We start from the raw sequence: 56579 nt of genomic DNA on the forward strand, positions 1-56579 counted from the left end.
CCGCGGCCGCCAGCCTTCAGGCGGTCTTCCAGGCAATCACGAAACGCGCGCCGCCCAGGGGGCTGTCGCTCGCCTGCACGGTCCCGTTGTGCCAGCGAGCCACCCGGCTCACGATGGCCAGGCCCAGCCCGACTCCGCCCGTCCCGCGGTCGCGGCTTTCGTCCAGGCGGATGAAGGGTTCGAAAATGCGCTCGCGGTCGGCTGGCGGGATGCCGGGGCCGTCGTCGTCCACGATCAGCACGTACTCGCGCGCGCCCGGACTGATCAAGCTGACCTGGACCTGCCGGCCAGCATGCCGGATGGCGTTCTGCAGCAGGTTGAGCAAGGCACGCGTCATGTAGCGTTGGTGCAGGTGCACCTCGGGCACCTGGCACAGCGCCACTTCGCAGCGCACGCCCGACACGCCGGCCTCGAAGCCGGCATGCTGCACCACCGAATCCAGCCAGCCGCGCGCGTCCTGCGGTTGCAACGCCACGCCGTCGCCCTTGTGCTCCAGGCGGGCGTACATCAGCAATTCCGAGGCCATGGCGTCCAGCTCGGCCACGTCGCTCTTCATTTCCTCGACCAATCGCCTGCGCGCGGCGGGGTCGTCCTCGCGGTCCATCATGTCCAGTTCGAACGACAGACGCGCGATCGGCGTGCGCAACTCGTGCGACACGGCATTGGTCAGGTCGCGCTGGTTGCCTACCAAGGCGCTGATGCGGTCGGACATCTGGTTGAAGGTGTCGCCCAGGTTGCGGATGCTGGAATGGCGCGACAGGCGCGCCCGGGCCTGCAGGTCGCCCTGCCCCATGCGCAAGGCGGCGGTCTTCAGCGCTTCCAGGTCGCGCCAGATGGGCAGCGCCCACACCAGCATGAAGGCGCACAGCAACAGGCCCAGGGCGGAATACACCGCGGCCATCAGCCAGGGGGCGATGGATGGTTCCGGCGGCAGCTTGACCTCCAGCCATTGCCTGCCCGGACCGGGAATCGCCGCCACGAAGGTCTGCTGCTTGTCGCGCACGAAGAAGCTGCCGGACTCCACCATGGCGCGTTCGTCCTTGGTGGCGCCATAGCTGTCGGCGTCGACCACCCTGAGGGCCAGGCCGTAGTGCGGCGCCAGCGCGTCGCGCACGTGCGCCTCGCGCTCGGCGGGCAGTACGCGGCTCAGTTCCTGCACCAGGCTGTGGATCTGGCCACGCACCGCTTCGCGCGTGTAGGCATCGCTGACGGGTTCGAAGAAGTAGTTGGCGGACCGGTCCACCACTTCGTTGGAAATGACGAAGCCCACCGCCAGCACCACGAACAGCCGCAGGACAAACTTAAGCATCACCGCCCTCGTGCGCCTTGGGCGAGAACAGATAGCCCTTGCCCCACACGGTCTTGATGCGCGCCGGATCGCGCGGGTCGTCATCCAGCTTGCGCCGCAGCTTGCTTACGCAGACGTCGACGCTGCGGTCCAGGCCGTTGAATTCGATGCCGCGCACCGCGTTGAGCAGGTCGTCGCGGGTCAGCACCTGGCCGGCCTGGCTGGCCAGCGCCCAGAGCATCTCGAACTCCATCGTGGTCAGGTCCACTTCGGAGCCTGCATGGACCACGGCGCGCGTACGACGGTCTATCACCAGAGGGCCGAACTCCAGGCGCTCCGGCGGCTCGTCCAGCTGACTATGCCGGCGCAGCAACGCGCGCACCCGCGCCAGCAGCACACGGGGCTCCACGGGCTTGATGACATAGTCGTCCGCGCCGGACTCCAGGCCCAGGATCTGGTCCAGGTCGTCCTCGCGGGCCGTCAGCATCAGGATGGGCGCGGACGAGAATGCGCGCAGATCGCGGCACACCTGCAGGCCATCGCGGCCAGGCAGCATCAAGTCCAGGATGGTGATGGCCGGGTCATGCCTGCGGAATGCCTCCACCGCGTGATCGCCGCGGTAGGCCTGGGCAACATGGAAACCGTGCTGCTCCAGGAACTGCGCAATCAGGCGCGATAGTTTCGGATCGTCTTCGACTAACAAGGCCTTGGTCATGGTGTCCAGACAGAAAAAGTGAGGTCGATGGCGCCGCATTCTACGCAAATGCGGCGGGCGCGCGTTCGACCGGAACGCGCCGCGCCGGTTCCCGGTTCGTCGGAGGAACAAAAAAACCGGGCCGGAAGACTGTCGCTTCCGGCCCGGTTTCCTGCGGAACCGCTAGTGGCTCCGCCGGCGTCGCGGGCCGGCGGCCCGCGCATGGACTTACTTGTAGACGGTCTTGGAACCGTCCTTGTGCCAGGTGAACACGTCGAACTGGAAGTTCGTCAGGTCGCCCTGCTTGTTCCAGGACACCTTGCCGATCGGCGTATCGAAGGAGTTGGCGTGCAGGTACTTGGCGACCTTGGTCGGGTCGTCGCTGCCCGCGCCCTTGATGCCGTCCGCGATGACCTGGGTGGCCGTGTAGGCGGTCATCTGGAAGGCGCCGCTGGCGTTGCGCTTCTTGGCTTCGAAGGCCTTGACGATGTCGGCGTTGGCGGCGTTCTGGGTGAAGTCGGCCGGCAGCGTCAACAGCATGCCTTCGACGGCGTCGCCGGCGATGGCGTTGATGTCGGGGTTGCCCGTGCCTTCCGGACCCATCCACTTGGCCTTCACGCCCTGTTCGGCCGCCTGGCGCAGCAGCAGGCCCATTTCAGGGTGGTAGCCGCCGTAGTAGACGAAGTCCACGCCCTGGCTCTTCAGCTTGGTGATGACGGCCGAGTAGTCGCTGTCGCCGGCGTTGATGCCTTCGAACACGGCGACGGCCACGCCGCCTTTCTCCAGGTCGTTCTTGACCGCGGTGGCGATGCCCTGGCCGTAGGACTGCTTGTCATGCAGCACGGCGACCTTCTTGGGCTTGATCTTTTCCAGGATGAACTTGGCGGCGGCGGGGCCTTGCTGGTCGTCGCGGCCGATGGTGCGGAAGATGAACTCGTAGTTCTTGCCGTCGGTCAGCGCCGGCGACGTGGCCGACGGCGTGACCATGACCACGCCTTCGTTGTTGTAGATGTCGGCGGCGGCGATGGTGGCGCCCGAGCACACGTGGCCCACGACGAAACCGATCTTGCTGTTGACCACGCGGTTGGCGGCGACCGGGCCTTGCTTGGGTTCGCAGCCGTCGTCGATCACGACCGTTTCCAGCTTCTTGCCGTTGATACCGCCGGCGGCGTTGATGCGCTCGACCGCGGTATCGACCCCTTCACGGACCATATCGCCATACTGCGTGACCGCGCCGGTGGTGGGGCCGACCACGCCGATCTTGATGGTTTGCGCTTGCGCTCCCGAGGCAAACGCCAGACCGGCTGCGACGCCCAGCGCTGCAATGACCGGGGTCAGACGAAATACTGGCTTCATGTGTGGACTCCTCTAATGATTTGTAATCGTTAGTTTTTGCACCGGGTCGGACGCCGGATCATCTCCAGGCCATGCATGCCTGCTGGACTGCCCTTTGCAGGGGTTTCGGCCCTGGTCACGCCCGGTTGCATTGCGATTGCACGGCAAGCATACACTGAAAAATAGCCCTTCTCAGGCCAGTTTCGGACCACTTTGACACCCGTCCGATTATTGCGCTGCGGCATTGTTCGCGGGCTGCCCTTATGCCCGCTGGCGTATATGCAAAAGACGATTTATTCGTTTGCGTTACTAAGGCCGCCCGGCATCATGGCCGCCATGAGACTCCAACCGATCATCGTTCCCGGATGGAAAAACTCCGGACCGCAACACTGGCAATCGCGCTGGATGGCCCTGCTGCCGCATGCGCGCCGCGTCGAGCAGCGCGACTGGGAACATCCGACTCCCGGCGAATGGATCGCGGCGCTGGCCACCGAGGTGAACGAGGCCCGCAGTCCCGTCCTCCTGGTCGCGCACAGCCTGGGTTGCCTGATCAGCGCCGCCCTGCCGGTGCCGCTGCGCGCCAAGGTCGCTGGCGCCCTGCTGGTGGCGCCCGCCGACGTGGAGCGCGACAATGCTCCCGCCTGCCTGAGAAACTTCGGGCCGGTGCCGCGCCATTCCCTGCCCTTCCAAAGCGTGGTGGTGGCGAGCGACAACGATCCCTATTGCCAGCTGGAACGCGCCCGCGCCTTTGCGCGCGATTGGGGCAGCCGGCTGGTGGTCGTGCCGGGCGCTGGCCACATCAACGCCGAGAGCGGCCTGGACGACTGGCCGCAGGGCCTGAAGCTGCTGGGCGCGCTGCGCCGGCGCGCGGTGTGGCGGGTGACGCCGCCGCCCGAGCGGATCGCGCCCATCCCGGCGCGGCCGCTATCGCATCAACCCTGAACTCAGTCCTGCTGCTGAAAAAAAAACGGAGCCGCGAGGCTCCGTTTTTCATGCGGCGGCCGTCGCGATCACTGCAGCAGGCTGCGCAGCATCCAGGCGTTCTTTTCGTGCACGTCCAGGCGCTGCGTCAGCAGGTCGGCCGTGGGCTGGTCGTTGGCGGCATCGGCCTTCTCGAAGGCGGCGCGAGCGGTCTTGGCGACCGATTCGTTGGCGGTCACCAGCAGGCGCACCATTTCCAGGGCCTCGGGCACCGAGTCCGGCTCGGAGATCGAGGACAGCTTGCTGAATTCGCGGTAGGTGCCCGGCGCATAGTGACCCAGCGCGCGGATGCGCTCGGCGATGCTGTCCAGTGCGTTCCACTCTTCCGTGTACTGGGTCATGAACATCAGGTGCAGCGTGTTGAACATGGGCCCCGTGACGTTCCAGTGGAAGTTGTGCGTCATCAGGTACAGCGTGTACGAGTCGGCCAGCAGCTTGGACAGTTCGCCGGCGACGGCGGCGCGGTCCTTGTCCGAGATGCCGATGTTGATGCGCGGAACGCTGGAGGTCTTCTTGGGGGACTTGGCCATTGCTAGCTCCTAGGGATGTATGTGCGAAACAAGGATAACACTGCAAATGCGGCGAAATGCCGCAATATCCGCCGCTTTCATCAATCAGTCCTGCGACCTTTTGACGCGGCGCAAACCGCGCGCGCAGCCGCCGGACAGCGGCCCGGAAATCAATCCTGCACCGCCGCCACCTCGTCGGTCAGCATCTTCACGCCGGGCAGCTCGCAGGCATAGACCGCCTGCGCCAGCGCCTCGATGGCGGCCAGCCGCGGGAAGCTGCGACGCCAGGCCAGCACCACGCGGCGCTCCGGCACGTGGCCGTCAAATGGCAGATAGCGCAGCAGGCTGTTGGATGGGGGCTGTTCCGGCACCGCGGTCACGGGCAACACGGTCACGCCAATGCCGGCCGCGACCATGTGGCGGATGGTCTCCAGCGATGAGCCTTCGAAGGTGCGCTGAATGCCATCGCTGGCCGCCGAAAAGCGCGACAGCTCGGGACAGACTTCCAGCACCTGGTCGCGGAAGCAATGGCCGCTGCCCAGCAGCAGCATGGTCTGCTGCTTCAGGTCCTGGGCGTCGATCGCCTGGCGCCGGGCCAGCTCGTGGTCATTGGGCACGGCCACCACAAAGGGCTCGTCGTACAAGGGTTGCATGACCAGGCCGGCCTCGGGCAGCGGCAAAGCCATGATGGCGCAATCGATCTCGCCCTGGCGCAGCAGTTCAACCAGCCGCACCGTGAAATTCTCTTGCAGCAACAGTGGCATCTGCGGCGTGCGGCGGATCTGCTCCGGCACCAGCCGCGGCAACAGGTACGGACCGATGGTGTGAATGACGCCGACGCGCAAGGGGCCGGCCAACGGGTCGTGTCCCTGGCGCGCGATCTCCTTGATGCTGGCACTTTCTTCCAGCACCTTCTGCGCCTGCGCCACGATGCGCTGGCCGATGGGGGTGACGCCGACCTCGGCGCCGCCGCGCTCGAACAGCGTCACGCCCAATTCGTCTTCCAGCTTGCGTATCGCCACCGAGAGCGTGGGCTGGCTGACGAAACAGGCCTCGGCCGCCCGGCCGAAATGCCGTTCGCGCGCAACGGCGACGATGTACTTGAGTTCGGTGAGAGTCATGGTGGACTACGCCCCCGGGGGTTATGCCCCAGCCTTGTGGCTGGCGCTTGCTAGATTGAGATTGGCGGCTGGCTGCATGGTCAAGTGCGCAGGAAATCCTCGCGTCCGCGCATCCAGCGCGCCAGGTGCGCCTCGACCGCGGCCGGATGCTCGGCGCGCAGCCAGACCGCCGCATCGCGTGCGTCTTCGGCGATGGCCGCGTCCGTTTCCAGGTCGGCGAAGCGCAGCAAGGCCATGCCGGACTGGCGCGTGCCCAGGAACTCTCCGGGGCCGCGTTGTTCCAGGTCGCGGCGGGCGATTTCAAAGCCGTCCGAGGTCTCGAACATGGCCCGCAGGCGTTCGCGCGCCACTTGCGACAGCGGCGTCTGATAGAGCAGCACGCATACCGATTCGGCGGTGCCGCGCCCGACCCGGCCGCGCAGCTGATGCAGCTGCGCCAGGCCGAAACGCTCGGCGTGCTCAATCACCATGAGCGAGGCGTTCGGCACGTCCACGCCCACCTCGATCACGGTGGTGGCGACCAGCAGGTCGACTTCGCCATCTCGGAACGCCTGCATCACGGCGGCCTTTTCGGCTTGCGGCAACCGGCCATGCACCAGTCCGATGCGCAGGTCCGGCAAATCGGCGCGCATGCCTTCGTAAGTGTCCACGGCGGTCTGGAGTTCCAGGGCCTCGCTTTCCTCGACCAGCGGGCAAACCCAGTAGGCCTGCTGCCCGCCGCGCGCGGCCTGGGCAATGTGGGCTATGACTTCCTCGCGCCTTGCGTCCGACACAAGCTTGGTCAGCACGGGGCTGCGCCCAGGCGGCAGCTCGTCGATGACGGACACATCCAGGTCGGCGAAAAAAGTCATGGCCAACGTGCGCGGAATCGGCGTCGCGCTCATGTTGAGCTGGTGCGGCACATTGCGCCCGCGCACGGTTTCACCCTTGCGGGTCAGCGCCAGACGCTGCCCGACGCCAAAGCGGTGCTGCTCGTCGACGATGGACAGGCCCAGGCGATGGAATTCGACGTTGTCCTGGATCAGCGCCTGCGTGCCCACGATCAATTGCACGCTGCCGTCAGCCGCGGCCGCCACGGCTTCGCGGCGCGCCTTGGCGGCGAGGCTGCCGCTCAGCCAGGCCACGTTCACGCCCAGCGGCTGCAGCCAGGACACCAGTTTGCGGAAGTGCTGCTCCGCCAGGATTTCGGTGGGCGCCATCAGCGCGACCTGCGCGCCGCTGGCGATGGCCTGGGCGGCGGCGATGGCCGCCACGACCGTCTTGCCGCTGCCCACGTCGCCTTGCAGCAAGCGGTGCATCGGATACGGCTTGGCCAGGTCTGCGGAAATTTCCTGAACCACGCGCTCTTGCGCGCCGGTCAGTTTGAACGGCAAGGCTTCGTACAATCTGGCGACCAGGCCCCCAGCCTCATTGCGCACGGGCAACGATTCCGCTTCCTTGACGCGGCGCGCAGCGCGCGCGGCCGCCAGCGACAGTTGCTGCGCCAGCAGTTCATCGAACTTGATGCGCCGCCAGGCGGGATGGACGCGATCCAGCAAGGCCTGCTCGGACTCGCCCTGCGCTGGCGTATGCAGCGCGCGGATGGCCGGTTCGAACGGCGGCAGGTCGTAACGCGCCCGCGCCTCGTCGGGCAAGGTGTCGGACAGGTCGGCGCGGTCCAGCGCCTGCGCGATGGCACGGCGCAATGTCAGTTGCGGCAGCCCTTCGGTGCTGGGATAGACGGGCGTCAGCGCCGTGGGCAACGGCGCGTCGGCATTGGTCATGCGCGGATGCACCATCTCGCGCCCGAACAGGCCGCCGCGGACCTCGCCGCGCGCACGCAGGCGCTTGCCCACCGTGACTTGCTTCTGCTGGCTGGGATAGAAATTCAGCCAGCGCAATTGCAGTTCGCCGCTGTCGTCCGCCAGGGTTGCGGTCAGCTGGCGCCGGGGCCGGTAGAGAACCTCGGACTTGGTGATCTCGCCCTCGACCTGCCCGGCAAAACCGGGCCGCAGGGCGCTGATCGGCATGATGCGGGTTTCGTCCTCGTAGCGCAGCGGCAGGTGCAGCACGAAGTCCTCGGGCAGCACCAAACCCAGGTTACGAAGCTTGCGCTCCGTATCCGTCATCGCTTTGCCGGCGCCTTTGTTGTCGGCGCCGGATCGCTTGGAAGCCGCAGCTGCGGCCGGCATGGAGAAACGAACCCCTGGATTGAAAAGTCCGGACGGGCCTTACAGGACCAGAATGGCTTCGACCTCGAACTGCGCGCCCTTGGGCAGGCTGGCCACGCCGATGGTCGAGCGCGCCGGGAACGGCTGGGGAATGATCTCGGCCATGATGGCGTTGGCGGCCGTGAACTTGCCCAGGTCGGTCAGGAACAGCGTCAGCTTGACCACATTGTCCAGCGTGCCGCCGGCAGCCTTGATGACTTCCTGCATGTTGGCGAAAGCCTGACGCACCTGCGCATCGAAGTTCTCGGAGACCAGATCGCCAGTGCCCGGCTCCAGGCCGATCTGGCCCGAGAGATAGACAGTCTTGGTGCCGCTTACGGCAACCGCTTGCGAGTAAGGGCCTACCGCGGCGGGCGCGGTGTCGGTATGGATGATTTGCTTGCTCATGGGCGGAATCCTTCGAAAGTCGGATAGAAACTACAACTATCGAAGTTTATCCAGCAATAGACTTTTGCGAAAGTGGCTGAATGCCGTAGGGTGGCTGCAAGACGGAACATATATGATGCTTCCCGCAAGGCTGGGCCAGCCAAGTCCAATGCGCGCTTCGGCATAATCGTCTGGATACCCACGCAGTTTCTCAAATGAGGCGTTTCCCTTGAAAAACACCAGCCTCCAAGCCAAGCTGGACTATTGGGCAAAGGTGCGCCGCTCCAACTACGCAGCCAGCCTGCGCCTGGAAGGTTACCCAGTCACGCCCGCCCACGCGCAGCGCGAACTGCCTTCCCACGAAGCCGTGTTGCGCGCCTATCGCAAGCCTGCCTGACATTGGACAAGTACGGCACCGGACAGGATCCGTACTGCTACCCCGGCGGTTTCGCGCTGCGCAACCGACTGAACATCCGGGACGATTCGTTGCTCGCGCAGGCTGAGCAAGATCTTTCCGAGATCGCCGCCATGACTAGCCAACTCCATGGAATCCCGGGCTATCGATATCCCCCCGATGCTCCCGCAGCAGGTCATACAAGGCCTGCGCCGCCACCGATAGCGTGCGGCCCTTGCGCCGCACCAGGTAGAGAGGCCGGGTCAAGGCCTTGCCGGCCAGCGGCACGATGCGCAGGTCGGCGCCGCCGAAGTGGAACAGCGTCATCGCCGGCACAACCGAGATGCCCAGCCCCGCGCGCACCAGCCCCGTTGCCGTGGCCAGGTGTTCGACCTCGAACACCGGCGCGGGCGCGTCTGCGCCCAGGGCGGCGTCCAGATGCTTGCGCACGCTGCTGCCGCGCGCGAGCTGGATCATGGGATAGCGCAGGATGTCGCGCAGCCGGGCGCGGCCCGCGTCCGCCAGCGGATGGTCGGCGCGGCATACGAGGAAGTAGCGGTCGGCATGCAGGAACTCGCTGTCCAGATCGTTCATGTCTGGCCGCCGCGAAGCCACGGCGAAGTCGACCTGCCCTGCCTGCACCAGATCCAGGCAGGGATCCAGCAGCGCATCGCGCAGGTCCACCGTGATGCCTGGATAGGCTTCGCGAAAGCGCGCCAACAGCCCCGGCAGCCAACCCGCGGCTAGCGACGGCAAGGCCGCCAGCGCCACCCGCCCACGGCGCCTGGCGGCATGGTCGCGCAGGTCCTCCATGATCAGGTCCATGTCGGCCAGCAGCCTGCGCGCGGTCGCGTCCAGCACCTGCCCTTCGACCGTCAGTTCCACATGGCGCGTGTTGCGGTCGAACAGGCGCAAGCCCGCGCTGTCCTCCAGTTGGCGGATCAGGGCGCTGAAGGCCGGCTGCGTCAGGTGGCAGCGCTGGGCGGCCCGGGTGAAGTGTTTTTCTTCGGCCAGGGCCACGAACGCGCGCAATTGGCGAGCAGACAGATTCATGGGTTTTCTCTATGAATTGATCCGATCTTTCTATTTTACTGATGAGCCGCGCATGCCTATAGTGGGCTCAGACACCTAGACCCCTGCCCTGATTCCGTATGTCCCTAGCCCCCCTCCACATAGGCTGCGCCTCCGGGTTCTCCGGCGACCGCAGCGACGGCGCCGCCGCCGTGGTGCGCACGCTGATCGCCCGCGGCGGCGGCGTGCTGATTTATGAAACGCTGGCCGAGCGCACGCTGGCGCTGGCCCAGTTGGCCCGCAACGAAGATCCGGAGCGCGGCTACGAACCCTTGCTGGACGAACTGGTCGGCCCGGTGCTGGCCGATTGCCTGCGCCACGGCATCCGCATCGTCGGCAACTTCGGCGCGGCGAACCCGCGCGCCGCGGCCCGGCGCATTGCCGCGCTGGCCCGGCAGCAAGGCCTGCCCGCGCCGCGCATCGCGGTGGTGCACGGCGACGCGCTGTCCGGCGATGCGCAACGCGAACTGCTGCGACTACGCCTTGGCGGCGCGCTGGACGGAATGGACGTGGTCAGCGCCACCGCCTACCTCGGCGCCGCCGAGATCGCAGAGGCGCTGCGGGCCGGCGCGCAGATCGTGGTCGCGGGCCGCGTGTCGGACCCATCGCTCACGCTGGGTCCGGCGCTGGCCCATTTCGGCTGGTCCATGGACGATTGGCCGCGGCTGGGCCGCGCCACCATGGCCGGCCACATGCTGGAATGCGGCCTGCAGGTTACCGGCGGCTACTTCTGCGTGCCGGGCCTGAAGGACGTGCCGGACGTGCATGCCGCGGGCTTTCCCATCGCCGAGATCGATGCGGACGGCGAATTCGTGATCGGCAAGGCAGACGGTACGGGCGGCATGGTCGACGCCCGCACGGTCAAGGAACAACTGCTGTACGAGGTGCACGATCCAGCGCGCTACCTGACGCCGGACGTCGTCGCCGACCTGAGCCGCGCCGAGGTGGTCGACCTGGGCGGCGATCGGGTGGCGGTGCGTGGCATCACCGGCCACGCGCGTCCGGCGGAACTCAAGGTCAACGTCTGCTACCGCGGCGGCTGGCTGGCCGAGGCCGAGATCTCCTACGCCGGGGTACAGGCCGAGGCGCGCGCCCGCTTGGCCGCCGATATCGTGCGCAAGCGCCTGGACCCGGCCCTGCGGCTGCGCGCCGACCTCATCGGCGCCATCAGCATCCTGGGCGACGACGCCGGCAGCATGCTGTCGGTCCTGCCCCCCGGCCATGCGCGCGACGTGCGCCTGCGCATCGCGGCCGAACATCTGGACCGCAAGCTGGCGGAAAGCGTGCTGCGCGAAGTGACCGCGCTTTATACCTGCGGCCCGGCCGGCGGCGGCGGCGTGCGCACCGCGCTGCGCCCGCGCCTGAACATGCTGTCCTGCACCCTGCCGCGCGACGCCGTGCCCAGCGGCTGGACCTTCCTGGAAGAAGCCCCGCAATGAATCCGCCGCTGATCTCAGTCCCCCTATATCGCCTGGCGCACAGCCGTTCCGGCGACAAGGGCGACATCTCCAACCTGAGCCTGATCGCCTGGGACCCGGAATGCTACGACGTGCTGGCGGCACAGGCTACCGAAGCCCGCGTCGCCGCCTGGTTCGCCTACCGCCGCCCCAGCCGCGTCACCCGCTACATGCTGCCCACGCTGCACGCCATGAACTTCGTGCTGGAAGGCGTGCTGGACGGCGGCGTCAACGATGCCCTCAACCTGGATACGCACGGCAAGAGCCTGTCATTCAGATTGCTGGACATGACGGTCGAGGTCAGCCCGGCGCTGGCCGCCCGGCTGCCTGACATACCCGGCGACCGCCCCGCGGCCGCCTGATTTCGATTCCTATAAAAATCCACAGGAGACACACATGCGCATTGCTTCCAAAGGCCGGCTGGCCTTGCTGCTGGCCGCCGCCCTGCCCTTGAGCGCCATGGCCCAGTTCCCCGCCAAACCCATCACCTTCATCGTGCCGTTCGCGGCCGGCAGCGCCACCGACCAGATCGGCCGCGCCATCGGCCAGGGCGTCACCGAACAGACCGGCCAGGCCGTGGTGATCGAGAACAAGCCCGGGGCCAGCGCGATGATAGGCGCCGCCGCCGGCGCCCGCGCCGCTCCTGACGGCTACACCGTGCTGATCACCACCAACACCACGCACGCCGCCAATGAACACCTCTACAAGACGCTGACCTACGATCCGGTCAAGGACTACGCGCCGCTGACCCTGCTGGGCAAAGGCGGCCAGATCATGGTGGTCAATCCCAGTTCGCCAGCCAAGACGGTCGGCGACTTCCTGGCCCAGGCCAAGCAAGCGCCCGGCAAGCTGAGCTTCGGCAGCGGCAGCTCCAGCAGCCGCATCGCCGGCGAACTGCTGCAGCAGATGGCGGGCGTGCAGCTGCTGCACGTGCCGTACAAGAGCAACCCGCTGGCGGTCACCGACCTCCTGGGCGGCCAGATCGATATGATGATCACCGACACCGCCACCGGCCTGCCGCAGGTCAAGTCGGGCAAGCTGCGCGCGTTGGGCGTGACCGGCCAGGCGCGCTCGCCGCTGGCGCCGGACGTGCCCACCATCGCCGAAGCCGGTGTCCCGGGCTACGAAATGGGCTACTGGTTCGCCGCGTATGCGCCTGCCGGCACGCCACCGGATGTCGTCAAGCGCCTGAATGAATTGCTGGTCAAGGCCACGGCAAGCGCTCCCGCCAAGCAGTTCTATGCGCAGACGGGCACGGATGCGGCAAGCTCCACGCCGGAAGAACTGGCGCAGTTCCAGCAGGCCGAGTCGAAGAAGTGGGGCGAGATCATCAAGAAGGCAGGTATTCAGCCTGAATAGGCCGGGGCGCCTGCGGGCGGCGGTGCGCGCTCGCGCCGCCGCCCGTCGCCAGCTGGGCACGCCGCTGCCGAGGGGCGGTCATTCACACCGTCTAGCCCGTGAACTGATCTGCTCGATACGTCACCGCCGGCCGCTCAGAACGTGCCGGGATAGGCGCCGCCGTCCGCCAGCACATTCTGGCCGGTGATGTAGCCCGCATGGACGCTGCACAGGAAGGCGCAGATGGCGCCGAACTCCTCCGCGTTGCCAAAGCGGCCAGCCGGAATCGCTGCCTGGCGCTGGGCGCGCACGGCTTGCGCGTCCTGCCCCGTTTTGGCTGCCGATGCCGCCAGAGCCGAGCTCAAGCGATCGGTGGCGAAAGCGCCCGGCAGCAGATTGTTGATCGTGACGCCGCGGGCCGCGATGTCGCTGCGCGCCACGCCCGCCACGAAACCGGTCAAGCCGCTGCGCGCGCCATTGGACAGGCCCAGGATGTCGATTGGCGCCTTGACCGCGCTGGACGTGATGTTGACGATGCGCCCGAAGCCGCGCTCGGCCATGCCGTCCACCGTGGCCTTGATCAACTCGATCGGCGTGAGCATGTTGGCGTCGACCGCGTTCAGCCACTGCTCCCTGCCCCAATCGCGGAAGTCCCCGGGCGGCGGCCCGCCCGCGTTCGTGACCACGATGTCGTAGTCGCGATGCGCGGCGAACACGGCCTCGCGGCCTTGCGCGGTGGTGATATCGGCGGCCACGGCCTTGACGAAGGTCTTGCCGTCCAGCCGCGCCTGCAGCAGTTGCTGCCGCGCGGCCTCAAGGGCGTCGGCGCCGCGCGCAACGATCACCACGTTGACGCCCTCGCGCACCAAGGCCAGCGCGCAGCCGTAGCCCAGGCCTTTGCTTGCGCCGCCCACCAGCGCGGTCCTGCCCGTAATGCCCAGATCCATTTCTCGCTCCTTGTCGTTGTTTGCAATCGATTGGCGCATGGCGGATTCCGCGATCCGCGCCTTGAGCCTTGTATTGTCGCGCCCCATCAGCGCCGCGTGCTTCTCGTTGCGGGGCTGCGCTTGAAAATGACGTCCTACGGCCTCGGAAAACAAAAAACCCATCGCATCGCTGCGATGGGTTTTTGGCTTGGCGCCGGAGCCGGGACTTATTTGTCCACGAATGCGCGCTCGACCACGTAGTCGCCCGGCTGGCCCACGCCCGGCGATACCGTGAAGCCGCGCTTGTCCAGCATGGCGCTGATGTCGGCCAGCATATGGGGGCTGCCGCAGATCATGGCGCGGTCGGTTTCCGGGTTGATCTGGGGAATGCCGATGTCGGCGCACAGCTTGCCGTTTTCCATCAGTTCGGTGATGCGGCCTTGGTTGCGGAACGGTTCGCGCGTGACCGTCGGGTAGTAGACGAGCTTCTCGCGCACCACGTCGCCGAAGAATTCGTTGTTCGGCAATTCCTTTTCGATGAAGTCGGCGTAGGCCAGCTCGCTGACCCAACGCACGCCATGCACCAGGATGACCTTGTCGAAGCGTTCGTAGACGTCCGGATCCTTGATGATGCTCATGAAAGGCGCCAGGCCCGTGCCCGTGCCGAACAGGAACAGGTGCTTGCCCGGTTTCAGGTCGTCCACGACCAGCGTGCCCACGGGCTTGCGGCTGACCAGGATGGTGTCGCCTTCTTTCAGATGCTGCAGGCGCGACGTGAGCGGGCCGTTCTGCACCTTGATGCTGAGGAACTCGAGGTTCTCTTCATAGTTGGCGCTGGCGATGCTGTAGGCCCGCAGCAAGGGCTTGCCTTCAACTTCCAGTCCGATCATCACGAAGTGGCCATTGTGGAACCGCAAGGCCGAGTCACGCGTCGTGGTAAAGGAAAACAGGGTGTCGTTCCAGTGGTGCACGCTTAGTACGCGCTCAGTGTTGAAAGCAGCCATGTCGTATCAAATAAGGGCGACCGCCCCGGGCTACGCGCCCGGCTTGCGCCGCTGGGTCATTCCGCACCGCACAAAAGACGCGGCCGGCATTAGGGTTGACCCTATTCTACAGGGTCTCGATGATAACTGCTCTCATTATTCCGTAATACCCTTATGCCGTATTGATGGGGATCAAGCTTGCAGCCTGCCTGACTTACGACCAGTTGAACGCCGCTTTGCTTCCTGTTATCGTCGCGTTCTCATTTGATAATCATTTTCGTTAGCAGACAGTTTTGCGCAGCGGGAAGGCCTGAAGCCTCGGGAATCCCTCTGCAGCCCTAGCCGGAGCACCTCGTCATGACCAAGCGTCCCCAATTGAACTCGCTGCTGCGCGCCCTGGCGCTGGCCGGCGCCGCCGCCTTCGCTGTGTCGGCCAACGCCGCCGAGGAAGTCAGCCTCTACACCACCCGGGAACCCAAGCTGATCCAGCCGCTGCTGGACGCCTTCACCAAGGAAAGCGGCATCAAGGTCAACACGGTCTTCGTCAAGGACGGCCTGCTGGAGCGCGTCAAGGCGGAAGGCCCCAAGTCGCCCGCCGACGTGCTGATGACCGTGGACATCGGCAACCTGCTGGACCTGGTCGATGGCGGCGTGACCCAGTCGGTCAAGTCGCAAACCCTGGAATCCGTCATCCCCGCCAACCTGCGCGGCGCCGACGGCAAGTGGTACGCCCTGTCGCTGCGCGACCGCGTGCTGTATGTGGAAAAGGACCTGAAGCTGGAAGCCTTCCGCTACGAAGACCTGGCCGATCCCAAGTGGAAGGGCAAGGTCTGCATCCGTTCGGGCCAGCATCCCTACAACACCGCGCTGGTCGCCTCCATGATCGCGCATGACGGCGCCGAAGCCACCGAAAAATGGCTGCGCGGCGTCAAGGCCAACCTGGCCCGCAAGGCTGCCGGCGGCGACCGCGACGTGGCCCGCGACATCCTGGGCGGCATCTGCGACATCGGCCTGGCCAACGCTTATTACGTCGGCCACATGAAGAATGCGGAGCCCGGCACCGACGCCCGCAAGTGGGGCGATGCCATCAAGGTGATCCGCCCGACCTTCGCCAACGCCAAGAGCGGCGGCACGCACGTGAACGTCAGCGGCGCCGCCGTTGCCGCCCACGCGCCCAACAAGGCCAACGCGGTCAAGCTGCTGGACTTCCTGGTGTCGGAACCCGCCCAGGCCCTGTACGCCCAGGCAAACTATGAATACCCCGTCCGCAAGGGCGTGAAGCTGGACCCCGTGATCGCCAGTTTTGGCGAACTGAAGGTGGACCCGCTGCCGCTGACCGAGATCGCCAAGCATCGCAAGCAAGCCAGCGAATTGGTGGACAAGGTCGGTTTTGACAACTGATAGGCCCATGGAACGCCACGCCCACCGGCTTGGCGAAACCATGCGGCAGTGACAAACGCGCGGGCTGCGCATAAGCTCACGCGTAGGGCCTGCTCCCTTCTTTTGGGGGAGCAGGCCTTGCCATTGATGCAATCGACTTTGAAGCATGCACACAGATTCTTTGCCCCGGCCGCTGCGTCTGCGCTGGACTGAACGCGGGGCCGGCTGGCTGGCCGGCGCCGCCCTGATCGCGCTGGCCGTATTGGCGCCCGTCCTGACGCTGGGCTGGTGGGCGCTGGGCGGCGAACTCTCGCATTGGCAGCATCTCGCCAATTACGTATTGCCGCAGGCGTTGGCCAATACCGCCATCCTGCTGGCCGGGGTGGGCGTGCTGGTGACGCTGTTGGGCACGGGCGCGGCCTGGCTGGTGACCGCGTACGACTTCCCTACCCGCCGCGTGCTGACCTGGGCGCTGCTGCTGCCGCTGGCGGTGCCGACCTACATCATCGCCTTCGCCTATCTGGACCTGCTGCATCCCATCGGCCCGATACAGACCGCGATCCGCGCGCTGCTGGGCTATGACAGCCCGCGCCAGTTCCGCCTGCCCGACCTGCGTTCCATCTATGGCGCAATTTTCGTGCTGGGCTTCGTGCTCTACCCTTATGTTTACCTGAGTACCCGCGTCATGTTCATGACGCAGGCCGCCAGCCTTTTGGAAGCGGCCCGCACGCTGGGCGCCGGCCGCCTCGCCGTGTTCTTCCGGGTCGCCCTGCCGCTGGCCCGGCCCGCCATCGTGGTCGGCGTCAGCCTGGCGCTGCTGGAAACGCTGAATGATATCGGGGCTTCGGAATTCCTGGGCGTGCAGACGCTGACCGTGTCGGTCTACACCACCTGGGTCACGCGTTCGGACCTGGCGGGCGCGGCGCAGATCGCGCTGACCATGCTGGCGATCGTGATCGGGCTGATCCTGCTGGAACGCCATGGCCGCAAGCGCCAGCGCTACGCCAACACGCAGCGCATGCGCCCGATGCAGCCGCGCCGCCTGCGCGGTCCGGCGGCGGCCGTTGCCGCGACGTTGGGCTGGATACCGGTGCTGATCGGTTTTGTCGCGCCGGCGCTCTATCTGGTCGTGGAGACCTACAAGCGCCTGCATCTGGTGGGCGGCGTATCCCATCAGTTGTTGAACGGCTTGAGCAATACCCTGATCGTGGCCTTCAGCGCCACCGTCGTCACCCTGCTGTGCGGGCTGATCGTGGCCTGGGCCGGACGCACGCTGCGCGAAAGCTCTGGCTTCAACCCGGGCCGCGCCTGCGCGCGCATCGCCAGCCTGGGCTATGCCGTGCCCGGCACGGTGCTGGCCATCGGCCTGCTCACGCCGTTCGTCTGGATCGATACCGCGGTCGCCAAGGTCTTCGGCGGCACGGGACTGTTCCTGATGGGCTCGATGGGCGCGCTGGTCTGCGCCTACGCGATCCGTTTCCTCGCAATTTCCACCGGCGCGCTGGAAGCCGGCCTGGCCCGTATTCCGCCGTCACTGGAGCAGGCTTCGCGCCTCTTGGGCGAAAGCTCGGCCGGGACCTTGCGCCGCGTGCATCTGCCGCTCTTGCGCCCCGCGCTCGCGGCCAGCGCCCTGCTGGTGTTCGTGGACGCCATGAAGGAACTGCCCGCGACGCTGCTGCTGCGGCCCATGAATTTCGACACGCTCGCAACCTGGCTCTACGCCGAGGCGGCCCGCGGCACCTATGAAGAAGGCGCCGTCGCCGCGCTGGCCATCGTGCTGGCCGGCCTGTTCCCCGTCATCCTGCTGGCGCGCACCAATCTGAAAATGGGACATTGATCATCGTGCCCGATCTGTTAGAACTCGATCACCTTTCCCTCGCCTACGACACGCCGGCGGGGCTCAAGCCCGTGGTGCAGGACCTGACGCTGGGGCTGCCCGTCGGCCATATCGGCTGCCTGCTGGGAGAGTCCGGCTGCGGCAAGACCACGGTGCTGCGCGCCATCGCCGGCTTCGAGCCGGTGCGGGCCGGACGCATCCTGCTGGATGGCACCGTCATTTCCTCGCCCACCGTGCAGGTCGCGCCCGAGCATCGCCGGGTAGGCATGATGTTCCAGGACTACGCGCTCTTCCCTCACCTGACGGTGGCGCTGAACGTGGCCTTCGGCCTGCGCAAGATGGCGCGCCCGGAGCGCGCGCGCCGCGTCGAAGAGATGCTGGAGCTGGTGGGTCTGGCCCATGCCGCCAACAGCTATCCGCACGAGATTTCCGGCGGCCAGCAACAGCGCGTGGCGCTGGCGCGCGCGCTGGCCCCCTCGCCCGACCTGCTGCTGCTGGACGAGCCCTTCTCGAACCTGGACGTGGACACGCGCGAGCGCCTGGCCTTCGAGGTGCGCGACATCCTCAAGACCACCGGCCACACGGCCATCCTGGTCACGCACAACCAGGCCGAAGCCTTCGCCATCGCCGACCGCATCGGCGTCATGTCCAAGGGCAGCATCGCGCAGTGGGACACGCCCTATAACCTGCACCATCATCCCGCCAGCGACTTCGTGCGCGATTTCATCCGCCGCGAAGCGCTGGAAGAGCGGCGCGAGCAGGCCTACGCCCGCGGCCGCTGAGGTCATCCCGGCCGCTCAGTCGGCCGACAGCTTCACCTTTTGCGACAAGGCCTTGAAAGCCTCGTGCTGGCTCTGGGTCAGGCGCTCCACTTCCTGCGGCGTGGAACCATAGGGCATGAAGCCGGCCTGTTCCAGCTTGGTCTTCACTTCCGGCAGGGCCAGCGCCCATTGGAAGGCTTCGCTGAGCGCCTTGGTCACTTCGGGCGACATCTTCGCCGGCCCATAGACCGCGAACCACGGATCGACCACGGCTGCCTCGTAGCCCAGCTCGGCCAGCGTCGGCACGTCCGGCAAGGCGGGCGCACGCTTGCTGCCCGTCACCGCCAGCGCATGCACCTTGCCCGCCTTGATATGCGGCAGCGACGCCGGCAGATTGTCGAACATCACCGGCAGGTGGCCGCCCAGCAGGTCGTTCAGCCCCTGCGCGCTGCCTTTGTACGGAATGTGCTGCATGCCGGCGCCGGTCAGCTGGTCGAACATCACGCCGGCCAGATGCATGGAGGTGCCGGTGCCCGGCGTGCCGAACGAGGTGCCCGGATGCTGCTTGGCGTAGGCGACCAGATCCTTGACGCTGTCGACCTTCAAGGCTGGGCCGACTTCCAGCACCACGGTGGACGCGCCCAGCATGCTGACGCCCGTGAAATCCTTGGTGGGATCGAAAGGCATCGACGGGTAGACGAAGGGATTCAGCGCATTGGTCGAGATGGCCCCGAAGCCGATGGTGTAGCCGTCGGGCGCGGCCTTGGCCACGGCGTCCATGCCGATGTTGCCGCCCGCGCCGGGACGGTTTTCGACGATGACGGGTTGGCCCAATTTTTCCGCCACCTTTTGCCCGGCGGTGCGCGCCACCAGGTCGGTGGTGCCGCCGGCGGTGTAAGGCACGATGAAGGTGATGGGCTTGGCCGGATAGCCGGCGGCGAGCGCCGCCGAAGCGCCCTGGATCAGCGCCACCGCGGCCAGGCCGCGCAGCGCGTTGAATGTGTAGCGATGCATGATGTCTCCATCCCGTGTTTTTGTTGGGTTCGGAGGCGCATCATACCGCCGGCCGCGCGGCGCTTGCGCGCGGCCGGGCTTGAGCGTTGACTCAGGCGCGCGGTTCGGGCAGCGGGATGTACTCAGTCTCGTCGCCCGGCACGACCTGGTCGAAGCGGCTGCGCTGCCAATCCTGCTTGGCCTGTTCGATGCGGTCCTTGCTGCTGGAGACGAAGTTCCACCACACGAAGCGCGGCCCATCGAGAGGTTCGCCGCCGATCACGGCAAAGCGCGCCGCGGTCTTGGCGCGGATCTGCACGGGGCGGCCCGGCGCAAACACGACCAGGCGGCCGCTTTCGAACTCCTGGCCGTCGATCTCGACGGTACCCTGCGCCAGATAGGCGGCGCGCTCTTCATGCTCGGCCGGCAGCACCGTGGTCGCGCCCGCCTGCAGTTGCAGATCGCCATAGAAGAGCGGCGACAGCGTCTTCACCGAAGACGTCTTGCCGAACAGCGAACCCGCCACCACCTGGGCGCGCACGCCCTCGCCTTCGATGACCGGCTGGGCATCCAGACCATAGTGGGTGAAGCCCGGATCGGTTTCCTCATGTTCCTTGGGCAGCCCCACCCAGATCTGCAGGCCACAGAGGCGCTGCGCCGCCTGGCGGCTTTCGGGCGAGGAGCGTTCCGAGTGCACGATGCCGCGGCCGGCCGTCATCCAGTTGACCTCGCCGGGCAGGATGGTCTGGGTGTGGCCCGCACCGTCGCGATGCACCATGGAGCCTTCGTACAGATAGGTCACCGTGGACAGGCCGATATGCGGATGCGGGCGCACGTCTATGCCCGTACCGGCGGCAAATTCGACCGGACCCATGTGGTCCAGGAAGACGAACGGCCCGACGGTGCGGCGCTGCGCGGAGGGGATGGCGCGGCGCACGGAAAAGCCGCCCAGGTCGCTGGTGCGCGGCACCACGACGGATTCAATCTGGCTTTCGCCGGCTTCGGACAAGGTGGACATGATCGGACTCTCCGGGTGGTGGGGACTAAGGCCATCTTAAGGCCTGCCGCCTGCATGAAAAAACTGCGGCGGGCGGACTTGGTTCAGTCCGCCCGCCTTGGCGCATTACGCCAGGTCGAACACCAGGACTTCGGCCTGCTTGCCGCCCGACAGCTCGACGCGGGGTTCGCCGGTGATGGCGAGCGCGTCGCCAGCCGACAGTTCAACCCCGTTGACCGTCAGGCTGCCGCGGGCCACGTGCACCCAGGCGCGGCGGCCGGCGGCCAGATCCAGGGCGGCCGATTCGGCGCCGTCGAACAGCCCGCCATAGAGGCGCGCATCCTGATGGATCTTCATCGAGCCATCGGCGCCATCCGGCGACACCAGCGCTTGCAGCCGGCCGCGCTTCTGCTCGTCGCTGAAACTGCGCTCTTCGTACTCCGGCGCGATGCCGGTGACGTCGGGCTCGATCCAGATCTGCAGCATGTGCGTTTCGCGGTCCGCCAGCGGGTTGAACTCGGAGTGCATGACGCCGCGACCGGCGCTCATGCGCTGCACGTTGCCGGGCTGGATGGTCGAGCCGCTGCCCATGCTGTCCTTGTGGGCGATCGCGCCGTCCAGCACATACGTGATGATTTCCATGTCGCGATGGCCATGCGTGCCGAAGCCGCGGCCGGCCGCGATGCGGTCGTCATTGATCACGCGCAGGGCGCCGAAGCCCATGTGGGCAGGATCGTAGTAATTGGCGAAGGAAAACGTGTGGAACGAGTCCAGCCATCCGTGGTTGGCATGACCCCGTTCAGCGGCGCGGCGAGTGGTAAGCATTGCGGACTCCTGTTTCAATAATGTGAATGGTTGTGCAGCCCTGCCATCAATTCTTGGGAAGCCGCTGCACCACCGGCATGAGTGATATTGTGCGCGTGCGGACCGGCCTGTTTGGCGCTATATTTTGACGGAACCATTCAAATTTTTTGAACACCTGTGCCGGAAGCGACCATGCAAGCCATCACCCCCGAACTGCTGATCCTGGTGGACGCCATCGCGCGCCACGGCAGCTTTGCCAAGGCCGCCCGCGAACTGGGCAAGGTGCCTTCGGCCGTCACCTATTCCATCCGCAAGCTGGAAGATGGCCTGGACGTGCTGCTGTTCGACCGCTCCGGGCACCGCGCGCTGCTGACGCCGGCGGGCGAAACGCTGTTGAAGGAAGGCCGCCACGTGCTGCAATCGCTGGACGACCTGGCCTGCCGCGTCAAGCGCATTGCCACAGGCTGGGAGGTGGAGTTGCGCATCGCCGTCAGCGCGGTGCTGCCGTGGCGGCCACTGTATGACCTGATCGAAGAGTTCCAGGCGCTGGGCAGCGCCACCACGCTGCGCTTTTCCAGCGAGGTGTTGAGCGGCAACTGGGACGCCCTGACCTCAGGACGGGCCGACCTGGTCATCGGCGCGGGCGCGGCGGGCGAGCCCACCGGCCCCTATCGCTCGCAAGCCATGGGCCAATCCCAATTCGGCTTCTGCGTGGCCGCGCACCATCCGCTGGCGTCACTGCCGCAGCCCTTGAGCCGCGCCGACATCACGCGTTATTGCGCGGTGGTGGTGGCGGACACGTCGCGCAACCTGGCGCCGCAGACGCGCGGCATCCTGGCCGAGCAACCCACCCTGGTCATGCCCACCATGCAGGCCAAGATAGACGCCCAGGTGCGCGGCCTGGGCTGCGGCTACCTGCCGCTGACCCTGGCCGCGCCGTATCTGGCGCAGGGCCTGCTGGTGGTGTGCGAGACAGACGAAGGCATGTCCCTGACGGAACACCTGACCTACGCCTGGCGCTCGGAGCCGCCGGGCGAAGCCTTGAAATGGTGGCTGCAGAAACTGAAGTCGCCGCGCCTGTGCGAGAGCCTCTTGGGGATAGGATAAGGCGCGCGGCCGCGCGCCCTATTCGTCTTCGATGCCCAGTTCGCGCAGCTTGCGCGTGATGGTGTTGCGGCCTATGCCCAGGCGGCTGGCGGCTTCCACGCGCCGGCCGCGGCTGGCGTCCAGCGCACTTTGCAGCAGGATCTTCTCGAACTGGCGCGTCAGCGTGGCCATGACCGCGGGCTCGCCGCGTTCCAGCCGGTACTGCGCATCGCGCAGCAGCGAATCCTGCCAGTTGCGCGGCGAACCGGCCTCCACGGGCGCCGCGGTCGGAACCACCGTGCCCACGCCGGCCATGGACACGGCCGGACGCGACAAGGCGGGACTCGGGTGCTGCTGGTGTTCCATGGCGCGGATTTCCGGCGGCAGGTCCGCCGGCTCCACGGTCTGGCCAGGCGCCATCACCGTCAGCCAGTGGCAGAAGTTCTCCAGCTGGCGCACGTTGCCCGGAAAGTCGAACTTGGACAGCACGGCTAGCGCTTCCGGCGTCAGGCGCTTGACCGGCACCCCCAGCGCGCGGGCGCTGGCGGTGAGGAAGTGGCCGGCCAGCGCCGGTATGTCCTCCACCCGTTCGCGCAAGGGCGGCAGGCGCAGCCGTATCACGTTCAGGCGGTGGAACAAATCCTCGCGGAACAGGCCCTGCTCCACGCGCTGTTCCAGCGGCTGGTGGGTGGCGGCGACGATGCGCACATCGACACGCACCGGCTGCGCGCCGCCGACGCGGTAGAAGCTGCCCTCGGCCAGCACGCGCAACAGGCGTGTCTGCAACTCGATCGGCATATCGCCGATTTCGTCCAGGAACAACGTGCCGTCATGCGCTTCCTCGAAGCGGCCGCGGCGCAAATTATTGGCGCCCGTGAACGCGCCGCGTTCGTGGCCGAACAGCTCGGCCTCCAGCAGGTCGCGCGGAATGGCCGCCGCGTTCAGTGCCACGAAGGGACCGCCGGCGCGCACGCCATGGCCGTGCAAGGCGCGCGCCACCAGCTCCTTGCCAGTGCCGGACTCGCCGGTGATCAGCACGGTGACCTTGGACTGCGCCAGCCGGCCGATCGCGCGGAACACTTCCTGCATGGCGGTGGACGAGGACTGCGTCATCATCCAGCGCTCGTTGTTCTGCGCCGACTCGCCTTGCCCTTCGGGGTTTTCAGGCTCGGCGGACTCCTGCATGGCGCGCTGGATCAGCGCCACCGCCTCGTTCACGTCGAACGGCTTGGCCAGGTAGTCGAAAGCGCCGCCCTGGAACGCGGACACGGTGCTGTCCAGGTCGGCGAACGCGGTCATGACGATGACCGGCAGGCCAGGATTGCGTTCCTTCAGCTGGCGCAGCAGCTCCAGGCCGTTGCCGCCGGGCATGCGGATATCGGACACCAGCGCGGCGGGCGCTTCGCGCGACAGCGCTTCCAGCACGTCGGCCGATTGCGAAAAACTGCGGGTGGGCACCCCGGCGCGCGCCAGGGCTTTTTCCAGGACCCAGCGGATAGCCTGGTCATCATCGACGATCCATACGGGTTTCATCAGTGTGCGGGCTCCATCGGTAGGACCAGGCGGAACTCGGTGCGGCCGGGCCGGGATTCAAATTCGATGATGCCGCCGTGCTGCTGCACGAAATCCTGCGCCAGGCTCAAGCCCAGGCCGGTGCCTCCGGCGCGGGCCGTGACCAGCGGATGGAAGATGCGGTCACGGATCTGGTCCGGCACGCCGGGACCGTTGTCGATGATGGACAGCACCAGCGCCAGACGGTGCTGGCGGTGGGCCAGCATCACCTGCCGCGCCACGCGCGTGCGCAGCGTGACGACGCCAGGTTCGGTCTGCGGCCCGGGCGGCCTGGCGACCAGCTCCTGCGCGGCGTTGCGCGCCACGTTCAGCACGGCCTGCATCAAGCGGGCGGCATCGCCCTTCAGGTCCGGCACCGAGGCGTCGTAGTCGCGCAGCAGCGTGACGTCATTGCGGAATTCGGCCTGGATCAGCGCGCAGACGCGTTCGCAGATCTCATGGATGTTCACCGGCCGCGCGTTCAGCGGCACACGTTGCGGGCCGCTCAGGCGGTCCACCAGCGCCTGCAGGCGGTCGGCTTCGGAAATGATGACCTGGGTGTACTCGGCCAGGGCCGCGCTGGGCAGTTCGGCTTCGAGCAATTGCGCGGCGCCGCGCAGGCCGCCCAGGGGATTCTTGACTTCATGCGCCAGATTGCGCAGGAGCTCGCGGTGGGCTTCGATCTCGTCAACCAGCCGGTGGTTGCGGTCGGCCAGCACGCGCTGCTCGATCTCGCGGGTTTCTATCAGCACGGGCCAGCGCTGGCCCGTCAGTCCGACGGTCGTCACGGACACTTCCACGGATTCGGCGGCGCGGCGCAGCGAGGCCAGTTGCCTGACGTCGGCATAGCGCCCGGCGGCGGCGCGATCGATGGAGGATTGGATGTTTTCCGGACTGTCGAACAGCGTGGCGGCGGAATGGCCGCTTAGTTGCTTGCGCGAGCGACCAAACAGATCTTCGGCGGCCGCATTGGCGTATTCGATATGACCGCGTTCGTTGACCAGGAAAACGGACGTGGCTAGCAAATCGAGAGCTTCTACATTCATTTTCTACATACCCGAATGTGAGGGGACGGCGGAACGCGACGGCCGCGCCGGAAGCCGGCGCCCTGCCCGCCAGGCGCAGCGCCTGGCGGACAGCACGTCGAACCGCGATCTGGCGGTGCGCGTGCTGCGGGCCCTGGTTTCTGCCTGCATCATCGCGCCACCTCCAGCTACTGCCTCAGGACATCAGAGGCTGTAGTACATGTCGAACTCGACCGGGTGCGGCGTCATGCGCAGACGGTTCACATCGGCCATCTTCAGGTCGATGTAGGCGCTGAGCATGTCGTTGCTGAACACGCCGCCGCGGGTCAGGAACTCGCGGTCGTTGTCCAGGGCTTCCAGGGCCTGTTCCAGCGAGGCGCAGACGGTCGGGATCTTCGCGTCTTCTTCCGGCGGCAGGTCGTACAGGTTCTTGTCGGCGGGATCGCCGGGGTGAATCTTGTTCTGCACGCCGTCCAGGCCGGCCATCATCAGGGCCGAGAAAGCCAGGTACGGGTTGGCCAGGGGGTCCGGGAAACGCGCTTCGACGCGGCGGCCCTTCGGGTTGCCGACGTACGGAATACGGATCGAGGCCGAACGGTTGCGGGCCGAGTAGGCCAGCTTCACCGGCGCTTCGTAGTGCGGAACCAGGCGCTTGTACGAGTTGGTGCCGGGGTTGGTGATGGCGTTCAGCGCGCGGGCGTGCTTGATGATGCCGCCGATGTAGTACAGCGCGAATTCCGACAGGCCGGCGTAGCCGTTGCCCGCGAACAGGTTCTGGCCGTCCTTCCAGATGGACTGGTGAACGTGCATGCCGGAGCCGTTGTCGCCAACGATGGGCTTGGGCATGAACGTGGCGGTCTTGCCGTAGGCGTGAGCCACGTTGTGAATCACGTACTTGACGATCTGCGTCCAGTCGGCGCGCTGCACCAGCGTGCTGAACTTGGTGCCGATTTCCAGCTGGCCGGCGCCAGCCACTTCATGATGGTGCACTTCGACCGGCACGCCCATCTGTTCCATCAGCAGGCACATTTCCGAACGCATGTCCTGGAAGGAGTCGACCGGGGGCACGGGGAAGTAGCCGCCCTTGACGGTGGGACGGTGGCCGGTGTTGCCGCCTTCGAACTCCAGGCCCGAGGACCAGGGCGCTTCTTCGGACTTGATCTTGACGAAGGTGCCGGACATGTCGCTGTTCCAGGTCACGCCGTCGAAGACGAAGAATTCGGGTTCCGGACCGAAGTAGGCGGTGTCGCCCAGGCCGGAGGACTTCAGATAGGCTTCGGCGCGCTTGGCCAGCGAACGCGGGTCGCGGTCATAGCCCTTCAGGTCGGACGGTTCGACCACGTCGCACGACAGGATCAGGGTCGGCTCCTCGCGGAACGGATCCAGGTTGCCGGTGGACAGATCGGGGATGAGCAGCATGTCGGAGGCTTCGATGCCCTTCCAGCCCGGGATCGACGAACCGTCGAAGGCCTGCCCGCTTTCCAGCTTGTCTTCGTCGATCTGGCTGATCGGCACCGAAATGTGATGCTCACGGCCAATCGTATCGGTAAAGCGGAAATCCACGAATTTGACTTCGTTGTCGGCGATCTGTTTCAGGACATCTTTCGGGCTTGCCATGTCATCTCCATTAGATAAAAAGGTCGAGGGCTTTGCCCGTCGACTGGCATAAAAGAGGGAAGCAATAAGCGTGCCAGGTTTCCTCTCCGGGATTCCCCGGGGAAGTTGGCTCGATCATGGGAAAATGTAGCACCATCATGGTGCAAATAGTGGGGCATGAATGCCCCACTATGGTGCAACAACACTACAGGAACATTTCCTGCAGGTCGTTGAGGAATCTCCAGCCCAGTGGAGTCGCCCGCAGACGGGTCGGATCGGCGTCCAACAGCCCGCGCTTGGAGGCCGCCTCCAATTGGTGCGCAATGGCGGCCAGCGACAGGCCGGTGCGCTCATTGAAGGCAGTGGCGGCGACGCCGTCCTTCAATCGCAGCGCGTTCAGCATGAACTCGAACGGCAATTCGTCCGGGACGACCTGGCGGCTTTCGGCGATGTGGCTGCCATCGCGAGCCATGGCGGCCTGCATCCAGGAGTCGGGGCCGCGCAGCCGCGCTTCGCGCAGGATGCGGTCATGGAACGACAGCTTGCCGTGCGCGCCGGGACCCAAGCCGAGGTAATCGCCGAACTCCCAGTAATTCAGGTTGTGGCGGCAGCGCGCGCCGGGCTTGGCATAGGCCGAGACCTCGTAGCGCGCCAGGCCGGCCGCGGCCAGCTCGGCTTCCACCGCGTCCTGCATGGCGGCGCTGGTGTCGTCGTCGGGCAGATCCTCGGGCGGGAACTTGGCGAAGACGGTGTTGGGTTCCATCGTCAGGTGATAGAGCGACAGGTGCTCGGTGCCGAAGGCCACGGCCTGCCGCAGATCGGCCACACAGGCGTCCAGCGTCTGGCCGGGCAAGGCGAACATCATGTCCAGGTTGACGCGCGAAACCGCCCGCTGCGCCATCTCGATCGCCGCCCTCGCCTGCGCGCTGTCATGGATGCGGCCCAGCTTCTTCAGCTGCGCATCGTCAAAGCTCTGGATCCCCAGCGAGAACCGCGTCACGCCGCTGGCGGCATAGTCGCGGAAACGCCCGGCCTCGGCCGTGCCGGGATTGGCTTCCATGGTGATCTCGGCATCGGGCCACAAGTTCAGACAGGCGCGCAGCATCGCCAGCAGTTCGTCCAGACCTTCAGACGACAGCAGGCTGGGCGTGCCCCCGCCTATGAAGACCGATACCACCTGCCGCCCCCAGATCGAAGGCAGCGCCTGCTCGAGGTCGCTGCGCAGGGCATCCAGATAGGCGCGCTCCGGGATCTCGCCCGGCGCCGCATGGGAATTGAAGTCGCAATAAGGGCATTTGCGCACGCACCAGGGCACGTGCACGTAGACGGACAGCGGCGGCAGGCTGGTCAGCGTGGCGCCGGCCGGCAGTTTCAGGCGCGACGGCTGCGCGCCCATGTCGTTGCGGATGGGAATGATGATGGACATGCGTAATTCCTGAACCGGGCGCCGCGCGGCGCCCTCGTCAAGCCTGGTTCAGCTTGCTCAACAGTTCGCGCAGCGCGCGGGCGCGATGGCTCAGCCGGTTCTTTTCCTCGGGATCCAGCGCCGCGGCGGTCAAGGCCTGGTCGGGCAGGTAGAAATGCGGATCGTAGCCAAAGCCGTTGGCGCCTTCGGGCTGGTCGATGATCTCGCCGTGCCACAGGCCTTCGCCTATCAGGGGCCGCGGATCGTTCTCGGAACGCACCAGCGCCAGCACCGCCACGTACCAGGCGCTGCGGTCGGCCACGCCGGCCAGATTGCGCACCAGCAGTTCGTTATTGGCCTGATCGGATTTTTCGCCGCTGAGCATCTTGGCGTAGCGCGCCGAATACACCCCAGGCGCGCCATCCAGCGCCGCCACGCACAGGCCGGAATCGTCGGCCAGGGCCGGCAGCCCGGTCAGGCGGCTGGCATGGCGCGCCTTGGCCAGCGCGTTCTCGACGAACGTCACGTGCGGTTCTTCGGCTTCGGGTACGCCCAGTTCGCCCTGGGGCACGAGTTCCATGCCCAGGGGCGCGAACAGCGCGGAAAACTCGCGCAACTTGCCGGGGTTGTTGGAGGCCAGCACCACGCGGCGCAGGGAATCGGGAATCTTGGGAGCAGTCATGGAGCAAATTGTATAGGGCGCGGGCCCCCTGCGCCGCCTGCGGGCGTCATGCCCGTGCCAGTGGAATGGATATACCTTGCGCCGGGGTTGACAGTGATACTGACCCTAATTGAATATGGCGCGCCTGCCGTCGGCGAAACAACGCGGACATATTTTGTTGTCAACATGATCAAACTTGTCACTGATAGTATCTGAACGCACCGGCGATGGACCCCATTCACGCTTTGCCCCGGCCGGTAGCGGCCCGCGCGCCCTCAGCCTCCCTGGACGGCGCGTCAGCGCACGTGAGCCTGGCTGGCATCCTGCGGGAACGGCTGCTGCGCCCGCGCTTCCAACCCGTGGTCGATCTTTCGCACAGCCGCATCTACGGCCATGAAAGCCTGATCCGCGGCCCGGTCGACACCGCCCTGCACTTTCCCGACGCCTTATTCGCCGAGGCCCGCCGCCAGGGCCTGCATCCGCAGCTGGAGCTGGCCAGCTTCCGCGCGGGCGCGCAGGGCTTTCACCAGCACGACGCCGCCGGAATGCTGTTCCTGAACCTGTCCGGTTCGGCGCTGCTGCACTACTGGACTCTCTGGGGCGAGGAAATGCCCGAGCGCCTGCTCAAGAATTGCTCGCTCGCGCCTTCCAGCATCATCGTCGAACTCACCGAGCAGGATCCGCTGTCCGAACACATGGGCGAGCTGTCCAGCGCATTTGCCTGCCTGCGGGCGCATGGCATGCGTGTCGCGCTGGACGACTATGGGGTGGGCAACTCCAATCTGCAGCTCTGGGCCGAGATGCAGCCGGACCTGGTCAAGATCGACCGCTATTTCTTCGCCGGCATCGGCCAGGATGAACGCAAGCAGAACATGGTGCGCGCCATCCTGAAGGTGGCGCAGCATCTGGGCACCACCATCGTCGCCGAAGGCATCGAGACAGCCGAGGACCTGGCCGTGGTGCGCGAGCTGGACATCCGCTACGCGCAAGGCTGGCTGCTGGGCCGGCCGGAAGAAATGCTGCTGACCGAGCTGGCGCCGCCGCTGCGCGATTCGCTGCGCCTGCGCGCGCCCGCCACGGCGCCGGCGCGCGGCGTGGGCGGCACGGCGGCCAGCCTGCGCGTCGAAGCGCCGGCGGTGCAGCTGACCGGACACACCAATGACGACGTGCACCGGCTCTTCATCGAACACAAGGAAATGCACGCGGTGGCGGTGATCGACGACGATAACCGCCCCGTCGGCATCATCAACCGGCGCGACTTTTCGGAACATTACGCACAGCGCTATACCCGCGAGCTGTTTGGACGCGACGCCTGCTCCACCTTCATGAACGCCGAACCGGTGCTGGTCGATCTGGACGTGTCCATCGACCAGTTGAGCCACGTGCTGATCTCCGAAGACCAGCGCTACTTGATGGACGGCCTGATCATTACCCGCGAGGGCCGCTACGACGGCCTGGCCACCGGCGAAACGCTGGTGCGGTCAGTCACCGAAATGCGCATCGAGGCGGCACGCTACGCCAATCCGCTGACGTCCCTGCCCGGCAACATCCCTATCAGCCGGCACATCGCCACCCTTCTTGAAGACGCCGACGATTTCACCATCTGCTATGGCGACCTGAACAATTTCAAACCCTTCAACGACGTCTACGGCTATTGGCGCGGCGACGACATGATCATGCTGACCGCCGAAGTCATCAAGCGCCACTGCGATCCGCAGCGCGACTTCGTCGGCCATGTGGGCGGCGACGACTTCGTGGTGCTGCTGCGCAGCCCCGACTGGATGGCGCGCGCCCAGCGCATCATCGCGGAGTTCAACGACCGCGCCATGGACCTGTACGACGAAGCAGGCCGCCGCAACGGCGGGATCGAAGCCGAGGACCGCTACGGCGTGCCACGCTTCTTTCCCTTCGTGACGCTGGGCGTGGGCGCCCTCACCGTCACGCCATCGTTATGCGAGCGCATCCGCCCCGAGGACATCGCGTCGGCCGCCGCTCACGTCAAGCACAAGGTCAAGCACGGGAACCTGTCGCTGGTGGCCGAGCGCTACACCGGCGGCATCCTGCCGCAGCTGGACAGCTGAATCCTGTCCGGCCGCGCCGTCGGCCGGCGGGGCGATCTGGAACACCGCCACCGCCCGGCGCAAACCTTGCGCCTGGGCTTCCAGCGCCGCGGCCGCGGCCGCGGTCTGCTCCACCATGGCGGCGTTCTCCTGCGTCGACCGTTCGATATCCGCCACCGCATGGTTCACCGAGGCAATGCCCGCCGCCTGCTCGGCCGTCGCGCTGGAGATCTCGGCCACGATCTGCGTGACCCGGTCCACCGATTGCACCATGTCGCGCATGGTGTCGCCGGCCAGGCTGACCTGACGCACGCCGGCTTGCACGCGCGCCGCGGAATCCTCGATCAGCCCCTTGATTTCCTTGGCGGCCTGCGCGCTGCGCTGGGCGAGCGAACGCACCTCGCCCGCCACCACTGCAAAGCCCTTGCCCTGCTCTCCCGCGCGCGCCGCTTCCACCGCGGCATTGAGCGCCAGGATGTTGGTCTGGAAAGCGATGCTGTCGACCACGCCCACGATCTCGCCGATGCGGCGGGCGCTCTCGGCGATGCCTTGCATGCTCTGCACCACCTCTTCCACCGCCGCGCCGCCACGTTGCGCCAGTTGGGTCGCGCCCAGCGCCTGGCGGCTGGCCAGGTCGGCGTTGCCGGCGGTCAGTTGCACCGTATGCGCCAGCTGCATCATGTTGGCCGAGGCTTCCTGCAGCGAGCCGGCCTGGCGCGCGGTGCGGTCCGACATGTCCGCCCCGCCCGCGGCGATCTCGCCCGAACCGGTATGGATTTCCTCGACGCCGTGGCGCACCGAAGCCACGGCCGCCGACAGGCCCTTCTGCATGCGCCGCATGGCGCTGTACAGGACGCCGATCTCGTTGTCGCCGCGCATGGCGATCGCGCCCGTGAGATCGCCGTCGGCGATGCGGTCGAAATGCGCGCCGGCTTCGTTCAGCGGCCGCAGGATGCCGCGGCGGAACGCCAGCCGGATCAGCACTGCCAGCAACAGCACCAGCGCCAGCACCCCGGCCGCCACGCCGATTACCCGCTGCAGCGTGAGGCTGGCGCTGGCCACCGCCGCCTGACCCTGATCGCGGGCGTAGGTCTGGTAGGCGTCAGCCTGCTTGACGTAGGCGGCGCCGCTGGCGGGCAGCACCTTGTCCACCAGGCGGTTCACCTCGATGCCGTTCCAGCCCTTGATCGCCGCATGCATGGGCGCCAGCGTCTTGTCCGCGAAGGCGGCGTAGGCCGCCAGTACCGCATCGAACAACGGCGCGCCCTCGGCGCTGATGTCGGGATTGGCGCGCAAGCGTCCCAGGCTGTCCGCGGCCTGCTTGAAGAGCGCCTCGGCGTGCGCCAGCGACTCGTTGCGCGCCTCTTCCAGCCCGCCTTCCATCGCCGTCTTGGCATCCGTTAGCGCGGCCCGCGCCTGGAACAGCCGGCTGGTCATGTCGGCCAGATCGCCGGCCCGTTCGATGCTGCCCCGGCCCAGCGCTTCGATATCCGTCCGGTTTTCCCGCAGCACCGAGATTCCCGCCGCTGCCGCCAGCGCGAACAGCACTACGAACAACGCAAGAATGGCCGACAACGCCGTCGTGACCCTGATGTTTTTCCGCATATCCGTCCATACAAAACCTGCCGCGAGCGGCGGCGTTCGCATGGATTATGGACACCCAGTTTGGCAATTTCTTGACACAACCCGGGCACGGGGATGACAAACTCCCGTCATGAAACCGAACCCCGTATTAAGCAATTGTGAATTGGCAGGGGCGGCCGCTTACGGCACATTCAACGCTGTACCGATCCATCACCCATATAGAAAACAGCATCATGCCCAACGCCTCCCACGCCTATCAGGACATCCGCGAAGCCGTGCGCGACCTCTGCGCCCAGTTCCCCTCCGAATATTTCCGCAAGGTCGATGAAGAACGCGGCTATCCCGAAGCCTTCGTCCGCGCGCTGACCGAAGCGGGCTGGCTGGCCGCGCTGATTCCGCAGGAATACGGCGGCTCCGGCCTGGGCCTGACCGAAGCGTCGGTCATCATGGAAGAAATCAACCGCAGCGGTGGCAACTCCGGCGCCTGCCACGGCCAGATGTACAACATGGGCACGCTGCTGCGCCACGGCTCCGAGGCCCAGAAGCGCGAGTACCTGCCGCGCATCGCCGCCGGCGAACTGCGCCTGCAGTCCATGGGCGTGACCGAACCCACCACCGGCACCGACACCACCAAGATCAAGACCACCGCGGTCAAGCGCGGCGACCGCTACGTCATCAACGGCCAGAAGGTCTGGATCTCGCGCGTGCAGCACTCGGACCTGATGATCCTGCTGGCGCGCACCACGCCGCTGGACCAGGTCACGCGCAAGTCCGAAGGCATGTCCATCTTCCTGGTGGACCTGCATCACGCGGTGAAGCATGGCATGTCGATCCGCCCGATCCCCAACATGGTCAACCACGAGACCAACGAGCTGTTCTTCGACAATCTGGAAATCCCCGAAGAGAACCTGATCGGCGAGGAAGGCAAGGGCTTCAAGTACATCCTGGACGGCCTGAACGCCGAACGCACCCTGATCGCCGCCGAATGCATCGGCGACGGCTACTGGTTCGTGGACAAGGTCACCGCCTACGCCAAGGAGCGCATGGTGTTCGGCCGCCCCATCGGCCAGAACCAGGGCGTGCAGTTCCCCATAGCCCGCGCCCACATCAACGTCGAAGCCGCCAGCCTGATGCGCTACGAGGCCTGCCGCCTGTTCGACGCCCACGAGCCCTGCGGCGCCCAGGCCAACATGGCCAAGCTGCTGGCCGCCGACGCATCCTGGGAAGCCGCCAATGCCTGCCTGCAATTCCATGGCGGCTTCGGCTTCGCCACGGAATACGATGTAGAGCGCAAGTTCCGCGAAACCCGCCTGTATCAGGTCGCGCCGATCTCGACCAACCTGATCCTGTCCTACGTGGCCGAACACATCCTGGGCCTGCCCCGCTCCTTCTGACCGGATCCCGACATCCATGACCGCTGCCAAAGACACCCCGCACCTGAGCGCCGAACTCGCGGCCTTTGCCGCCAATCTGCGCTATGAAGACATTCCAGCCCCGGTGCTGCGCCGCGCCGAGGATCTGCTGCTGGACTGCCTGGCCTCCATTCTGGCGGGCGCTTCGGCCCGCGCGGTGCAGGCCATCGACCGCTATGCCGCCGCCATGGGTCCGGCCGACGGCCCCAGCGAAGTCCTGATCACGCGCCGCCGCACCACGCCGCTGTTCGCCGCCATGGTCAACGCGGCGGCCGCCCACGTGGTCGAGCAGGACGACGTGCATAACGGTTCCGTGTTCCACCCCGCCGCCGTGGTTTTCCCGCCGGCGCTGGCGGTGGCCCAGGCGCTGGGCCGCTCGGGCCGCGACCTGCTGGTCGCCTCCGTTGCGGGCTACGAAGTGGGCATACGCGTCGGTGAATTCCTGGGCCGTTCGCACTACAAGATCTTCCACACCACTGGCACCGCCGGCACGCTGGCCGCCGCCGTCACCACCGGCCGCCTGCTGAACCTGTCGCCCGAGGAAATGCTGCACGCGCTGGGCTCGGCCGGCACGCAGGCCGCGGGCCTCTGGGAGTTCCTGCGCGACGCCGCCGACTCCAAGCAATTGCACACCGCCAAGGCCGCGGCCGACGGCATCACCGCCGCCTATCTGGCGCGCGAAGGTTTCACCGGCGCGCGCCACATCCTGGAAGGCCCTCAGGGCATGGCGGCCGGCATGTCCACCGACGCCGATCCCAGCCGCTTGTGCGACCGCCTGGGCGAGCGCTGGGCGCTGGCCGAGACCTCGTTCAAGTTCCACGCGTCCTGCCGCCACACCCACCCGGCGGCCGACGCGCTGCAGCAAGCGCTGCACGACAACAATCTGACCGAGGCCGACATCGAGCGCGTCGTGGCCCACGTGCACCAGGGCGCCATCGACGTGCTGGGCCCGGTAGTCAATCCGCAGACGGTGCACCAGTCCAAGTTCTCGATGGGCACCGTGCTGGCCCTGATCGCCCGCCAAGGCCGCGCCGGCCTGGCCGAGTTCGACGCCGGCCTGGACGATCCGGGCGTGGCCACGTTCCGCGGCAAGGTCGAAATGGAGCTGGATCCCGAGGTCGATGGCGCCTACCCGCAGCGCTGGATCGGCAAGGTCACGGTCTACACGCGCGACGGCCGCAAGCTGCATGGCCGCGTGGACGAACCCAAGGGCGATCCGGGCAACACCCTGAGCCGGGCGGAAATCGAGGACAAGACGCTAAGCCTGGGCCGCTACGCGGACGCCGCCACGGAGCAAGAGCTGCGCGGGCTGATCGCGGCGATCTGGAACCTGGAAAAGGCGGAAAAAATGGAAACGCTGCTGGCGCCGAAATAGTGCCAGCAGGCGGGGCCGCGGGTTGGCCGCGGAGTGCGCGTCCAACCCGTTTTGTTTGGCGCCGATCAGGCCAGCGCCGCGCGCTGCGCCCGCACCAGGCCGGCGATGCCGCTTTCGGCCAACACCAGCATCGTGTCCAGTTCCGCGCGGGTGAAGGTGGCGCCCTCGCCCGTACCCTGCACTTCCACGAATGCGCCGCTGCCGGTCATGATCACGTTCACGTCGGCGTCGCAGGCCGAGTCTTCCTCGTAATCCAGGTCCAGCACCGCGCGGCCCTGCACCAGGCCGACGGACACCGCCGCGACCGCATCGCGGATCGGGTTCGCGGCCAGGTCGCCGCGCTGCATCAGCAACGCGACGGCGTCGGCCGCCGCCACCCAGGCGCCGGTAATGCTGGCGCAGCGCGTGCCGCCGTCGGCCTGCAGCACGTCGCAATCCAGGTGCAGCGTGCGCTCGCCCAGCGCTTTCATGTCGAACACGGCCCGCAGGCTGCGGCCGATCAGGCGCTGGATTTCCTGCGTGCGGCCGCTCTGCTTGCCGCGCGCGGCCTCGCGGTCGCCGCGCGTGTGGGTGGCGCGCGGCAACATGCCGTATTCAGCCGTTACCCAGCCTTCCCCCTTGCCCTTCAGAAAAGGCGGTACTTTCTCAAGTACGCTGGCCGTGCACAGCACATGGGTGTTGCCGGCCTTCACCAGCACCGAACCTTCGGCGTAGCGCGTGAACCCGCGCTCCAGGCTGAACGGCCGCAATTCGTCGACGGCGCGGCCCGAGGGACGGGCGATGGCGGGGGTAGTGGTCACAGGCAGACTCCAGACGTGGCTTAGATCCGCCGCATTGTACGGGGTGGCGCCGCAGGAAAACGCCGCTTGGAGTATCCTGCCGCGATATAACCGGTACAAATGGAATGGCCCGCGCCGAAAACCGGCTGGCGCGCAGGCCCGCCGGTTCCCAATAAAAAGCATTACCAGGACACGCACATCATGATTCGCAGCATGACCGCTTTCGGCAACGCCCGCGCAGATCTCGAGCAAGGCACGCTTGCGCTCGAATTCCGCAGCGTCAACAGCCGCTTCCTCGACCTCTACTTCCGCCTGCCCGACGAACTGCGCCACGTGGAAACGCCGCTGCGCGAACTGCTGACCGCCAACCTGGCGCGCGGCAAGGTCGAAATCCGCGTCTCCTACACGCGCAACGCCAACACCGACCTGTCCAAGCTGGAACCGGCCTGGCTCGAAAGCCTGGCCGAACAGCTGCAAGCCGCGCGCCGCATCCTCCCCGACATCGCCGCCCCGCGCCTGGTGGAACTGTTCAACTGGCCCGGCCAGCGCGCCAACGACGCGCTCGACCCGCAAGTCTGGGGCGCCGCCTGCATGCAGGCCGCCCAGCAGGCCCTGACCCAACTGCAGGAAGGCCGCGAACGCGAAGGCGAACGCCTGGCCGGCATGATGCGCGAATGCGCCGACGGCGTGGCGCGCATCGTCGAACTGGTGCAGGCGCACCTGCCCCAGCTGCTGGCCGACCACCGCGACAAGCTCGCTTCCAAGCTGCGCGAAAGCGTGGAATCCGCCTTCCCCGGCGGCTTCACCCACATTTCCGGCGCGGAACTGTCGGAACGCCTGTCCCAGGAAGCCAACCTGTTCGCGCTGCGCATCGACGTGGCCGAAGAACTGTCGCGCCTGCGCTCGCACCTGGAAGAACTGCGCCACCTGCTGGGCGACGGCGGCGGCAAACCCGCCTCTGGCAAGAAGAATGCAGGCAGCGCGGGCAAGCGCCTGGACTTTCTGTTCCAGGAAATGAACCGCGAAGCCAACACCCTGGGCTCCAAGGCCGGCAGCATGGAAGTCACCCGCGCCGCCATGGACCTGAAGCTGCTGATCGAGCAGATGCGGGAACAGGCGCAGAACATCGAATAGCGGAATACGCGGCGGCGCCTCTGAGTGGGCGCCGGATCCTGGCGTAAAAAAGGCAGCCCTTACCTGCTGGATGGATGATCCAGTGCGTAAGGGCTGCTTTTCGTCTGGTTTTCGAATTGAGAGAGGCCGGACAACCGTCCACATCTGTTGATATGGCCGGCTACCGCGCTTGCCGTCAGAGGCGCGCCTTTAGGCCAACATCTATGTGGACGGAAAGTACCTTGAGCACCGCATTCGACGATATCCGGCAAGCTCTACAAGAAGCCCTCGCCCACGCCAAGGGCGGGGCAAATGGGGTGCGTATGCATATCATCCCCGAAATCGAACCCGCAAAGCGGGATGCGCAAATAGAGCCTGGAAACGGCAAAACTGTGAGTCATGATTGACACATAGTGTATGTCATGGCTCACAATAACCGCGATCGAAGTCGCCCAGAGTCGCGAGTTCAAAGTCTGGCATGACAATCTGCGCGACAAGGATCGCACGCGCACGCATCGCTGCCGGAATCCGCCTTGCTGAGTGAGCACGGCAATCTGGGCGATTGGAAGCCCTTGCGCGATGGCGTTTCAGAAATGCGCATCGACGTCGGTCCCGGCTACCGCCTGTACTTCACCCGTCGCGGCAAGACAGTAATTGTGCTGCTCTGCGGTGGCGACAAGGCGATGCAGGACATCGACATCAAGCGCGCCGTTGATCTCGCCAAAATGCTGAAGGAGTGAACCATGAGCGAACCTCTCAAAGTCGACATCCCCGCAGGATTCAGCCGATGGAATGCTGCTGACACCCTCAAGACCGATGAAGATGCCGTGCTGTACTTTGAAGCTTGCCTCGCGGAAGACCCAGGTGACGGCAGTCTGATCCGTGCGGCTCTGGGCGACATCGCCCGGGCACGCGGCATGAGCCAGCTTGCCCGCGAGACGGGTCTGTCCCGTGAAGGGCTGTATCAGGCCCTATCGGCCAAAGGAAACCCGGAGTTCAGCACCATCATGAAAGTGATCCGCGCCTTGGGACTCAAACTGCATGCGGAGATTGAACACGTTTGAGAGACTTGCGCAGGCCGCGTCTTTGAGCGCGGCCTGCAACGGGGCAGCGCCACGACGGCCTGCCCATCACCCGCGCGCCTATCCCCTCGCCTCACCCGCCGCGGGCTCCCCCCGCAACGCTGAATCCAGATAAGCGCTACGCGCCCGCGCATCCGGGAAATGCATGTCGCGGTAGTTCACGAAACGCGAGCCGCGCGCCAGCCGGTAGCCGGCCCAGATCAGCAGGAACAGCGGAATCCCGATGTAGGTGGCGACCACGCCGCCCCAATCGATCTTGTCCTGCAGGAACGCCTGGTAGTTCTGCCCCAGGGTGATGATCAGGCACAGCACGAAAGCAAAGATTGGCCCGAACGGAAAGAACGGCGACACATAGGGCAGATCGGCCAGGTTGTGGCCCTGCTTCACGTAGCCGCGGCGAAAGCGGTAGTGGCTGATGGCGATGCCCAGCCAGGCGATGAAGCCGGTCATTCCGGAAGTGTTCAGCAGCCAGATGTAGACGGCATTGGGGCTGAAAATAAAGGTAAAGAAGCACAGCGCCGCCACCACCGTGGTCGCCAGCAGCGCCCACAGCGGCACGCCGCTGCGCGAAATGCGGCCGAAGATGCGCGGCGCCTTGCCTTCGCGGGCCAGGCTGTAAAGCATGCGCGTGGCCGCGTACATGCCGGAGTTGCCCGCGGACAATACCGACGTCAGCACCACCGCGTTCATGACCGAAGCCGCCCCCAGAAGACCGGCACGCTCGAATATCAGGGCGAAGGGACTGACGCTGATGTCCTCGACCTCGTTGCGCAGCAGGTGCGGATCGGTATAGGGAATCAAAAGGCCGATGACCAGGATGGCCGCCACGTAGAACAGCAGGATGCGCCAGAACACCTGGCGCACCGCGCGCGGCAGGTTGCGCGCCGGGTCCTTGGATTCGCCAGCGGCGATGCCGATCAGCTCGGTACCCTGGAACGAAAAGCCCACCACCATGGCCACGCCGATCAGCGCGGCGAAGCCGCCCGAGAACGGCGCATCGCCCACCGTCCAGTTGGCCAGGCCGCCGGTTTCTCCGCCGCGGATGATGCCCAGCAGCATCATCACGCCCATGGCCACGAAAGCCAGCACCGCGATCACCTTGATCAGCGCGAACCAGAACTCCGCCTCGCCGAAGCCGCGCGCCGACATGGCGTTCAGGCCGAAGGTGATCGCCAGGAACAAGGCGCTCCAATAGAAGCCTGGCACGTCGGGAAACCAATAGGCCATGACCAGCTGCGCCGCCACCAGGTCCACCGCCACGGTCACGGCCCAGTTGTACCAATAGTTCCAGCCCAGGGCGAAGCCGAAGCCGTCCTCGACGTAACGCGCGCCGTAGGTCGAAAAGGAGCCGGAAACCGGCATGGCGGCGGCCAGTTCGCCCAGGCTGGTCATCAGGAAATAGACCATGATGCCGATGAGCACGTAGCCCAGCAGCGCCCCGCCGGGGCCGGCCTTTGCAATGGTCGCGCCGGAAGCCACGAACAGGCCGGTGCCGATGGACCCGCCCACCGCAATCATGGTCAGGTGGCGCGCGGACAGCGTGCGACGCAGTTCCGAAGGCGGGTTCGCCTTCACCTCGCGCGTGCCGCCCGAGCGACGTTCATCGTGTTCCGATGGTGCCAAAATGCATTTCCTTCAGGTCATGAAGGCACCCGCGCGCAGCGCCAGGTGCCTGGGAATTTCCAAGCAACCGGCGAGAATAGCGCAAGAGGCCCCATCCGGTGAAATCGGGCGGCCTCGGGGACGGATCGACGAACCTATTGAAACGCTGTTTCCATGAAGGTGCGCAGCTTGCGCGAATGCAGGCGTTCCGGCGGCATGTCGCGCAACCGCTCCAGAGCGCGGATGCCGATTTCCAAATGCTGATTTACCTGGCGGCGGTAGAAGGCGCTGGCCATGCCGGGCAGCTTCAGCTCACCGTGCAGCGGCTTGTCCGACACGCATAGCAAGGTGCCGTATGGCACGCGGAAACGGAAGCCGTTGGCCGCGATGGTGGCGGACTCCATGTCCAGCGCGATCGCGCGGGACTGCGCAAAGCGCTCCACCAATTCCAGATGATCGCGCAGTTCCCAGTTGCGGTTGTCGATGGTGGCCACCGTGCCCGTGCGCATGATGCGCTTGAGGTCCCAACCCGACAGCCCCGCCACCTCTTCGACCGCCTGCTCCAGCGCCACCTGCACCTCGGCCAGCGCCGGAACCGGCACCCAGGTCGGCAGGTCGGCGTCCAGCACGTGGTCCTCGCGCACATAGCCGTGCGCCAGCACGTAGTCGCCCAGGCGCTGCGAATCGCGCAGGCCGGCGCAGTGGCCCAGCATCAGCCAGGCGTGCGGGCGCAGCACGGCGATGTGGTCGGTAATGGTCTTGGCGTTGGACGGTCCCACGCCGATGTTCACCAGCGTGATGCCGGAATGGTCGCCGCGCACCAGGTGATAGGCCGGCATCTGCGGCAGGCGGACCGCCTGGTCCTCGTCGCCCGGGCCGCTTTCGCCGCGGCGCGTAATGCGGTTGCCTGGCTCCACCAGCATTTCGTAGTCTTCGTTGCCGCTGGCCATGAGCGCGCGGGCGCGGGCGCAGAACTCGTCGACGTAGAACTGGTAGTTGGTGAACAGCACGAAATTCTGGAAATGCGCCGGCGCGGTCGAGGTGTAGTGCTGCAGCCGGTGCAGCGAATAGTCCACGCGCTGGGCCGTGAACGGCGCCAGCGGCTTGGGTTCGCCCTCCTTGCCGCGCCAGGAACCGTTGACGATGGCGTCGTCCGTCACCGCCAGGTCGGGCACGTCGAACAGGTCGCGCAAGGGGCGCTTGAGCGCCTCCAGGTGCTCGCCCTCGACGTAGGCGCCTTCCGGGAAGGCGAAATGCAGCGGAATGGGCGAATCGGACTCGCCGACTTCGACCGCCACGCGGTGGTTCTGCAGCAGTTGGCTGACCTGCTCTATCAGGTAGTCGCGAAACAGCGCGGGCTGGGTGATGGTGGTCTGGTAAATGCCCGGCTCGGCGACGTGGCCGTAGGACAGCCGGGTATCGATCGGGTCATAGGTTTCCACCACGATGCGGATGGCCGGGTAGTAGGCGCGGGCGCGCTCGCGGCCGTTGGTCGAGCCTTTCAGCACTTCACGGAAGGCGGCGCGCAGGAATGCGGTATTGCGCGCATAGATTTCGATCAGGCGCTCCACTGCCGCCACCGCATCCTGGGACGGCTCGAAAGGCAAGGCTTCCGGCCGGCTCATGGAAGACAAAGGGTGCACTGCGTTCATCATCGAGCTTTACTCCGCTTCTCATCTTATCTGTAACCGCGGCCGCTGCCGGCTTGCCGGGCCGCAGGGCCGATTGCGACGATTATGCCCGAGCCCGCGCAAGATGAAGTGTCATATTCGACGGCCCGGGAAGCTGCGCGCGCCGTAACTTCCGCCGACAAGAATGCTGCATTGCACTACAAATGTAATGAAACATTATTCCATTACAATCACATGGCAGTCCGGGGTTTTACGTCCCGGTGTTGCCCCTTTCCGCCGGCTTGCCTGTCCAGGCAAAGCCATGCCGCCCACTCCGATTCTTGAAGTGACGTAATGACGCCGCCCACGCGAAAAGCCCGAATTGCCCAACTCCGCATTCCCGTATTCCTGTCAGCGCCCATCATCGCCCTGACTCTTTCCTGGATTCCCGACGCCGCCCAGGCGTCCATCCGCTCCGAGCAGGCCCGCCCCTCGCTCACTGGCCTGCGCCTGGCGCAGGAACCCACCGTTCCCACCCTGCGCGACCGCGTCGTGCAAGCCGGCCTGGATGCCATCGGCACCCCCTATAGCTGGGGCGGCGACGATGCCGACGGATTCGATTGCAGCGGACTTGTGCTGCACGTCTTCCGCGAAATCGCCGGCCTGGAGCTGCCCCGCACGGCGCGCGCGCAACGCACCGCCGGCGAATCCGTCGCCAACAAGCAGGAATTGCGCCCCGGCGACCTGGTGTTCTTCGCCACGCGCGGCCGCGGCGTGACCTCGCACGTCGGCATCTACATCGGCCAGAACAAGTTTGTCCACGCTCCGCGCCGCGGCACCAAGGTGCGTGTGGATGAAATGAAGAATTCGTACTGGAACAAGCGCTACGTCGGCGCCCGGCGCTATCTGGATATGCAACCGGGCCAGATGCTGGCCCAGGCTTCCGCCCGCTGACGGAAATGATCGGGGCGGCGCTGCCGGCGCGCCCCGGGGGGGGCACCACAGCCTGCCGCGGCCAGTCCATCCAGGACGCGCCGCCGCAGGCTTGCCGCGTTTCAGCCCCGGCCCACGAAGGGCATATTGGTCGCCATGATGGTCATGAACTGCACGTTGGCCTCCAGCGGCAGGCGCGCCATGGCAGCCACCGCCTGCGCCACGTGCGCCACGTCCATGCGCGGCTCCACCTTGGTGCTGCCGTCGGCCTGCAGGATGCCTGCGGCCATGCGCTCGGTCATGTCGGTGGCGGCATTGCCGATATCGATCTGGCCGCAAGCAATGTTGTAGGGCCGGCAGTCCAGCGAAATCGACTTGGTCAGCCCGGTCACCGCGTGCTTGGTGGCAGTGTAGGCAATGGAGAACGGACGCGGCGCATGCGCCGAGATCGAACCGTTGTTGATGATGCGTCCGCCGCGCGGATTCTGCGCCTTCATCACGCGGATGGCGGCCTGCGCGCACAGGAACATGCCGGTCAGATTGGTGTCGACCACGTCACGCCAGACCGACACGGGCAATTCTTCGATCGGCATCGCCGGCGCGCCGCGGCCGGCATTGTTGAACAGCACATCCAGCCGGCCATACTCACGCTGCGCGCTGTCGAAGAGTTCACGCACGGCCTGCTCGTCGGATACATCCGTGGGCACCACCAGCGCCCTCACGCCGTCCTCGCCGGCCGCGGTGCGGGTGGCTTCCAGCGGTTCGCGGCGGCGGCCGGCCAGCACGACCCGATAACCTTGCGCCAGGAATTCCAGCGCCACCGCGCGGCCTATGCCGGTACCGGCGCCGGTGACCAGCGCCACGCGCGGGTGTTCGATCTCGTTCGCTTGCATCGGATTCTCCTTGTTATCGATCGGCGGAATGCTACCCCAATCATTCTGGCCATGCTGCAAGCGAAGGTTCCAGCCGTGACACATTCGAACGCGTCACACGCAAGCAAAAATTACCCGGCATGGACGAACTGCCGAACGCGCCGGAAGACGCGTTTTTCCTGAAGCGGTCGCGACCGGCGGATCCGCGCCCGCGCCGCTTTTTCTCGCAGAAAAAAACCGCGCAACGCATGCCATAGGGTCGACAATTCCGTGTTGATCCGTCACAAGTCTTTATATAATTCCTGGCAATTAGCTTATTACCAGAAATCCAATAACACCCACGGAGCAGGTTATATGACCCCACGGTCCCTATCCGCCGCACTGATCCTGAGCGCGCTGCACGCCGCCTCGGCCGGTGCGCAAAGCGCGCCCGACGGCAAGCAGATCAGCACCCAGGGCGCCAACGGCGCGCCCGCCTGTATCACCTGCCACGGCGCCCGTGGCGAAGGCAACCCGGCCGCCGGCTTCCCGCAACTCGCCGGCATGGGCAGCGCCTACCTCGAAGAACAGCTCGAAGCCATGGCCAACGGCTCGCGCGTCAGCCCGGTCATGGCCGCCACAGCCAAGGCGCTGGACCCGGCACAGCGCAAGGCCGTCGCGCAGTACTACGCCTCCCTGCCCTCCGCGCAGGACATCGACAAACTGGCCGCGACCGCCATGCATCCGGCCAATCCGGCCGATACCGGCGCCTGGCTGGCTACGCGCGGCGCCTGGGACAAGAACGTGCCGGCCTGCAACCAGTGCCACGGACCGGGCGGCATCGGCGTAGGCGCGAATTTCCCCGCCTTGGCGGGCCAACCCGCCGCCTACATCGCCGGCCAACTGCGCGCCTGGCAGCAAGGCCAGCGCCCGCCGGGTCCGCTGGGCCTGATGCCGGCCGTGGCCACGCGTCTGTCCAGCGCCGAGATCGACGCCGTGTCCGCCTATTACGCAGGCCTGCCCAAGGCCGCCGACCAGCTTGCCGCGCAAGCCAACTCCGCCGCGGGAGCCCAGCAATGACCCCCATCAGCCTGCGCCTGCTGTCCGCCGCCTGTCTGTTCGCATCCGCCGCCGCGTTTGCGGCCGAACCCCGCCCGTCCTTCACGCCGCCGTCGGCCGCGTCCATTCCCGACAACGATTTCGGCAAAGCCGTACGCGAAGGCGAGCAGATCTTCCTGCGCACACCCCAAAAGGCCGCCAAGTTCGTCGGCAACAACCTGAACTGCGTCAGTTGCCACCTGGACGCCGGCCGCCGGCCGGACTCCGCGCCGATGTGGGCGGCCTACGTGCTCTACCCCGCCTATCGCGCCAAGAACGGCCACGTCAACACCCTGGCCGAACGCCTGCAAGGGTGCTTCCGCTTCAGCATGAACGGCAAGGCGCCCGCCGCGGACGATCCCACCCTGACCGCGCTGCAGACCTACATGTTCTGGCTGGCCAGCAAGGCGCCGACCGGCGTGGTGCTGGAAGGCCAGGGCTATCGCAAGCTGCCCGCGCCCGCCAAGAAGGCGGACTACCTGCGCGGCAGCGAGGTCTACGCGCAGTATTGCGCGGTCTGTCACGGGGCCGAAGGCCAGGGCCAGAAGAACGGCAAGCATTGGGTGTTCCCCGCCCTGTGGGGCGCGGACTCCTTCAACTGGGGCGCGGGCATGCACCAGATCGGCAATGCCGCCGGCTTCATCAAGGCCAACATGCCGCTCGGACAGGCCGGCATGCTGAGCGACCAGGAAGCCTGGGACGTGGCCTACTTCATGAACGCGCACGAACGTCCGCAGGATCCGCGCTACACAGAGTCTGTGGCCGCGACCCGGGCCAAGTACCACGACTCCGACGATTCGCTATACGGTATCGAGGTCAACGGCCATCTGCTGGGCAGCGACTCGCCGCCAGCCGGCGGCAAGCTGACCCAGGCCGCCGCCAAGGCTGGCGGCTAAGTCCGGCAGGCGCAAATCACGTGGCCGGCTTGCGGGTTCCCCCCTGCCCGGCCGCGTGATTTGTTATTCTTCGTGTCTTAGCATCACACGCCCGCCACATTCATGTCCGCCAATCCCGGAAACGTCTTCATGGTCGTCGCGCCCAGCGGCGCCGGCAAGTCCAGCCTGGTCAAGGCCTTGCTTCAGCAAGACCCCTCCATCCTGCTCTCCATCTCCTGCACCACCCGCGCGCCCCGCCCCGGCGAGGAAGACGGCCGCGAGTACCGCTTCGTGTCCACGGACGAGTTCAAGCTCCTGCGCGAAGGCAACAACCTGCTGGAATGGGCGGAAGTGCACGGCAATTTCTACGGCACGCCGCGAGACCGCATCGACGAAGCCACCCGCGCCGGCCGCGACGTGCTGCTGGAGATCGACTGGCAAGGCGCGCGCCAGGTGAAGCAGCGCTTCCCCGGCGCGATCGGCGTGTTCGTGCTGCCGCCGTCCATTGACGAACTCGAAAGCCGGCTCAAGGCGCGCGGCCAGGACGCGCCCCAGGTGATCGCGCGTCGCCTGATGGCCGCGGGCGGCGAAATCGCCCACGCGCCTGAATGCGAATATGTTATTATTAATCAAGAATTTAGCGTGGCCTTGTCGGAATTGACTCAAATAGTCAGCGCCGCACGGCTGCGCTTTTCGTCTCAGGCCGCCCGCCACAGCCAGTTGTTCTCGCAGCTGGGCATCCCGGCCGAGCACTGAGCCGAACGCATTCTCCCCATCCTCCATCAGCACCAGGTGTCCTAATGGCTCGCATTACCGTCGAAGACTGTCTGAACCAAATCCCCAATCGTTTCAAGCTCACGCTGGCCGCAACGTACCGCGCCCGCGAGTTGGCGCAAGGCCATGCCCCGCGCCTGGACAGCAAAGACAAGCCCACGGTCACTGCCCTGCGCGAAATCGCGGGCGGCCTCACCGGCGTGGAAATGCTGCGTAAAGTACCCACCTGATCGTTTCCGGGGGCGGCAAGCATGGCTTTTCCCGGGCTGAAGTACGCTTCATCAGGTCTGCTTGCCGCACTGCGTGCCGGCTCCCGTCTCGGGCGCCGCACGGGCAAGAAAGACAAGACTCCCCCCACGCCACCGTCCGTCGCCGCGCAAGAAGCGGCGGACGCGACCGCCTCGCCGGTCGCTTCGCTGGCGCCGCTGACCGAAATCATCGGCAGCTATCTCGACAAGAAAGACGTAGAGCGCGTGCGCGAGGCCTATCGCTTCGCGGACCAGGCGCATCTGGGCCAGTTCCGCGCCAGCGGTTCGCCCTACATCTCTCACCCCATCGCCGTCACGGAAATCTGCGCAGGCTGGAAGCTCGACGTCAACGCGTTGTCAGCCGCCCTGCTGCACGACGTGATGGAAGACCAGGGCATCGCCAAGCACGAATTGGCCGAGAAATTCGGCCCTGAAGTCGCCGAACTGGTCGACGGCCTGTCCAAGCTCGACCGCCTGGACTTCGCCACCAAGGCCGAACAGCAGGCCGAGAGCTTCCGCAAGATGCTGCTGGCGATGGCGCGCGACGTGCGCGTCATCCTCATCAAGCTGGCCGACCGCCTGCACAACATGCGCACGCTGGACGCGGTCAATCCGGAAAAGCGCCGCCGCATCGCGCGCGAAACCCTGGACATCTACGCGCCGATCGCCCATCGCCTGGGCCTGAACCTGCTGTTCCGCGAATTGCAGGACCTGTGCTTCGCGGCCATGTACCCGAACCGCTACCAGGTGCTGTACAAGGCGGTGCTGGCCGCGCGCGGCAACCGCCGCGAGGTCATCACCAAGATCGCCGATTCGGTGCGGGCCTCGCTGCCCGCCGCAGGCATCGAGGCCGAGGTCACCGGCCGCGAGAAGACGCTCTACGGCATCTACCGCAAGATGGTCGACCAGAAGAAGTCGTTCTCCGACGTCCTGGACATCTACGGCTTTCGCGTCATCGTGCACACCCTGCCCGAGTGCTACCTGGCGCTGGGCACGCTGCACCAGCTCTACCGGCCCGTACCCGGCAAGTTCAAGGACTACATCGCCATCCCCAAGGTGAACGGCTACCAGTCCCTGCACACGACCCTGGTCGGTCCCTACGGCACGCCGGTGGAGTTCCAGTTCCGTACCCGCGACATGCATCATGTGGCGGAAGAAGGCGTGGCCTCGCACTGGCTCTACAAGGGCGCGGACCTCACCCTCAACGACCTGCAGAAGCGCACCCACCAGTGGCTGCAGTCGCTGCTGGACATCCAGAGCCAGACCGGCGATTCCGGCGAATTCCTGGAGCACGTCAAGGTCGATCTGTTCCCCGACGCCGTCTATGTATTCACGCCGCGCGGCAAGATCATCTCGCTGCCCCGCGGCGCCACGCCGGTGGACTTCGCCTACGCGATCCACACCGACATCGGCAACCAGGCGGTGGCCGCCAAGGTCAACGGCGAATTCGTGCCGTTGCGCACCGAACTCAACAGCGGCGACACGGTGGAAATCGTCACCTCCCCCGCTTCCCGTCCGAACGCGCAGTGGCTGAACTACGTACGCACCGGCCGCGCCCGCTCTGAAATCCGCCACTACCTGCGCACCGTCAAGTACGAAGAGTCAGTGGCCTTTGGCGAACGCCTGCTGGGACAGGCGCTGCAGGAGCTGCACATGCCCCTGCCCGCCACCGACGACCCGGCCTGGCAGAAGCTGGCGCGCAGCACCGGCGCCAGCTCGCGCGAGGAAATCCTGGCCGACATCGGCCTGGGCAAGCGCCTGGCCGCCGTGGTGGCGCGCCGCTTCGCGCCCGAACACCAACTGGTCGCGACCACGGCCGCGGCGGTGGACGAGCTGACCTCGGCGCGCAGCGCCCCCATCCTGATCCAGGGCAATGAGGGCCAGGCGGTGCAATTGGCGCCTTGCTGCGGTCCGCTGCCAGGCGACCCCATCATCGCCGGCATGCGCATGGGACACGGGCTGGTGGTGCATACCGCCGATTGCCCGGTGGCCATGCGCCAGCGCCTGCGCGAGCCGGAACGCTGGATCAACGTCGCCTGGGATCCCAACAACACCGCCAAGCACCTGGCCACGCGCCTGGACATCGTCACGCGCAACGAGCGCGGGGTATTGGGGCGGCTGGCGGCGGAAGTCACGGCGGCCGACGCCAACATCGTGCACGTCACCATGCACGACGACGCGGTCGCCACGGTGTCGCTGCATCTGACGATCCAGGTCGACAGCCGCAAGCACCTGGCGCAAGTCATCCGCGCCATCCGCCACGTGCCGCAAGTGCAGAAGATCGTGCGCGTGAAGGGTTGAGCCGTTCTTCAGTGCAGGGCTGAAACGCCAGCCCTGCACTGCGCACCTCAGGTCACGTGCTGCAGAAAATCCTTGAGCCGCTGGCTGGGCGGATTGCTGAGCAATTCGCCCGGCGGACCGTCATGGGCGATCTTGCCGGCGTCGATGAAAATCAGGCGGCTGCCCACCTTGCGCGCAAACTCCATTTCATGCGTGACCACCACCATGGTCATGCCCTCTTCGGCCAGGTCGCGCATGACCTTGAGCACTTCGTGACGCAGCTCCGGATCCAGCGCCGAGGTCGGCTCGTCGAACAGCATCAGCTTGGGTTTGATGGCCAGCGCCCGCGCGATCGCCACACGCTGCTGCTGGCCGCCTGAAAGCTCGGACGGATAGTGGTTCATGCGCTCGGCCAAGCCGACCTTGGCCAGCAGGCTTTCGGCCAGTTCGCGCGCCTCGGCGCGGCTCTGGCCGCGCGTGTGGATCGGGCCGAACATGACGTTTTCCAGCGCGGTCATCTGCGGGAACAGATTGAACTGCTGGAACACCATGCCCGCCTCGCGCCGGATCTCGCGCACTTGCGCGGCCCCGCCGTTCACGCTCAGTCCGTCCACCAGCAAGTCGCCGCCATTGATGGTTTCCAGCACGTTGATGCAGCGCAGGAAGGTGGATTTGCCGGAGCCCGACGGGCCGACCACCACCACGACCTCACCCGCGTCGATGTTCAACGAAATGCCGTTGAGCACCATGGACTCGCCGAAGTTCTTGGTGACGTTGTGGAATTCAACCATGCTCATAGTATGCGCATCCTTCTTTCAATCAGATGCAGGCCCAGCGCCATCAGGCCGGTCAGGATCAGGTAGACGATCGCCACCGCCGACCAGATCTCGACGGCGCGGAAGTTGCTGGCCATGATTTCCTGGCCCTGCCGCGTCAGCTCGGCCACGCCGATCACGATGAAGAGCGAGGAATCCTTGAGGCTGATGATGCACTGGTTGCCCAGCGGCGGAATCATGCGGCGGAACGCCACCGGCCCGATGATGTGGAAGAGGATCTTGTGGAACGGCAGCCCCATGGCCTGTCCGGCTTCCTTCAGGCCCTTGTGCACGGACAACAGCGCGCCGCGCACGATCTCGGAAATGTAGGCGCCGGAATTGATGATGAGCGTGACGATCGCCGCCCACTCCGCGTCCACCCGGATGTTCGCCAGCAGCGGCAAGGCGAAATAGATGAACATCACCTGCACAACGATGGGCGTGCCGCGGATGACCGCAACGTAGACCTGTGCGATGGCCGACAGGATGGGATGCCCGTAAGCCCGTGTCACGCCGGACAGCGCGCCCAGCAGAAAGCCGCCGAACAAGCCCCAGAACGTGATCTTGATGGTCATCAGCGTACCCTCGAGCAGATTGGGTAGCGCGTCCCTGATTACAGTCCAGTCAAACTCCACGATATTCCCCCTATGGCGCGGCGCCGCGCCGTAGCGCGGCGGGAGCGGCGCGGGACCCTGCGCCCGACTGCGGCGTAGCGTCCGGCATCAGCCGGTGCGGGCCGATGCCGGGCGGTCCCGGAATGCAATGCGGACCCGGATGCTCAGGGCTTCTTGCCGAACCACTTGGTATAGATGGCGTCGTACTGGCCGTTGGCCTTCAGCGTGGCCAGCGCCTTGTTAACCTGCGGCACCAGATCGCTGCCCTTGGGGAAGGCGATGCCGTAGAAGTCGCCGCTCTTGACCGAGCCGACCACCTTCACGCGTCCCTTGCCTGCGGTATTGGCGTAGTACTGGACATTGGGCGTATCGTGCACCGCGGCGTCCACGCGGCCGGTGGCCAGTTCCAGATAGGCGTTGTCGATGTTGGGGAACAGCTTGAGCTTCGCGTCCGGCACCTGCGCCTTCAGGAAGTCCACGGTGGCGGTGCCGGTCTTGACCGCGACGGTCTTGCCGGCCAGGGACTTGGCGTCCTTGATGTCCGTATTCTTTTCACCGACCAGGATGGCCAGGCCGCTTTCGTAATAGGGATCGGAGAAGTCGATGACCTTCTTGCGGTCATCGCGGATCGTGATGCCGGCCAACGCCGCATCGATGTTCTTGGTCTGCAGGCCCGGGATGATGCCCGCGAAGTCCATCGGCTGCAGCTTGTACTTGAGGTTGAGTTCCTTGGCGATGGCCGCCCACAGATCCACGTCGAAGCCCACATAGGTATTACCCTGCTTGAACTCGAACGGCACGAAAGCGGTATCGGTGGCCACCACCAATTCCTTGCCTTGGGCATGCGCGCCTGAGACAGCGCCGAACATGGCCACGGACAGGCCGACCAGTGCGGCGGCGACTTTGCGTTTGATCATGAAACTCTCCTCTTGGGGACCAGTCGGCACCCCGGGGTTGTTGTAGGGGCATGATTCCTGGGCTGCGCCGGGGTCTCCGGCACGGCTTACCGCCGATCTTAACGCATACGTCCCCACCCGGCAGCGGCCGGAAAATTTACAATCCGCATGACACCCGGAGGATTCCCATGGCCTACAAACATGTACGCATTGCCGGAAACCGGCGTCAGACCGGCCTCGCGCTGGGCAAGCTGGCGCGGCCCCTGATGGCGACCTACCTGGACCAAAGCCGCACCTGGGACGCGCTGCGGCCATGGCGCGGCCACGCCTTCCTGGACGAGCTGGCGCAGCAGGCGCAAACCGCGCTGCCGGCGATCTGGGAAGAATTGGAAGGCATGGCCGAGGGCTTGCACATGCCGATCGAGGACGTGCTGCTGTGGAACTGCCGCGGCGACCTGCTGCACAGCACCACCGACGGCTGCACCTCCGTCGCGCTGAAAGCGGCCGACGGCACACGCTGGATCGCGCACAACGAGGACGGCGATCCCTACCTGCGCGGGCGCTGCCATCTGGTCGACGTGGCGCTGGACGACGCGCCCGGCTATCTCAGCTTCTACTATCCCGGCTCCCTGCCCGGCCATACCTTCGGCGCCAATCGCGCCGGACTGGTGCAGACCATCAACAACCTGCGCATCCGGCAGCGCCATCCGGGCGTGCCGCGCATGCTGATGGCGCGCGCCGTGCTCGACTGCACGACGCTGGACCAGGCGCTCGCCCTGATGCGCGACCTGCCGCATTCCGGGGGCTTTCACCACACGCTGGGCGCGGCCGGCGACGCCCGCCTGCTCAGCGCGGAAGTGGCGCCAGGCGAGGTTTCCATCCTGGAGATCGGCACGCGCTACGGCCATGCCAATCACATGGTGCATGCCGACATGGGGGGCATCGCGCAGATCGTCACCGACTCGTCGCGGGCACGGCAAAACCGCATCGAAGGCATCGTGGACGGCTGGTCCAGCGCCACCGCCAGCGTGGATCTGCTCGCCGCCTTGCATAACACCGAAGGCGAGCTGCCGATACTGCGAACCTCGCCGGACGATCCGGACGACGAAAACACGCTGGCGACGGCCGTCTTTGAAATTGGGGAAAGCGAAGTGACCTTGCGGGTATACGACCGGAAGGCCAAGGCGGAGATCGCGCTGGACGTCATGTCGGATGCGGAGTGAGATAGCAGCGTGACCCATCAACAAAACGGCCGCGTCATCACTGACGCGGCCGTTTTGTTTCCGTGCGGACGGATTACGCCGCCCCGTAGCCCCCGCCTCCCGGCGTTTCGACGACGAAGATATCGCCCGGACGCAGCTGGGCGCTGTCCTGCGGACCCAGCTCCTGGACCGACCCGTCGGCGCGTTCGACCGAGTTGCGGCCCATGGCGCCGGGCTGCCCGCCCGCCAGGCCGAACGGCGCATAAAGGCGGTTGTTCGACAGGATGGCGGCCGTCATGTCCTCCAGGAAACGGATGCGGCGCACGCCGCCGTCACCGCCCGGATAGCGGCCGGCGCCGCCCGAGCCCTTGCGGATTTCGTAGGACTCCAACCGCACCGGGAACCGGAACTCCAGCACTTCGGGGTCCGTCAGGCGCGAATTGGTCATGTGCGCCTGCACCAGCGAGGTGCCGGCGAAACCTTCGTCGCGGGGACCCGCGGCGTCGATGCGCACCGGACCCGCGCCCGTGCCGCCCGAGATGGTCTCGTAGTACTGATGACGCGCGTTGCCGAACGTGAAGTTGTTCATCGTGCCCTGGCTTGCGGCCAGCACGCCCAGCGCGCCGTACAGCGCGTTGACGATGCACATGGACGTTTCCACGTTGCCCGCTACCACCGAGGCCGGCGGATTCGGGCGCAGCATCGAGCCTTCCGGCAGGATGATGGACAGCGGCACGAGGCAGCCGTCGTTCAGCGGAATATCGTCATTGACCAGCGTGCGGAACACGTACAGCACCGCCGCCACGGCGATGGCGCCCGGGGCGTTGAAGTTGTTGTCCAACTGGTTGGACGTGCCGGTGAAATCCACCACGGCGCTGCGCGCCTCAGTATCCACCTTCACGGCGACGCGGATCACCGCGCCGTTGTCCAGCGGGTACTCGTAGCTGCCGTCCTTCAACACCGAAATCACGCGGCGCACCGCTTCCTCGGCGTTGTCCTGCACGTGTCCCATGTAGGCGCGGACCACGTCCAGGCCGAAGTGGTCGCACATGCGCAGCAACTCCTGCACGCCCTTTTCATTGGCGGCAATCTGCGCGTGCATATCGGCGATGTTCTGGTCCGGATTGCGCGCCGGCCAGCGGCCCGAGCCCAGGATGCCGCGCGCCGCGGCCTCGCGGAATTCGCCGTTCTTCACCAGCTGGAAGTTGGTAAAGAGCACGCCCTCGTCTTCCACCGTCTTGGAATCCGGCGGCATGGAACCCGGCGTGGTGCCGCCAATGTCGGCATGGTGGCCGCGCGAACCGACGTAGAACAGGATCTCGCGCCCCTCGCGGTCGAACACCGGCGTGATGACCGTGACGTCGGGCAAGTGCGTGCCGCCGTGATATGGATCGTTGACCACATAGGCATCGCCAGGCTGCATGCTGCCGGCGTTGGCGCGCATGACCGTGCGCACCGATTCGCCCATGGAACCCAGGTGCACCGGCATGTGCGGGGCATTGGCGATCAGCCGGGCCTGCGCATCGAAGATCGCGCAGGAGAAGTCCAGGCGTTCCTTGATGTTGACCGAATAAGCCGTGTTCTGCAGGCGGTAGCCCATCTGCTCGGCGATCGACATGAAGAGGTTGTTGAAGACCTCCAGCATGACCGGATCGGCCTGCGTGCCGATGGCGCGGCGTTCCGGACGCGCTTCCACGCGACGGATCACGAAGTGGTCCTGCGCCGTCAGTTCGGCCTGCCAGCCGGCCTCGACCACCGTGGTCTGGTTGGGTTCGGAAATGATGGCGGGTCCCGCCACCACGTCGCCGCCTGCCATGTCCTCGCGCACGTACAGAGGCGTATCGCGCCAGGCGCCGCCGCTGTACATGCTGACGACGCGGCTGGGAGCCAGCGCACCGTCGCGCACGCGCGCGCTGGCGGCTTCGCCGACGCGTTCGCCGCCGCCCGTGGCTTCGACCGATATGGTTTCCACCACCAGTTCGCGGTTGGGCATGAGGAAGGAATAGCGCAGGCGGTAGGCCGCTTCGAATTCCTTGCGCGCCTGTTCCAGGTCGGTGTACGCCACTTCCAGCGAGGTATCCGTGCCGCGGTACTTCAGGTGCAGGCGGCGTTGCACGCTGATGTCGCTTTCGGCGACATGCTGGCGGCGCAGTTCGCCCACCGCCTGGCCAGCCAGCTCGTCGAGCTCGCCCTTCAACGCCTGCATCAGTTCGGCATCGAGCACCTTCTCGACCGTCTTCTGGCGCATGTCGGTCTGGTCGGCCAGGCCCATGCCGTAGGCCGACAGCACGCCACCCAGCGGGTGCGCGAACACCGTGGTCATGCCCAGCGCATCGGCCACCAGGCAGGCGTGCTGCCCACCCGCGCCGCCGAACACGGTCAGCGCGTACTCGGTCACGTCATGGCCGCGCTGCACCGAGATGCGCTTGATGGCTTCGGCCATGTTGCCCACGGCGATTTCCAGGAAGCCTTCGGCCAGCTGTTCGGGACTCATTTCGCGGCCGGTGGCGGCACGCACTTCGTCGGACATGGCCGTAAAGCGCGCCACGACCGCCTCGCGGTCCAGCGGCTCATTGGCTTCGGGACCGAAGACCTTGGGGAAAAAGTCGGGCTGGATCTTGCCCAGAAGGACGTTGCAGTCCGTCACCGCCAGCGGGCCGCCGCGGCGGTAGCAGGCGGGACCCGGGTTGGCCCCGGCCGAATCGGGGCCCACGCGCAGACGCGCGCCGTCGAAATGCAGGATCGAGCCGCCGCCCGCCGCCACGGTGTGGATGCTCATCATGGGCGCGCGCATGCGCACGCCGGCCACCTGGGTCTCGAACTCGCGTTCGAATTCCCCGGCGTAATGCGACACGTCGGTGGAGGTCCCGCCCATGTCGAAGCCGATGACCTTGGGAAAGCCCGCGATCTCGCTGGTGCGCACCATGCCGACGATGCCGCCGGCAGGACCCGACAGGATGGCGTCCTTGCCGCGGAAACGGTGCGCGTCGGTCAAGCCGCCGCTGGATTGCATGAACATGAGGCGGATGCCCGGCAGTTCGCCGGCCACCTGGTCGACATAGCGCTTCAGGATGGGCGACAGATAGGCGTCCACCACCGTGGTGTCGCCACGCGACACGAACTTGATCAGCGGGCTGACCTCGTGCGAGGCCGACACCTGCGGGAAGCCCACTTCACGCGCGATGCGGGCCGCGATGCGCTCGTGCTCGGGCGCATGCCAGGCGTGCATGAAGACGATGGCCACGGCGCGAATGCCGCTGTCGTAAGCGGCCTGCATGGCCGCGCGCAGCGCGTCCTGATCCAGCTCGCGGATCACTTCGCCGTCGGCGGCCACGCGCTCGTCCGCTTCCACCACGGACTCGTAGAGCATCTCGGGCAGGACGACGTTGCGGTCGAACAGGCGCGGACGGTTCTGGTAGGCAATGCGCAGGCCGTCGCGGAAACCCCGGGTCGTCACCAGCAAGGTGCGCTCGCCCTTGCGTTCCAGCAAGGCGTTGGTGGCAACGGTAGTACCCATCTTCACGCACTCGACCTGATCGGCGGGCACGGGCTGGCCGGGCGCGATGCCCAGCAGCTTGCGGATGCCGGCCACGGCCGCGTCGCGATACTGCTCGGGGTTCTCCGAGAGCATCTTGGCCGTGGTGGTCGTGCCATCGGGGCGCCGCGCCACGATGTCGGTAAAGGTGCCCCCACGGTCAATCCAGAATTGCCACTTCATAGCTGTCCTTGCAAACAAAGGGTCGCCGCGGCGCCTGCGGCCGCGCACGGGTAAACGGAATCAGAGAGAGGTCGCCGCGCGGGCCGCCTGGTCGTACAGGCCGGACAACGCGCGCAGCGTATGCGCCAGTTGGCGGCTGTAGTCCAGCCCGCCCCCGCCCGGCGCGTCCAGGCCGGCGGTCAGGCATTGTTCGCGGACCTCGGCATAGCGCTTGAGTATGGCCGCGCCTTCCGGGGTCACGCTGTAAAAGACTTCCTTGCTGCTGCGCTCGCCCTTGACCACGCCCAGGCGGTCCAGCTTCTTAAGCGCGTAGCTGACGATGTGCGTGTCCTCGACATTCAGCGTGAAGCAGATGTCGGCCAGCTTTTTGGGGCGCTCACGGTGATAGACATGATGAAAGACCATCACGTCGGTGGGCGTCAGGTCGGGCAGCCCGGCCGCCGCCATGCAGCGCACGGTCCAGCGGTCGAAGGCATGGCTGGCGATCATCAGACCGAATTCCACTTCGGAAAGGTCGGGCGCGCTGCCGCCGGCCAAATGGGCCGACGATGCAATCAAAGTGGGGGTCATGGAAGACGCAAGCCGAGTTTATATGAGCGAAATACTAATAATTTATCTATATTTCATCAATAAAAAATGCGGACGGGACGCCAAAAATTCCCTCTTTCGAGGGAATACCCCTAGGAGACTGCAAGCGAAACGACGGTTTTAAGGCGCCGACCAGCCCATGGGCAGGTTCGCCCGGATCAACCATCCCGCGATGGAAATCCGCGGCGCGATCTCGGGCATGGGATCGCCCGGACCGAACCAGCGCGCATCGGCGATCTCGTCTTCCTGCACGCGTATGTCGCCGGACACGTAGTCCGCCGTGAACGCGACCATGAGCGAA

The 56579-nt window shown here is 66.2% G+C and carries 50 protein-coding genes and 2 pseudogenes (1 of these 52 only partly in view); 23 read left to right on the top strand and 29 right to left on the bottom strand.

Features of this window, described 5'->3' with window-relative positions; genetic code table 11:
* Positions 1-16: 16 nt before the first annotated feature.
* The 3 genes from ACM1PE_RS12345 to ACM1PE_RS12355 form a co-directional block, all read right to left on the bottom strand.
* Positions 17-1309, bottom strand: a complete 1293-nt coding sequence (locus ACM1PE_RS12345) for an ATP-binding protein (protein WP_419343440.1) — start codon at positions 1307-1309, stop codon at positions 17-19.
* On the bottom strand, positions 1302-2003 hold the full coding sequence (locus tag ACM1PE_RS12350; protein ID WP_082400978.1) for a response regulator: 702 nt from the start codon (positions 2001-2003) through the stop codon (positions 1302-1304). The genes ACM1PE_RS12345 and ACM1PE_RS12350 overlap by 8 nt, the downstream gene beginning before the upstream one ends.
* A gap of 207 nt (positions 2004-2210) precedes the next feature.
* Complete coding sequence (locus ACM1PE_RS12355; RefSeq protein ID WP_059375861.1) at positions 2211-3338, bottom strand: branched-chain amino acid ABC transporter substrate-binding protein; 1128 nt, start codon at positions 3336-3338, stop codon at positions 2211-2213.
* 315 nt (positions 3339-3653) lie between these two features.
* Between ACM1PE_RS12355 and ACM1PE_RS12360 the strand changes: the two genes are divergently transcribed.
* Positions 3654-4259, top strand: a complete 606-nt coding sequence (locus ACM1PE_RS12360) for an RBBP9/YdeN family alpha/beta hydrolase (protein WP_059376180.1) — start codon at positions 3654-3656, stop codon at positions 4257-4259.
* A gap of 68 nt (positions 4260-4327) precedes the next feature.
* Here the strand turns inward: ACM1PE_RS12360 and ACM1PE_RS12365 are convergent, their stop codons facing one another.
* The 4 genes from ACM1PE_RS12365 to ACM1PE_RS12380 form a co-directional block, all read right to left on the bottom strand.
* Positions 4328-4828 (bottom strand): Dps family protein, encoded by a 501-nt coding sequence (locus tag ACM1PE_RS12365; protein ID WP_059375859.1) that lies wholly within the window; start codon positions 4826-4828, stop codon positions 4328-4330.
* A 149-nt stretch (positions 4829-4977) separates the two neighbouring features.
* Positions 4978-5928 (bottom strand): LysR substrate-binding domain-containing protein, encoded by a 951-nt coding sequence (locus tag ACM1PE_RS12370; protein WP_054454135.1) that lies wholly within the window; start codon positions 5926-5928, stop codon positions 4978-4980.
* An 80-nt stretch (positions 5929-6008) separates the two neighbouring features.
* Positions 6009-8099 carry an ATP-dependent DNA helicase RecG gene (gene recG, locus ACM1PE_RS12375; RefSeq protein ID WP_059375855.1) on the bottom strand — a complete coding sequence of 697 codons (2091 nt, stop codon included), beginning with the start codon at positions 8097-8099 and terminating at the stop codon, positions 6009-6011.
* A gap of 39 nt (positions 8100-8138) precedes the next feature.
* Positions 8139-8525, bottom strand: coding sequence for a Rid family detoxifying hydrolase (locus tag ACM1PE_RS12380; protein ID WP_013393965.1), 387 nt, complete (start codon positions 8523-8525; stop codon positions 8139-8141).
* A 208-nt stretch (positions 8526-8733) separates the two neighbouring features.
* Between ACM1PE_RS12380 and ACM1PE_RS12385 the strand changes: the two genes are divergently transcribed.
* Positions 8734-8901 carry a YhfG family protein gene (locus ACM1PE_RS12385; RefSeq protein WP_419343441.1) on the top strand — a complete coding sequence of 56 codons (168 nt, stop codon included), beginning with the start codon at positions 8734-8736 and terminating at the stop codon, positions 8899-8901.
* A 135-nt stretch (positions 8902-9036) separates the two neighbouring features.
* On the opposite strand, the gene ACM1PE_RS12390 is transcribed toward ACM1PE_RS12385, so the two are convergent.
* Positions 9037-9951 carry a LysR family transcriptional regulator gene (locus tag ACM1PE_RS12390; RefSeq protein WP_419343442.1) on the bottom strand — a complete coding sequence of 305 codons (915 nt, stop codon included), beginning with the start codon at positions 9949-9951 and terminating at the stop codon, positions 9037-9039.
* A gap of 98 nt (positions 9952-10049) precedes the next feature.
* On the opposite strand from ACM1PE_RS12390, the gene ACM1PE_RS12395 reads away from it, so the two are divergent.
* From ACM1PE_RS12395 to ACM1PE_RS12405, 3 genes are read left to right on the top strand one after another with little or no spacing between them, the layout of a single operon-like run.
* Positions 10050-11408, top strand: coding sequence for an acyclic terpene utilization AtuA family protein (locus ACM1PE_RS12395; RefSeq protein WP_419343443.1), 1359 nt, complete (start codon positions 10050-10052; stop codon positions 11406-11408).
* Positions 11405-11788 (top strand): hypothetical protein, encoded by a 384-nt coding sequence (locus tag ACM1PE_RS12400; RefSeq protein ID WP_118932475.1) that lies wholly within the window; start codon positions 11405-11407, stop codon positions 11786-11788. Before ACM1PE_RS12395 ends, ACM1PE_RS12400 begins: the two co-directional genes overlap by 4 nt.
* Positions 11789-11822: 34 nt before the next feature.
* Complete coding sequence (locus ACM1PE_RS12405; RefSeq protein WP_059375846.1) at positions 11823-12785, top strand: Bug family tripartite tricarboxylate transporter substrate binding protein; 963 nt, start codon at positions 11823-11825, stop codon at positions 12783-12785.
* 134 nt (positions 12786-12919) lie between these two features.
* Here ACM1PE_RS12405 and ACM1PE_RS12410 read toward each other — a convergent pair whose 3' ends face one another.
* Together ACM1PE_RS12410 and ACM1PE_RS12415 are read right to left on the bottom strand one after the other, a co-directional pair.
* Entirely contained in the window at positions 12920-13711 is a 792-nt protein-coding gene (locus ACM1PE_RS12410) for an SDR family oxidoreductase (protein ID WP_059376176.1), read from the bottom strand.
* Positions 13712-13917: 206 nt separating this feature from the next.
* A complete protein-coding gene (locus tag ACM1PE_RS12415) occupies positions 13918-14694 on the bottom strand; it encodes a ferredoxin--NADP reductase (protein WP_059375840.1) in 777 nt (258 codons plus the stop codon).
* A 336-nt stretch (positions 14695-15030) separates the two neighbouring features.
* Between ACM1PE_RS12415 and ACM1PE_RS12420 the strand changes: the two genes are divergently transcribed.
* The 3 genes from ACM1PE_RS12420 to ACM1PE_RS12430 all read left to right on the top strand — a co-directional run bounded on the left by ACM1PE_RS12420 (position 15031) and on the right by ACM1PE_RS12430 (position 18672).
* Positions 15031-16074 carry a Fe(3+) ABC transporter substrate-binding protein gene (locus tag ACM1PE_RS12420; RefSeq protein ID WP_419343444.1) on the top strand — a complete coding sequence of 348 codons (1044 nt, stop codon included), beginning with the start codon at positions 15031-15033 and terminating at the stop codon, positions 16072-16074.
* Between the two features lie 145 nt (positions 16075-16219).
* Positions 16220-17890 carry an ABC transporter permease gene (locus ACM1PE_RS12425; RefSeq protein ID WP_419343445.1) on the top strand — a complete coding sequence of 557 codons (1671 nt, stop codon included), beginning with the start codon at positions 16220-16222 and terminating at the stop codon, positions 17888-17890.
* A gap of 5 nt (positions 17891-17895) precedes the next feature.
* Positions 17896-18672 (top strand): ABC transporter ATP-binding protein, encoded by a 777-nt coding sequence (locus ACM1PE_RS12430; protein ID WP_042797075.1) that lies wholly within the window; start codon positions 17896-17898, stop codon positions 18670-18672.
* A 15-nt stretch (positions 18673-18687) separates the two neighbouring features.
* Here the strand turns inward: ACM1PE_RS12430 and ACM1PE_RS12435 are convergent, their stop codons facing one another.
* The 3 genes from ACM1PE_RS12435 to ACM1PE_RS12445 form a co-directional block, all read right to left on the bottom strand.
* Complete coding sequence (locus ACM1PE_RS12435) at positions 18688-19665, bottom strand: Bug family tripartite tricarboxylate transporter substrate binding protein (protein WP_059375831.1); 978 nt, start codon at positions 19663-19665, stop codon at positions 18688-18690.
* 91 nt (positions 19666-19756) lie between these two features.
* Positions 19757-20662, bottom strand: coding sequence for a pirin family protein (locus ACM1PE_RS12440; protein WP_059375827.1), 906 nt, complete (start codon positions 20660-20662; stop codon positions 19757-19759).
* A gap of 105 nt (positions 20663-20767) precedes the next feature.
* Positions 20768-21466 (bottom strand): pirin family protein, encoded by a 699-nt coding sequence (locus tag ACM1PE_RS12445; RefSeq protein WP_088140681.1) that lies wholly within the window; start codon positions 21464-21466, stop codon positions 20768-20770.
* 171 nt (positions 21467-21637) lie between these two features.
* Here ACM1PE_RS12445 and ACM1PE_RS12450 point away from each other — a divergent pair, with 171 nt between their 5' ends.
* On the top strand, positions 21638-22552 hold the full coding sequence (locus ACM1PE_RS12450) for a LysR family transcriptional regulator (RefSeq protein WP_419343447.1): 915 nt from the start codon (positions 21638-21640) through the stop codon (positions 22550-22552).
* A gap of 18 nt (positions 22553-22570) precedes the next feature.
* On the opposite strand, the gene ntrC is transcribed toward ACM1PE_RS12450, so the two are convergent.
* From ntrC to rdgB, 5 genes are all read right to left on the bottom strand, one after another.
* Positions 22571-24064, bottom strand: coding sequence for a nitrogen regulation protein NR(I) (ntrC, locus tag ACM1PE_RS12455; protein ID WP_419343448.1), 1494 nt, complete (start codon positions 24062-24064; stop codon positions 22571-22573).
* Complete coding sequence (gene glnL, locus ACM1PE_RS12460) at positions 24064-25128, bottom strand: nitrogen regulation protein NR(II) (protein WP_059375818.1); 1065 nt, start codon at positions 25126-25128, stop codon at positions 24064-24066. The genes ntrC and glnL overlap by 1 nt, the downstream gene beginning before the upstream one ends.
* Before the next feature lie 183 nt (positions 25129-25311).
* A complete protein-coding gene (glnA, locus tag ACM1PE_RS12465; RefSeq protein WP_059375815.1) occupies positions 25312-26724 on the bottom strand; it encodes a type I glutamate--ammonia ligase in 1413 nt (470 codons plus the stop codon).
* Between the two features lie 184 nt (positions 26725-26908).
* Entirely contained in the window at positions 26909-28129 is a 1221-nt protein-coding gene (hemW, locus tag ACM1PE_RS12470) for a radical SAM family heme chaperone HemW (protein WP_419343450.1), read from the bottom strand.
* Between the two features lie 37 nt (positions 28130-28166).
* The gene (gene rdgB / locus ACM1PE_RS12475; protein ID WP_419343452.1) at positions 28167-28790 is read right to left on the bottom strand and encodes an RdgB/HAM1 family non-canonical purine NTP pyrophosphatase; all 624 of its coding nucleotides are present in this window, start codon (positions 28788-28790) and stop codon (positions 28167-28169) included.
* Between the two features lie 206 nt (positions 28791-28996).
* Between rdgB and ACM1PE_RS12480 the strand changes: the two genes are divergently transcribed.
* On the top strand, positions 28997-30850 hold the full coding sequence (locus tag ACM1PE_RS12480) for an EAL domain-containing protein (protein ID WP_419343453.1): 1854 nt from the start codon (positions 28997-28999) through the stop codon (positions 30848-30850).
* 150 nt (positions 30851-31000) lie between these two features.
* Here the strand turns inward: ACM1PE_RS12480 and ACM1PE_RS12485 are convergent.
* A pseudogene (locus tag ACM1PE_RS12485) lies at positions 31001-32476 on the bottom strand (methyl-accepting chemotaxis protein); the annotation flags it as partial.
* Between the two features lie 170 nt (positions 32477-32646).
* Here ACM1PE_RS12485 and ACM1PE_RS12490 point away from each other — a divergent pair.
* Both ACM1PE_RS12490 and ACM1PE_RS12495 read left to right on the top strand, forming a co-directional pair.
* Positions 32647-33807 carry an acyl-CoA dehydrogenase family protein gene (locus ACM1PE_RS12490; RefSeq protein ID WP_059375802.1) on the top strand — a complete coding sequence of 387 codons (1161 nt, stop codon included), beginning with the start codon at positions 32647-32649 and terminating at the stop codon, positions 33805-33807.
* 16 nt (positions 33808-33823) lie between these two features.
* The gene (locus tag ACM1PE_RS12495) at positions 33824-35200 is read left to right on the top strand and encodes an MmgE/PrpD family protein (RefSeq protein WP_118932033.1); all 1377 of its coding nucleotides are present in this window, start codon (positions 33824-33826) and stop codon (positions 35198-35200) included.
* Between the two features lie 65 nt (positions 35201-35265).
* Here ACM1PE_RS12495 and rph read toward each other — a convergent pair whose 3' ends face one another.
* Positions 35266-36000, bottom strand: coding sequence for a ribonuclease PH (gene rph, locus ACM1PE_RS12500; RefSeq protein WP_054454085.1), 735 nt, complete (start codon positions 35998-36000; stop codon positions 35266-35268).
* Positions 36001-36180: 180 nt separating this feature from the next.
* Between rph and ACM1PE_RS12505 the strand changes: the two genes are divergently transcribed.
* From ACM1PE_RS12505 to ACM1PE_RS12520, 4 genes and pseudogenes are all read left to right on the top strand, one after another.
* Positions 36181-37113, top strand: coding sequence for a YicC/YloC family endoribonuclease (locus ACM1PE_RS12505; RefSeq protein ID WP_059376168.1), 933 nt, complete (start codon positions 36181-36183; stop codon positions 37111-37113).
* Positions 37114-37334: 221 nt separating this feature from the next.
* Positions 37335-37499 carry a hypothetical protein gene (locus ACM1PE_RS12510; RefSeq protein WP_419343454.1) on the top strand — a complete coding sequence of 55 codons (165 nt, stop codon included), beginning with the start codon at positions 37335-37337 and terminating at the stop codon, positions 37497-37499.
* A gap of 10 nt (positions 37500-37509) precedes the next feature.
* Positions 37510-37832 (top strand): annotated as a pseudogene (locus ACM1PE_RS12515) (type II toxin-antitoxin system RelE/ParE family toxin).
* Positions 37833-37835: 3 nt separating this feature from the next.
* Complete coding sequence (locus ACM1PE_RS12520) at positions 37836-38156, top strand: addiction module antidote protein (RefSeq protein ID WP_419343455.1); 321 nt, start codon at positions 37836-37838, stop codon at positions 38154-38156.
* Between the two features lie 78 nt (positions 38157-38234).
* Here the strand turns inward: ACM1PE_RS12520 and ACM1PE_RS12525 are convergent, their stop codons facing one another.
* Positions 38235-39749 carry an amino acid permease gene (locus ACM1PE_RS12525; protein WP_133304578.1) on the bottom strand — a complete coding sequence of 505 codons (1515 nt, stop codon included), beginning with the start codon at positions 39747-39749 and terminating at the stop codon, positions 38235-38237.
* Positions 39750-39931: 182 nt separating this feature from the next.
* The gene (locus ACM1PE_RS12530; RefSeq protein WP_419343456.1) at positions 39932-41431 is read right to left on the bottom strand and encodes an AMP nucleosidase; all 1500 of its coding nucleotides are present in this window, start codon (positions 41429-41431) and stop codon (positions 39932-39934) included.
* A 309-nt stretch (positions 41432-41740) separates the two neighbouring features.
* On the opposite strand from ACM1PE_RS12530, the gene ACM1PE_RS12535 reads away from it, so the two are divergent.
* A complete protein-coding gene (locus ACM1PE_RS12535; protein ID WP_059375793.1) occupies positions 41741-42340 on the top strand; it encodes a C40 family peptidase in 600 nt (199 codons plus the stop codon).
* A 101-nt stretch (positions 42341-42441) separates the two neighbouring features.
* Here ACM1PE_RS12535 and ACM1PE_RS12540 read toward each other — a convergent pair whose 3' ends face one another.
* The gene (locus ACM1PE_RS12540) at positions 42442-43212 is read right to left on the bottom strand and encodes an SDR family oxidoreductase (RefSeq protein WP_059375790.1); all 771 of its coding nucleotides are present in this window, start codon (positions 43210-43212) and stop codon (positions 42442-42444) included.
* A gap of 333 nt (positions 43213-43545) precedes the next feature.
* Between ACM1PE_RS12540 and ACM1PE_RS12545 the strand changes: the two genes are divergently transcribed.
* The 5 genes from ACM1PE_RS12545 (at position 43546) to ACM1PE_RS12565 (ending at position 48466) form a co-directional block, all read left to right on the top strand.
* On the top strand, positions 43546-44250 hold the full coding sequence (locus tag ACM1PE_RS12545) for a c-type cytochrome (protein ID WP_419343457.1): 705 nt from the start codon (positions 43546-43548) through the stop codon (positions 44248-44250).
* Positions 44247-45164: a c-type cytochrome gene (locus ACM1PE_RS12550; protein ID WP_419343459.1), complete on the top strand. Its 918-nt coding sequence runs from the start codon at positions 44247-44249 to the stop codon at positions 45162-45164. Before ACM1PE_RS12545 ends, ACM1PE_RS12550 begins: the two co-directional genes overlap by 4 nt.
* A gap of 102 nt (positions 45165-45266) precedes the next feature.
* Complete coding sequence (gene gmk, locus ACM1PE_RS12555; RefSeq protein ID WP_082400970.1) at positions 45267-45899, top strand: guanylate kinase; 633 nt, start codon at positions 45267-45269, stop codon at positions 45897-45899.
* 44 nt (positions 45900-45943) lie between these two features.
* Positions 45944-46147, top strand: coding sequence for a DNA-directed RNA polymerase subunit omega (gene rpoZ, locus ACM1PE_RS12560; RefSeq protein ID WP_006219679.1), 204 nt, complete (start codon positions 45944-45946; stop codon positions 46145-46147).
* A gap of 21 nt (positions 46148-46168) precedes the next feature.
* Positions 46169-48466, top strand: coding sequence for a RelA/SpoT family protein (locus ACM1PE_RS12565; RefSeq protein ID WP_054454071.1), 2298 nt, complete (start codon positions 46169-46171; stop codon positions 48464-48466).
* 47 nt (positions 48467-48513) lie between these two features.
* Here the strand turns inward: ACM1PE_RS12565 and glnQ are convergent, their stop codons facing one another.
* From glnQ to glnH, 3 genes are all read right to left on the bottom strand, one after another.
* Positions 48514-49242, bottom strand: coding sequence for a glutamine ABC transporter ATP-binding protein GlnQ (gene glnQ / locus ACM1PE_RS12570; RefSeq protein WP_059375777.1), 729 nt, complete (start codon positions 49240-49242; stop codon positions 48514-48516).
* The gene (gene glnP, locus ACM1PE_RS12575) at positions 49239-49895 is read right to left on the bottom strand and encodes a glutamine ABC transporter permease GlnP (RefSeq protein ID WP_054454065.1); all 657 of its coding nucleotides are present in this window, start codon (positions 49893-49895) and stop codon (positions 49239-49241) included. The genes glnQ and glnP overlap by 4 nt, the downstream gene beginning before the upstream one ends.
* A gap of 143 nt (positions 49896-50038) precedes the next feature.
* Positions 50039-50791 carry a glutamine ABC transporter substrate-binding protein GlnH gene (gene glnH, locus ACM1PE_RS12580; RefSeq protein ID WP_054454063.1) on the bottom strand — a complete coding sequence of 251 codons (753 nt, stop codon included), beginning with the start codon at positions 50789-50791 and terminating at the stop codon, positions 50039-50041.
* A 167-nt stretch (positions 50792-50958) separates the two neighbouring features.
* Here glnH and ACM1PE_RS12585 point away from each other — a divergent pair, with 167 nt between their 5' ends.
* Positions 50959-51993, top strand: coding sequence for a C45 family autoproteolytic acyltransferase/hydolase (locus tag ACM1PE_RS12585; RefSeq protein WP_419343463.1), 1035 nt, complete (start codon positions 50959-50961; stop codon positions 51991-51993).
* Positions 51994-52066: 73 nt separating this feature from the next.
* Here ACM1PE_RS12585 and ACM1PE_RS12590 read toward each other — a convergent pair whose 3' ends face one another.
* The 3 genes from ACM1PE_RS12590 to nudC form a co-directional block, all read right to left on the bottom strand.
* The gene (locus tag ACM1PE_RS12590; protein WP_059375773.1) at positions 52067-55690 is read right to left on the bottom strand and encodes a hydantoinase B/oxoprolinase family protein; all 3624 of its coding nucleotides are present in this window, start codon (positions 55688-55690) and stop codon (positions 52067-52069) included.
* 60 nt (positions 55691-55750) lie between these two features.
* Positions 55751-56260 (bottom strand): winged helix DNA-binding protein, encoded by a 510-nt coding sequence (locus ACM1PE_RS12595; protein ID WP_059375770.1) that lies wholly within the window; start codon positions 56258-56260, stop codon positions 55751-55753.
* A 138-nt stretch (positions 56261-56398) separates the two neighbouring features.
* A protein-coding gene (nudC, locus tag ACM1PE_RS12600; RefSeq protein ID WP_059376162.1) for an NAD(+) diphosphatase crosses the window boundary here: on the bottom strand, positions 56399-56579 show its final stretch. Its footprint extends 590 nt past the window's final position; only the last 181 of its 771 coding nucleotides appear in the window; its start codon lies off the right edge, out of view; the stop codon is at positions 56399-56401.

The sequence above is a fragment of the Achromobacter sp. PD1 genome (genome assembly GCF_048541815.1).
Classification (GTDB): domain Bacteria; phylum Pseudomonadota; class Gammaproteobacteria; order Burkholderiales; family Burkholderiaceae_B; genus Achromobacter; species Achromobacter bronchisepticus_A.

Bases quoted from the DNA above. Each gene is read 5' to 3' on its own strand.
- rdgB (WP_419343452.1), bottom strand. From the start codon at position 28,790: ATGACTGCTCCCAAGATTCCCGATTCCCTGCGCCGCGTGGTGCTGGCC.
- ACM1PE_RS12410 (WP_059376176.1), bottom strand. From the start codon at position 13,711: ATGGATCTGGGCATTACGGGCAGGACCGCGCTGGTGGGCGGCGCAAGC.
- ACM1PE_RS12415 (WP_059375840.1), bottom strand. From the start codon at position 14,694: ATGGCTGCTTTCAACACTGAGCGCGTACTAAGCGTGCACCACTGGAAC.
- ACM1PE_RS12440 (WP_059375827.1), bottom strand. From the start codon at position 20,662: ATGTCCACCTTGTCCGAAGCCGGCGAAAGCCAGATTGAATCCGTCGTG.
- ACM1PE_RS12590 (WP_059375773.1), bottom strand. From the start codon at position 55,690: ATGAAGTGGCAATTCTGGATTGACCGTGGGGGCACCTTTACCGACATC.
- ACM1PE_RS12490 (WP_059375802.1), top strand. From the start codon at position 32,647: ATGCCCAACGCCTCCCACGCCTATCAGGACATCCGCGAAGCCGTGCGC.
- glnA (WP_059375815.1), bottom strand. From the start codon at position 26,724: ATGGCAAGCCCGAAAGATGTCCTGAAACAGATCGCCGACAACGAAGTC.
- ACM1PE_RS12400 (WP_118932475.1), top strand. From the start codon at position 11,405: ATGAATCCGCCGCTGATCTCAGTCCCCCTATATCGCCTGGCGCACAGC.
- ACM1PE_RS12545 (WP_419343457.1), top strand. From the start codon at position 43,546: ATGACCCCACGGTCCCTATCCGCCGCACTGATCCTGAGCGCGCTGCAC.
- ACM1PE_RS12480 (WP_419343453.1), top strand. From the start codon at position 28,997: ATGGACCCCATTCACGCTTTGCCCCGGCCGGTAGCGGCCCGCGCGCCC.
- ACM1PE_RS12425 (WP_419343445.1), top strand. From the start codon at position 16,220: ATGCACACAGATTCTTTGCCCCGGCCGCTGCGTCTGCGCTGGACTGAA.
- ACM1PE_RS12450 (WP_419343447.1), top strand. From the start codon at position 21,638: ATGCAAGCCATCACCCCCGAACTGCTGATCCTGGTGGACGCCATCGCG.
- ACM1PE_RS12495 (WP_118932033.1), top strand. From the start codon at position 33,824: ATGACCGCTGCCAAAGACACCCCGCACCTGAGCGCCGAACTCGCGGCC.
- ACM1PE_RS12370 (WP_054454135.1), bottom strand. From the start codon at position 5,928: ATGACTCTCACCGAACTCAAGTACATCGTCGCCGTTGCGCGCGAACGG.
- ntrC (WP_419343448.1), bottom strand. From the start codon at position 24,064: ATGAAACCCGTATGGATCGTCGATGATGACCAGGCTATCCGCTGGGTC.
- ACM1PE_RS12345 (WP_419343440.1), bottom strand. From the start codon at position 1,309: ATGCTTAAGTTTGTCCTGCGGCTGTTCGTGGTGCTGGCGGTGGGCTTC.
- ACM1PE_RS12540 (WP_059375790.1), bottom strand. From the start codon at position 43,212: ATGCAAGCGAACGAGATCGAACACCCGCGCGTGGCGCTGGTCACCGGC.
- ACM1PE_RS12550 (WP_419343459.1), top strand. From the start codon at position 44,247: ATGACCCCCATCAGCCTGCGCCTGCTGTCCGCCGCCTGTCTGTTCGCA.
- ACM1PE_RS12445 (WP_088140681.1), bottom strand. From the start codon at position 21,466: ATGCTTACCACTCGCCGCGCCGCTGAACGGGGTCATGCCAACCACGGA.
- glnQ (WP_059375777.1), bottom strand. From the start codon at position 49,242: ATGAGCATGGTTGAATTCCACAACGTCACCAAGAACTTCGGCGAGTCC.
- rpoZ (WP_006219679.1), top strand. From the start codon at position 45,944: ATGGCTCGCATTACCGTCGAAGACTGTCTGAACCAAATCCCCAATCGT.
- ACM1PE_RS12535 (WP_059375793.1), top strand. From the start codon at position 41,741: ATGACGCCGCCCACGCGAAAAGCCCGAATTGCCCAACTCCGCATTCCC.
- gmk (WP_082400970.1), top strand. From the start codon at position 45,267: ATGTCCGCCAATCCCGGAAACGTCTTCATGGTCGTCGCGCCCAGCGGC.
- ACM1PE_RS12530 (WP_419343456.1), bottom strand. From the start codon at position 41,431: ATGATGAACGCAGTGCACCCTTTGTCTTCCATGAGCCGGCCGGAAGCC.
- ACM1PE_RS12380 (WP_013393965.1), bottom strand. From the start codon at position 8,525: ATGAGCAAGCAAATCATCCATACCGACACCGCGCCCGCCGCGGTAGGC.
- ACM1PE_RS12595 (WP_059375770.1), bottom strand. From the start codon at position 56,260: ATGACCCCCACTTTGATTGCATCGTCGGCCCATTTGGCCGGCGGCAGC.
- ACM1PE_RS12505 (WP_059376168.1), top strand. From the start codon at position 36,181: ATGATTCGCAGCATGACCGCTTTCGGCAACGCCCGCGCAGATCTCGAG.
- ACM1PE_RS12585 (WP_419343463.1), top strand. From the start codon at position 50,959: ATGGCCTACAAACATGTACGCATTGCCGGAAACCGGCGTCAGACCGGC.
- ACM1PE_RS12390 (WP_419343442.1), bottom strand. From the start codon at position 9,951: ATGAATCTGTCTGCTCGCCAATTGCGCGCGTTCGTGGCCCTGGCCGAA.
- ACM1PE_RS12520 (WP_419343455.1), top strand. From the start codon at position 37,836: ATGAGCGAACCTCTCAAAGTCGACATCCCCGCAGGATTCAGCCGATGG.
- hemW (WP_419343450.1), bottom strand. From the start codon at position 28,129: ATGTCCATCATCATTCCCATCCGCAACGACATGGGCGCGCAGCCGTCG.
- ACM1PE_RS12395 (WP_419343443.1), top strand. From the start codon at position 10,050: ATGTCCCTAGCCCCCCTCCACATAGGCTGCGCCTCCGGGTTCTCCGGC.
- ACM1PE_RS12405 (WP_059375846.1), top strand. From the start codon at position 11,823: ATGCGCATTGCTTCCAAAGGCCGGCTGGCCTTGCTGCTGGCCGCCGCC.
- ACM1PE_RS12420 (WP_419343444.1), top strand. From the start codon at position 15,031: ATGACCAAGCGTCCCCAATTGAACTCGCTGCTGCGCGCCCTGGCGCTG.
- glnH (WP_054454063.1), bottom strand. From the start codon at position 50,791: ATGATCAAACGCAAAGTCGCCGCCGCACTGGTCGGCCTGTCCGTGGCC.
- glnL (WP_059375818.1), bottom strand. From the start codon at position 25,128: ATGAATGTAGAAGCTCTCGATTTGCTAGCCACGTCCGTTTTCCTGGTC.
- ACM1PE_RS12355 (WP_059375861.1), bottom strand. From the start codon at position 3,338: ATGAAGCCAGTATTTCGTCTGACCCCGGTCATTGCAGCGCTGGGCGTC.
- recG (WP_059375855.1), bottom strand. From the start codon at position 8,099: ATGCCGGCCGCAGCTGCGGCTTCCAAGCGATCCGGCGCCGACAACAAA.
- ACM1PE_RS12350 (WP_082400978.1), bottom strand. From the start codon at position 2,003: ATGACCAAGGCCTTGTTAGTCGAAGACGATCCGAAACTATCGCGCCTG.
- ACM1PE_RS12365 (WP_059375859.1), bottom strand. From the start codon at position 4,828: ATGGCCAAGTCCCCCAAGAAGACCTCCAGCGTTCCGCGCATCAACATC.
- ACM1PE_RS12360 (WP_059376180.1), top strand. From the start codon at position 3,654: ATGAGACTCCAACCGATCATCGTTCCCGGATGGAAAAACTCCGGACCG.
- ACM1PE_RS12435 (WP_059375831.1), bottom strand. From the start codon at position 19,665: ATGCATCGCTACACATTCAACGCGCTGCGCGGCCTGGCCGCGGTGGCG.
- ACM1PE_RS12565 (WP_054454071.1), top strand. From the start codon at position 46,169: ATGGCTTTTCCCGGGCTGAAGTACGCTTCATCAGGTCTGCTTGCCGCA.